The sequence below is a fragment of the Mastigocoleus testarum BC008 genome, assembly GCF_001456025.1.
Lineage (GTDB): Bacteria > Cyanobacteriota > Cyanobacteriia > Cyanobacteriales > Nostocaceae > Mastigocoleus > Mastigocoleus testarum.
In genome coordinates, this window is record NZ_LMTZ01000107.1 from 57,672 (window position 1) to 115,342 (window position 57,671).

Annotated in this window: 39 protein-coding genes and 1 pseudogene; 14 read left to right on the forward strand and 26 right to left on the reverse strand. The window is 37.1% G+C overall.

Going from position 1 to position 57,671, the window contains the following annotated elements:
• Positions 1-438 precede the first annotated feature (438 nt).
• Both BC008_RS25695 and BC008_RS25700 read right to left on the reverse strand, forming a co-directional pair.
• A complete protein-coding gene (locus tag BC008_RS25695; protein WP_027844389.1) occupies positions 439-882 on the reverse strand; it encodes a nucleoside deaminase in 444 nt (147 codons plus the stop codon).
• Positions 883-1,032: 150 nt separating this feature from the next.
• On the reverse strand, positions 1,033-2,250 hold the full coding sequence (locus BC008_RS25700) for an AGE family epimerase/isomerase (protein ID WP_082650633.1): 1,218 nt from the start codon (positions 2,248-2,250) through the stop codon (positions 1,033-1,035).
• A 255-nt stretch (positions 2,251-2,505) separates the two neighbouring features.
• Between BC008_RS25700 and BC008_RS25705 the strand changes: the two genes are divergently transcribed.
• Together BC008_RS25705 and BC008_RS25710 are read left to right on the forward strand one after the other, a co-directional pair.
• Entirely contained in the window at positions 2,506-4,149 is a 1,644-nt protein-coding gene (locus tag BC008_RS25705) for an iron uptake porin (RefSeq protein ID WP_082650634.1), read from the forward strand.
• A gap of 668 nt (positions 4,150-4,817) precedes the next feature.
• Positions 4,818-6,698 carry a sensor histidine kinase gene (locus BC008_RS25710; protein ID WP_036266298.1) on the forward strand — a complete coding sequence of 627 codons (1,881 nt, stop codon included), beginning with the start codon at positions 4,818-4,820 and terminating at the stop codon, positions 6,696-6,698.
• A gap of 189 nt (positions 6,699-6,887) precedes the next feature.
• Here BC008_RS25710 and panB read toward each other — a convergent pair whose 3' ends face one another.
• Complete coding sequence (panB, locus tag BC008_RS25715; protein ID WP_027844392.1) at positions 6,888-7,709, reverse strand: 3-methyl-2-oxobutanoate hydroxymethyltransferase; 822 nt, start codon at positions 7,707-7,709, stop codon at positions 6,888-6,890.
• 122 nt (positions 7,710-7,831) lie between these two features.
• On the opposite strand from panB, the gene BC008_RS52175 reads away from it, so the two are divergent.
• Positions 7,832-7,960 carry a hypothetical protein gene (locus tag BC008_RS52175; protein WP_268768246.1) on the forward strand — a complete coding sequence of 43 codons (129 nt, stop codon included), beginning with the start codon at positions 7,832-7,834 and terminating at the stop codon, positions 7,958-7,960.
• A 261-nt stretch (positions 7,961-8,221) separates the two neighbouring features.
• Here the strand turns inward: BC008_RS52175 and BC008_RS25720 are convergent, their stop codons facing one another.
• The gene (locus tag BC008_RS25720; protein ID WP_153009666.1) at positions 8,222-10,258 is read right to left on the reverse strand and encodes a pentapeptide repeat-containing protein; all 2,037 of its coding nucleotides are present in this window, start codon (positions 10,256-10,258) and stop codon (positions 8,222-8,224) included.
• Positions 10,259-10,709: 451 nt separating this feature from the next.
• Here BC008_RS25720 and BC008_RS25725 point away from each other — a divergent pair, with 451 nt between their 5' ends.
• Both BC008_RS25725 and BC008_RS25730 read left to right on the forward strand, forming a co-directional pair.
• Positions 10,710-12,275: a phytoene desaturase family protein gene (locus tag BC008_RS25725; protein ID WP_027844394.1), complete on the forward strand. Its 1,566-nt coding sequence runs from the start codon at positions 10,710-10,712 to the stop codon at positions 12,273-12,275.
• 212 nt (positions 12,276-12,487) lie between these two features.
• A complete protein-coding gene (locus BC008_RS25730; protein WP_268768249.1) occupies positions 12,488-12,997 on the forward strand; it encodes a phytanoyl-CoA dioxygenase family protein in 510 nt (169 codons plus the stop codon).
• 114 nt (positions 12,998-13,111) lie between these two features.
• Here the strand turns inward: BC008_RS25730 and BC008_RS25735 are convergent, their stop codons facing one another.
• The 10 genes and pseudogenes from BC008_RS25735 to BC008_RS25780 form a co-directional block, all read right to left on the reverse strand.
• Positions 13,112-14,227 carry a hypothetical protein gene (locus tag BC008_RS25735; protein ID WP_153009667.1) on the reverse strand — a complete coding sequence of 372 codons (1,116 nt, stop codon included), beginning with the start codon at positions 14,225-14,227 and terminating at the stop codon, positions 13,112-13,114.
• 403 nt (positions 14,228-14,630) lie between these two features.
• Positions 14,631-15,302, reverse strand: a complete 672-nt coding sequence (locus BC008_RS25740; RefSeq protein WP_027844396.1) for a VOC family protein — start codon at positions 15,300-15,302, stop codon at positions 14,631-14,633.
• 446 nt (positions 15,303-15,748) lie between these two features.
• Complete coding sequence (locus tag BC008_RS25745) at positions 15,749-16,162, reverse strand: thiol-disulfide oxidoreductase DCC family protein (protein ID WP_027846430.1); 414 nt, start codon at positions 16,160-16,162, stop codon at positions 15,749-15,751.
• Between the two features lie 311 nt (positions 16,163-16,473).
• Positions 16,474-16,791, reverse strand: coding sequence for a P-II family nitrogen regulator (locus tag BC008_RS25750; protein ID WP_027846429.1), 318 nt, complete (start codon positions 16,789-16,791; stop codon positions 16,474-16,476).
• 149 nt (positions 16,792-16,940) lie between these two features.
• Positions 16,941-18,089: a sodium-dependent bicarbonate transport family permease gene (locus BC008_RS25755; protein ID WP_027846428.1), complete on the reverse strand. Its 1,149-nt coding sequence runs from the start codon at positions 18,087-18,089 to the stop codon at positions 16,941-16,943.
• Between the two features lie 513 nt (positions 18,090-18,602).
• Positions 18,603-18,986, reverse strand: a pseudogene (locus BC008_RS25760) (ABC transporter substrate-binding protein); the annotation flags it as partial.
• Between the two features lie 393 nt (positions 18,987-19,379).
• Positions 19,380-19,760: a hypothetical protein gene (locus BC008_RS25765; RefSeq protein ID WP_027846426.1), complete on the reverse strand. Its 381-nt coding sequence runs from the start codon at positions 19,758-19,760 to the stop codon at positions 19,380-19,382.
• 164 nt (positions 19,761-19,924) lie between these two features.
• Positions 19,925-20,881 carry an SGNH/GDSL hydrolase family protein gene (locus BC008_RS25770; protein WP_027846425.1) on the reverse strand — a complete coding sequence of 319 codons (957 nt, stop codon included), beginning with the start codon at positions 20,879-20,881 and terminating at the stop codon, positions 19,925-19,927.
• 315 nt (positions 20,882-21,196) lie between these two features.
• The gene (locus BC008_RS25775) at positions 21,197-21,829 is read right to left on the reverse strand and encodes a sterol desaturase family protein (protein ID WP_321170091.1); all 633 of its coding nucleotides are present in this window, start codon (positions 21,827-21,829) and stop codon (positions 21,197-21,199) included.
• A 314-nt stretch (positions 21,830-22,143) separates the two neighbouring features.
• Complete coding sequence (locus BC008_RS25780) at positions 22,144-23,073, reverse strand: cobalamin-binding protein (RefSeq protein ID WP_027843100.1); 930 nt, start codon at positions 23,071-23,073, stop codon at positions 22,144-22,146.
• Positions 23,074-23,374: 301 nt separating this feature from the next.
• Here BC008_RS25780 and BC008_RS25785 point away from each other — a divergent pair, with 301 nt between their 5' ends.
• The 5 genes from BC008_RS25785 (at position 23,375) to BC008_RS25805 (ending at position 38,385) form a co-directional block, all read left to right on the forward strand.
• Positions 23,375-26,152 carry a PAS domain S-box protein gene (locus BC008_RS25785; RefSeq protein WP_082650637.1) on the forward strand — a complete coding sequence of 926 codons (2,778 nt, stop codon included), beginning with the start codon at positions 23,375-23,377 and terminating at the stop codon, positions 26,150-26,152.
• A 431-nt stretch (positions 26,153-26,583) separates the two neighbouring features.
• Positions 26,584-30,126, forward strand: a complete 3,543-nt coding sequence (locus BC008_RS25790) for a caspase family protein (protein WP_027843102.1) — start codon at positions 26,584-26,586, stop codon at positions 30,124-30,126.
• 156 nt (positions 30,127-30,282) lie between these two features.
• The gene (locus BC008_RS25795) at positions 30,283-32,403 is read left to right on the forward strand and encodes a VMAP-C domain-containing protein (protein ID WP_027843103.1); all 2,121 of its coding nucleotides are present in this window, start codon (positions 30,283-30,285) and stop codon (positions 32,401-32,403) included.
• A gap of 7 nt (positions 32,404-32,410) precedes the next feature.
• Entirely contained in the window at positions 32,411-33,613 is a 1,203-nt protein-coding gene (locus BC008_RS25800; protein WP_235595939.1) for an AAA family ATPase, read from the forward strand.
• Positions 33,614-33,723: 110 nt separating this feature from the next.
• Complete coding sequence (locus tag BC008_RS25805; protein ID WP_058184023.1) at positions 33,724-38,385, forward strand: SAV_2336 N-terminal domain-related protein; 4,662 nt, start codon at positions 33,724-33,726, stop codon at positions 38,383-38,385.
• Positions 38,386-38,769: 384 nt separating this feature from the next.
• Here the strand turns inward: BC008_RS25805 and BC008_RS25810 are convergent, their stop codons facing one another.
• On the reverse strand, positions 38,770-40,086 hold the full coding sequence (locus BC008_RS25810; RefSeq protein ID WP_027843105.1) for a glycoside hydrolase family 10 protein: 1,317 nt from the start codon (positions 40,084-40,086) through the stop codon (positions 38,770-38,772).
• Between the two features lie 502 nt (positions 40,087-40,588).
• On the opposite strand from BC008_RS25810, the gene BC008_RS25815 reads away from it, so the two are divergent.
• From BC008_RS25815 to BC008_RS25830, 4 genes are all read left to right on the forward strand, one after another.
• Entirely contained in the window at positions 40,589-41,083 is a 495-nt protein-coding gene (locus BC008_RS25815) for a hypothetical protein (protein WP_027843106.1), read from the forward strand.
• Between the two features lie 613 nt (positions 41,084-41,696).
• Complete coding sequence (locus BC008_RS50750) at positions 41,697-43,220, forward strand: hypothetical protein (RefSeq protein ID WP_058184024.1); 1,524 nt, start codon at positions 41,697-41,699, stop codon at positions 43,218-43,220.
• 221 nt (positions 43,221-43,441) lie between these two features.
• Positions 43,442-44,308 carry a formyltetrahydrofolate deformylase gene (gene purU, locus BC008_RS25825; RefSeq protein WP_027843107.1) on the forward strand — a complete coding sequence of 289 codons (867 nt, stop codon included), beginning with the start codon at positions 43,442-43,444 and terminating at the stop codon, positions 44,306-44,308.
• A gap of 5 nt (positions 44,309-44,313) precedes the next feature.
• Positions 44,314-45,132, forward strand: coding sequence for an alpha/beta fold hydrolase (locus BC008_RS25830; protein WP_027843108.1), 819 nt, complete (start codon positions 44,314-44,316; stop codon positions 45,130-45,132).
• A gap of 107 nt (positions 45,133-45,239) precedes the next feature.
• On the opposite strand, the gene BC008_RS25835 is transcribed toward BC008_RS25830, so the two are convergent.
• The 11 genes from BC008_RS25835 to BC008_RS25885 form a co-directional block, all read right to left on the reverse strand.
• A complete protein-coding gene (locus tag BC008_RS25835) occupies positions 45,240-45,839 on the reverse strand; it encodes an RloB family protein (protein WP_027843109.1) in 600 nt (199 codons plus the stop codon).
• On the reverse strand, positions 45,832-47,046 hold the full coding sequence (locus tag BC008_RS25840) for an AAA family ATPase (protein WP_027843110.1): 1,215 nt from the start codon (positions 47,044-47,046) through the stop codon (positions 45,832-45,834). Before BC008_RS25840 ends, BC008_RS25835 begins: the two co-directional genes overlap by 8 nt.
• A 412-nt stretch (positions 47,047-47,458) precedes the next feature.
• On the reverse strand, positions 47,459-47,875 hold the full coding sequence (locus tag BC008_RS25845) for a Pepco domain-containing protein (protein WP_027845143.1): 417 nt from the start codon (positions 47,873-47,875) through the stop codon (positions 47,459-47,461).
• Positions 47,876-49,144: 1,269 nt separating this feature from the next.
• Positions 49,145-49,978 (reverse strand): formylglycine-generating enzyme family protein, encoded by an 834-nt coding sequence (locus BC008_RS25850; RefSeq protein ID WP_027845144.1) that lies wholly within the window; start codon positions 49,976-49,978, stop codon positions 49,145-49,147.
• Between the two features lie 42 nt (positions 49,979-50,020).
• The gene (locus BC008_RS47645; RefSeq protein WP_321170092.1) at positions 50,021-51,160 is read right to left on the reverse strand and encodes a formylglycine-generating enzyme family protein; all 1,140 of its coding nucleotides are present in this window, start codon (positions 51,158-51,160) and stop codon (positions 50,021-50,023) included.
• 18 nt (positions 51,161-51,178) lie between these two features.
• On the reverse strand, positions 51,179-51,424 hold the full coding sequence (locus tag BC008_RS47650) for a hypothetical protein (protein ID WP_153009668.1): 246 nt from the start codon (positions 51,422-51,424) through the stop codon (positions 51,179-51,181).
• A 3-nt stretch (positions 51,425-51,427) separates the two neighbouring features.
• Positions 51,428-52,729 carry an SAV_2336 N-terminal domain-related protein gene (locus BC008_RS47655; RefSeq protein ID WP_036266990.1) on the reverse strand — a complete coding sequence of 434 codons (1,302 nt, stop codon included), beginning with the start codon at positions 52,727-52,729 and terminating at the stop codon, positions 51,428-51,430.
• Positions 52,722-53,825 (reverse strand): AAA family ATPase, encoded by a 1,104-nt coding sequence (locus BC008_RS25870; RefSeq protein WP_036266992.1) that lies wholly within the window; start codon positions 53,823-53,825, stop codon positions 52,722-52,724. The genes BC008_RS47655 and BC008_RS25870 overlap by 8 nt, the downstream gene beginning before the upstream one ends.
• Positions 53,826-54,152: 327 nt before the next feature.
• A complete protein-coding gene (locus BC008_RS25875) occupies positions 54,153-55,550 on the reverse strand; it encodes an effector-associated domain EAD1-containing protein (RefSeq protein WP_027845146.1) in 1,398 nt (465 codons plus the stop codon).
• 430 nt (positions 55,551-55,980) lie between these two features.
• Positions 55,981-56,397, reverse strand: a complete 417-nt coding sequence (locus BC008_RS25880; protein WP_058184026.1) for a hypothetical protein — start codon at positions 56,395-56,397, stop codon at positions 55,981-55,983.
• A 509-nt stretch (positions 56,398-56,906) separates the two neighbouring features.
• Positions 56,907-57,347: a pentapeptide repeat-containing protein gene (locus BC008_RS25885; RefSeq protein ID WP_036266994.1), complete on the reverse strand. Its 441-nt coding sequence runs from the start codon at positions 57,345-57,347 to the stop codon at positions 56,907-56,909.
• Positions 57,348-57,671: the final 324 nt, after the last annotated feature.

Consider the following 57,671-nt stretch of genomic DNA (forward strand, 5'->3'; position numbering starts at 1 on the left):
GCTATTTTAAAGTATTTATGAAGTTGACCTATAGACAAATGTGTTGACATATTTGATATGCAAACATAGAAAAAATCATATATCTCTGTATGTCGAGATAGTGTTCTTATGAAGATTGCATAAAAACTATTTTATAAATTTATTTCTACTACTTTGAATTTGCTATCATAATTCAGTCTATAAGATAGATATAGAGTAGTTAGGAAAGCTCGAAAGTAACAAGATCGGCTTACTATTATTTATTCATTCATCTGCGGGTGATTTTATACCACGGGCTATCAAAAAAAATAATTGATTTTCTTGGCTGTATTCAAACAAATATCGGTCTTGAAGAAATGTCTTGCTATCAACGTACAATCAGTTAGTTTAAGTACTTAGTTATAAATAACGTGACACTATATTTTTCAACAATACTACTCCAACAATAGTATCTACTGCTCAAAGAGGATATTTGCTGTGAAGATGTTTGCAATCTTGTTTTAGTATGCCAGACTTGATAGGAATAGAATTAGGTGATTGCTCGATAATGTCTTGGCACTGCACCTTGATCATATTAGGATTATAATCATCTTCAAAGTCTTCACCGCCCACCCCGTAGACAATTTCGGAAATCCCAGCCCAAAAACAAGTTGCTGCACACATCGCACAAGGTTCACAGGTAGAGTAAAGGATGTACCCTTCATTAAAAGATGAGGTTTTGAGACGGGAAGTTAATTTGCGAATTACGTTAACTTCAGCATGTGCTGTTGGGTCTGCATCTTGTTCTACGGTATTTCCAGCTTGTTCGACAATTTGATTATCTTTGACAATAACTGCTCCAAAAGGGGTTTTACTTTTTTCAGCTTGAGCGATCGCCACACGCATTATTTCTTCAGGGGTCATAAAAAATCTCTGTTGGTTATGGTAGAACGTTTCAGTTATATCAATGTATGTTGTTTGACACTTACTATCATAAGGAAGAGATTTCTAGAAGATTTAGGTGAATTTTGAATCTATACTTTTGGTTTTATAGATACTTTTGGTTTCATAGATCTAATTTAAATTTTGGCTTAATTTATGAAATTCCTGAAAACAAAGATACATCGCACGGGGGACATGAAAACAACCTTTCCATTTACCACCCTTGAGGTTCAATAATACTTCACCACGACGGTTTAAATAACCAAACCACTCGCCATTTTCTGCATCGCTAAAGTGTGACCAAGTATAATCATGCATTTTTTCATACCACTCCCAACATTCTTTCCGTCCTGTTAAGCGGTAACCCATCACCAATCCCACCAAAGATTCCAAATGCACCCACCATAGTTTTTGATTCCATTCCAACTGCTGGGGAGGGTTCCCATTGATGTCCATAAAATAGTACAAACCGCCGTATTCTTGGTCCCAAGCAAAATTCAGAATGTTGAGCATGACGTCAACAGAACGATTAATTAGTTTATTATTATTACTTCTCTGAGCTATATCGATCGCAAACCACATAGCTTCCATTCCGTGACCGGGATTAATCAAACGTCCTTCGAAGGAATTAATTTGCGAACCATCAGGAGCAACATTTTCTAACATCAATCCTCGTTCTGAATCGAGAAAATCATCCATAACTTCAGTTATGGTTGCATCTAAAATTTCCTCTAGGGTATCGCTTTGCAATAACCAAGCCATTTCCAAAGATAAGTTAGCCAAAATCATTGGTACAGCTAAAGCTTTCATTGGACGAGTACCGGGATAGCTTTTATTGTATTTACCTTTGGGGTTTTCTTTACGACGTAAAACGTTATTATAAGCTTGTAATGCGATATCCTTTGCCCAATCTTCTCCGGAGGCTAAAGCATACTGACTAAATGCCATAGCTGCGAAGCAATCAGAAAAGATATTATAAGGTTGCACCAAAGGATTACCTTCACGGGTAAGGGAAAAATACCAATTCCCGTCTAGGTCGCGTCCGTGTTGGGCGAGGAATTTTGCACCATTACTAGCAATTTTTAGCCAGTGATCGCGCTTATCAAGTTTGTTATACAGCATGGAAAACAACCACACTTGACGGTTTTGCAACCAAATAAACTTGTCAGTATCGTAAATCCTACCGCTTCTGTCCAAGCAGGTGAAGTAACCACCTTTTTCCCAGTCAACTGAATTTTGCTCCCAAAATGGAATTACATTCTTGAGAAGAGTATCTTTATAAAGTTCTGCAAGTTCTTCAAATCTAGATTTAATCACGCCGATAATTGTATAAAAAAAACTAAGTAGCATCGTTTATTTATGCTATTGCTGTTAAGCTAGCGTTTTGCTGCTTATTATTTAACTTTTCTTCAATTTTCTTAAACTCTGAATAAGCAATTATAAAAAAGTAACGAAACATACAATTTAAGTCATCTCATGATTTATATTCTTGATTAATAATTCAGTACCGTACGTGTCAATTGTTTGACATTATACGTTTAGAATTATTTCTCTGTAAGGAAAAAATTAGTTAGCAAAATTCTGTTTTGAGGAGTGAATTGAATCATGTGTAGAAATTGGATCGTCACATGGTTAGGTCATCAATTTCTATTAAGTGCAACTTTATTGGGATTGTTCGGTTTAACATCAACTAGAACAATTGCGGCTCAGGAAAATATCAATATCAAGTCATTTACAACAGCTAATACTAACCAGAAGATACCTGTAAAGGGAATTAATAAACTCAAGCAAGAGCAGACACAGATTATATCTCAGGTCACATCAGTATCTCAGTTGTCTGATGTCCAACCTACAGATTGGGCGTTTCAAGCTTTACAATCTCTTGTTGAACGTTATGGCTGTATTGCAGGATACCCAAATAGTACTTATCGCGGGAATCGTGCTTTAACACGCTATGAGTTTGCTGCAGGTTTAAATGCTTGCTTAGATCGTGTAAATGAATTGATTGCAACTGCAACAGCCGATATAGTTACCAAACAAGATTTAGCTTTATTACAACGCTTACAAGAAGATTTCTCTGCTGAACTAGCAACTTTACGGGGTAGGGTTGATAGTTTGGAAGCCCGTACAGCAGAACTAGAAGCCAATCAATTTTCTACCACCACAAAACTTAAAGGGGAAGCTACCTTTACTCTTGCAGATACCTTTGGAGATGACACAGAAACTCAAGCGGTTTTTAATAATAGAGTTCGCCTCCAGTTAGTATCCAGCTTTACGGGGAAGGATAAATTATTTACTCGTTTAGCTGCAGGAAATATCGGTAACTCATTTGCTGATGAGTTGGGTACTAACGAAGGACGTTTTGCTCACGATGGTGCTGCTAATAATGATGTGATTATTGACCGCTTGCATTATGTCTTCCCTGTTGGTGAAAAACTGAAAGTAACTGCAATGGCGAGTTTGGGAGCTCATCATTTCTATGCAGATGTATTTAACCCTGGCTTGAATACAGGTGGTGGTGGAACCGGTGCACTTTCCCGATTTGGGGAACGCAACCCAATTTACCGTCTTGGTATTGCGAATTCTACAACTGGAATTGGTTTCAGTTACAAGCTAAACAAACTAATCAAACTGGAGGGAGGTTATCTGGCTAAGAATGGTTCTGACCCTTCCAGTAAAGCAGGCTTATTTAATGGTAATTATTCTGCCATGGGACAAATTGTGGTGCAACCAGCAAAACGATTTAAGTTCGGTCTCACCTACGTAAATGGCTACGATCCTGGTGATGGAACCTTTGCTTTTGGAGGAACGGGAACAAACTTTGCTAACGGATTGCTTCCTGGAACAGAAGAAAGAAGAATTAATAGTAATTCCTACGGCGTTCAAGCTCAATTTGATATTAGCCCTAAATTTAGTATTAGAGGTTGGGGTAGCTTTACCGATGTTGATTTCAATGGAGGTGATGCAGAAATTTGGAATTATGCGATCGCACTTGCGTTCCCTGACTTGGGTAAAAAAGGTAGTTTAGGTGGAATTATTGCGGGTGCAGAACCCTATGCTGGTCGTCTCGACCCACGTCCTGCAGATTTTACTAATGACACTCCTTTACATGTTGAGGCATTTTACAGATACCCAGTAAACGACAATATTTCCATTACTCCTGGTGTTATCTGGTTAAATGCTCCCAATCAAGATCGAGACAATGACGATATTTTTATCGGCACTTTGAGAACTACATTTACATTTTAGCTATTTGACAAGAAACTAAAGATTTTTTGTCAATAAATTGTGTAGAGATGTTCCACAGGACGTCTCTGCAATTATTCTGGGTTATTCTGAGATAAATAAACTTAAATCTCATTATGTTATACAAGTTATTAACTAACTTGTACAATTAAAAAACTTAGTGTGATACTGGCTAGAAATGACGACGGCTAATTTTGAATAATTAATAGTAATTTCAAAAAGTACTGTTACACATCAATTCTTTAAATCTGTTCCCTATTCTCTATTCCCTATTCTCCGTTCCCTGTTCCCTTTCATAAACTTGGATCATAATTTTTTATACATAACTTGACGCTTTCAATACTAAATGTATGAAAAAAACTTGACTGCAGTGTTAATACTGGATTAAATTCCAAGTTTTGAGATTACAAACTCAAAAAAAACAGTAAAACTTTAAACAAACATAATCAGAAATATACTTGTTTTTTTTTTGCTTAGATATCATAAGGTAAGAGGAATATTTCCTTGGTATTATTTGATTGCTTCTGAGCAATTATATAACTCTGAAGATGTTACGGATGTTTATATAAGTGCGTTTTATACTAAAACCAAAAAATAAATTTCCCTATTCTCTGATAACAAGATAACAATCTGATTTATACTCAAACACCTAAGGATTAGTCGAGTCAAATATGTCTCCAGCTAAGTCATCTACGTCAAATGCAGATCCTCAAGACACGCTCATATCTCGGAAAACCATATTTAATAAATGGTTTAACAATCTGAAAGTAGGTCATAAAATCGGTTTGGGGTATACTGTCGCTTTGGGTATTGCTGTTATTGGTTCAGTTAGTGGAGTATTGATTGGAGATAGCTTCCACCAAAAGGCTGTACACCATGAAGAAGATGCGAATGAGGAATTTAGGCTGATCAATACTCTAAATCTGGAATTATTACAAACTCATCAACATTTTTTGATGTTTTCTGCTGTTTTAGATAGCAAAGAAAAGTTAAGAGAAAATAACGCTTTATTTGTTAAGCATAAAGAAAACTTTCAGAAACAATGGAAAAAATTTAAAGATAGTGAAGGTGGAACTGATGGGGAAGAAGAAGAAGAAGGTGAGTTAGAAGCAGTAGAAAACTTTCTGGAAAATCATGGAAGTATCCCAGAAAAATATGTTAAAGAAACAGAAAAACTGTTACAAGAAGTTAATATTCTTGATGTAGAACCAAAAAGTAGAAATGCAGTGAAGAAGAAGCTGCTGGATTTTAATGATGGTAATTTAATAATCGATGTAAATAACTTATCGGATGGTTTAGTAGTTTTAAGCGATCGTCTTGAAGAAGAATATAATTTAGCAAAATCTTACACTCTGGAAGCTTATCAGCTACGGCGTCGAATAATTTTTAGCGGTGTAATTATATCAATACTAATTGCTGCAATTCTAGCAATGTATGTAAGTCGTGCAATTACCTATCCCTTACAAAATACTACTAAACTTGCAAAAAGAGTTACTCAGGAAGAAAACTTTGACTTACAAATTCCTGTTTTGACTACAGATGAGGTTGGAGTTCTTAGTGAATCTTTAAATGAGTTAATTTCTAAAGTCAAACAATTATTAGAAGAGCACCAACTAATTAATAAAAATTTAGACGAGAAAAATATATATCTTGAAAAAACTCTACAAGAACTCCAATCAACCCAAGCTCAGTTAATTCAAAGTGAGAAAATGTCTAGTTTGGGTCAACTTGTAGCGGGAGTAGCACATGAAATAAATAATCCAGTCAGCTTTATCCACGGAAATTTAGTTCACGCGACTGAGTATATCCAAGAGTTATTAGAACTACTTGCTCTTTATCAAGATTGTTATCCAACACCTTCCGAAGAAATTCAATCACAAATAGAAGCTATTGAGCTTGGGTTTGTTGTTAAAGATTTAACCAAGCTGTTAAAGTCGATGCAAGTAGGAACTAGCAGAATTCGGGAAATTGTATTATCGTTACGGAATTTTTCTCGTCTTGATGAATCTGATTTCAAGCGAGTAGATATTCATGAAGGTATTGATAATACATTGATGATTCTAAGGAATCGTTTGAAAGCAACTGAAAAACGCCCAGAAATCGAAATTATCAGAAATTATGGTGATTTACCCTTCGTTGATTGCTACCCCGGTCAACTCAACCAAGTTTTCATGAATTTGCTAACTAACGCAATTGATGCTTTGGATGAATCTAACCAAGGACTCAGTTACGGGGATGTGGAAGCAGAACCCAACACTATAACCATTAATACTGAATGTCCAGATAAAGAATGGGTCAAAATTAGTATTAAAGATAATGGTTTGGGTATGAACCAAGAAGTAAAATCTAAGTTATTCGATCCATTCTTTACAACAAAACCCGTTGGAAAGGGTACGGGTTTAGGATTATCCATTAGCTATCAAATTTTAACCGATAAACATCAAGGTAAACTGTACTGCAATTCTGAATTAGGTGAAGGGAGCGAGTTTGTATTAGAAATACCAGTCAAGCAATTAGTCAAATCTGAGGTCTTTTCTCCCAGAGTTAAGTAGCAATGAGACAAACGATAGTAAACAATTTGTTTGGCTTCATTCTTTGTTTCTAGTTGTATTTTTGTTTACTTAATTTACGAGTAGTTTATAGGAAGAGATAAGAGTTTTTTACAAAACTAAAACACAGTTAAAAACTATGTAACGAAAATATAAAATAAAAATCATATCATCTTAATTAATTGTGAATAATTAATTAAGATGCAACCATTGATTTAACTCATCCAATTCTGCTTTTGGCATATGTCTTAGATTTTCTTCTCCAGGAAAAATATTTTCTTCTATATCTCGACTATATTTTTCAATTGCATCTATAGTCAACGTTTGAAAATCTTGATATTTTTTCGCCAGTCTAAATTTACGGGGCGTTATTCCTAGAATGTCATTAACAATTAATACTTGTCCATCGGTGTAACGTCCAGAACCAATACCAATGGTGGGAATATTTAGTTTTTGGGTAATAACTTGACCTAATTCTTCTGGAATCAGTTCTAAAACTAACATAAAAATACCCAAGGTTTCCAATCTTTTTGCTGCTGTAATAATTTCTTTCGCTTGGTTAAAAGTTTTACCTTGAACGGCTTTTTTTTCGTGAGTTTGGGGTTGTAAACCAAGATGTCCGCAAACTGGGATATTATGTTTTCTTAAGCATTTAACAACATCTTCTTCTAACCCTTCTAACTTGACACAATCTGCACCGTGGGAAATCAATCTTTTGGAGTTTTCTAAAGCTTGTTCCGGAGTTTGATAGGACATGTGAGGTAAATCCGCAAGAATAAAGCTTTCTTTTATTCCTCGACGGACAGCCTTAAGATGATGCACAATGTCATCCATTGTCACCTGAGTTTCGTCTTCATAACCTAAAACATTAGTTCCTACACTGTCACCGACAAAAATTACATCTATTCCTGCTTTATCTTGTAGAAGAGCAGTAGTGTAGTCGTAGCAAGTAAGGGCAATAATTTTTTGCTTATTTTTCTTTTTATCAAGCAGATACTTTACATCCTTTTTCATTGAGCTTAACCCTGAAATTTTACTGGTACTTATATATTAACTACAGAGGCGCACTTAGTACTCGAACGCGTTAATTTTGCTAGGCGATCGCAGGTAAGGGAAGAGGGGGAAGAGAGGGAAGTGTGGGGAGTGTGGAAGTGTGGGGAGTGTGGGAGGTGTGGGAGGTGTGGGGAGTGTGGGGAGAAAATAAATTTTTATCCTTATTATTAACTCCTCAGAATAAAACCCTCATAACTTGTGTTGTCGAGTAACGCTCTTCCATCACTCTCATCAAAGTTAAAAAGTAAAATCCTTGCTGGATAAGACTTTTAGCCAAAAGTGATGATTTTATTCATAGTGTTAGAAAATAAAGCTCCAAACTCAATCCCTGTTTGAGGTTAAAAAATGGTCTGAGATTTTTACTTCCCCATTTGGATGGAAGAGCGATGATAGTATGACCTATGTCTTGACCATCTTTTAGCTTTTCAATTAAGAAATTTCCTTAATTATAAGTACTTCTAAAAGCAACACCATTACAATTGAGCAAGAATTTTCTTAACTCTTTGTAAGTCAGAATTATACTGTTTTTGGGTGTATATTTTAGCTGCTTGTTGAAAAGCTAATCTGGCTTCTGTTGTTTTTTTCAAAGCTAAAAATGAATTACCTTTATTTTCATGTGCTCCAGCATGATGGGGATCGCGACTAATTACACGATCGCTGTCTTTGATCGCATCTTTATATTTTTTACGGGCAAAGCGAGCTAAACTACGTTGATAATAAGCTTCGACGTAGTTTTTATCAATTTTGATTGCTCGGTCGAAATCTTTAGTCGCGTCTCGATATCTTCCAACCGCAAAGCGTGCGCGTCCCCGATGATAAAATACCTGTTTCCACCGGTGGGAATATTTAATTGCTTGGTTAAAATTGTTGAGAGCTAACTGGTAATTTTTGATTTTGTACTGAGTTAAACCCCTCAGATTATATGCTGCTGCATGTCTGCTATCTAGTCTAATTGCTTTGTTTGTATCTTTTAGGACTGCTTGATGATTTTCTAACAAGTGGTAAACGTTTGCTCTACCGGTAAAGGCTTTTGCGTCGGGTTGTAGAGTAATGATTTTTTCGCGATCGCTTAAAGCTGCTTGATAATTTTTTCTTGCAATATATAAATTAGCTCTATATTCGTAGGCTTGGATATCGCTAGGATTAATTCTAATAGCTGTTGTATAGTCAGTTAATGCACCTTGGTAATTTCTCAGTTTTCTTTTAGCTAGACCGCGATTGGTATAGGCTGTAGCGAATCTGGGATTAATTGTAATGGCTCTGTCAAAATAGGCGATCGCACCTTTATAGTCTTTTATTTTGTGACGTTTATCTCCCCAACGTTGATAATCAGAATCTTCTGCGCGAATGGTATCAGGAGGTAAAGTAGCTAAATCTAAATTTGCACCTCTAAAGTCGGTATCATTTAAAGAAGCTCCCTCGAAGCGCACATCAGTTAATTTGGCAAACCTAAAGTTAGCATTGTCAAGATTAGCATTACGCAAGTTGGTCTTTTTAAGTTCGGCGTAGCTAAGATTGGTATCTTCCAACTGTGCATTGACTAAATTTGCATCGTTTAATTGTACGTTACTTAGATCTAAACCGCTTAAATCTTCACCTTCGAGGTTTACATCATTGAGAATTGCTCCTTTAAGTTCAATATCCCTTAGATCTACACCCCTGAAGTTAGCCCTACTTAGATTTGCTCCGGAGAAATTTACTCCATAAAGGTCAATATCCCTTAAATTTATGCCTCTTAAGTCAGCACCGCTAAGATCTACTCCCCTTAAGTTAACACCTCTAAGATTGACATACCTGAAATCTGCACCATCAAGATTTGCACCTCTGAGGTCAACCCCTGACAAGTTGACACCACTGAGATCTACGCCTTTTAGATTGACTCCATAAAGATTAACGCCTCTGAGATCAGAACCACGGAGGATTGTTCCTTGCAAATCTACCCCACTGAGGTCAATGTTTCTGAGATCCACATCACTTAAATCTACACCGTTGAGATTCACACCTCTGAGATTTACATCCTCAAAGTCGATACCATCAAGTTCTGCACCGGCTAGTTTTGCACCTCTGAGATCTACATCTTTGAGTTTGGCGTAATTTAGACGCGCTCCTCGAAGATTTGTATTTCTCAGGTTAGCTCCAGCAAGATTAGTATTTCTGAGATCGGCGTAGCTCAGATCTGCATATCTTAAATTGGCGTTTCTCAAGTTTGCGCGATTGAGTTTAGCGTTTCTTAAGTTTGCGCGATTTAAGTTTACTCTTCTGAGGTTGCAGCCAGAACAATTTTTAGTTTCTAATAGTTTTTTGAGGTTTGGATTTTCCTGTTGTTGAGCATATTTGGTATTTTGTTCCTCGCGGGCGTAAACTGAAGAGGAAAAGACTAAAGGAGTAAATAAAATTAATACAATAAAAACAATTGGCAATTTATGTAACTGAAATTTTAATAGCTTAGATGGCAATGGCTTAGATGCAACTGTGATAAATTTAGCTGTAATAAATTTAGGTGTCATCATATTTTCTGACTATAACTTTTATTTCTGGGTAAGAATATTACGTAGATAGAAAATAATATTTGTAATAGCTGACGATATGATTGTGAATTTTGTTCTTCGTATTTTCTTAATTTGTAGTTTTTAATTTCTCAGGTTTTCTTTTTGAGTAAATGAACGATCCAGAACCTCCTACATCAGCTTTAAGTAAGTGATAAATACCTATTTTGACTTTTGTCAATAGTGCTTAGGGAATAAAGCTACTAAAAAGTTAGTATCCAGCAACTTACCTTAAATATTTATAGCCAGAAAATGAGATTGCATATACAAAATATAGAAACTCCAAAATATAGAAACTCCAAAATATAGAAACTCCAAAATATAGCAACGCCACATCTAGATCTTGGGAAATAAATTCCATACAAGATTTTTGAGAAACAGATTAAATAAATTTTTGCGTTTTTCGGAAAATATAATGAGTAATTTTGATAGTGCTAATTTTGGGAATTTACAAACAGATATAATTATTGTTGGTAGCGGTATTGGTGGCTTGAGTTGCGCTGCAATCTTGGCACATTATGGTTTTGATGTCACGGTGTGTGAAAGTCATTCCATCCCCGGTGGTGCTGCACATTCTTTCGAACGCAATGGTTTTAAGTTCGATTCCGGACCCTCGTTATATTCCGGACTTTCTCAAAATCCTTCTAATAATCCTTTGCGACAGGTTCTAGATATCATTGGCGAAGATGCATCTTGGCAAACTTATAATACTTGGGGTTGTTGCTTACCCGAAGGTGACTTTGATACTACCGTTGGAGCAGACCAGTTTTGTGAAGTGTTAGCCAAATTGCGCGGAAATGAAGCTGTGAGACAGTGGCGCAAACTACAAAAAATTATGGCACCATTAGCAAGTGCAGCAACAGCAATTCCTCCCATGGCTATGCGTTTTGACTTCGGTGCTGCGTTCACCATGGGGAAATATGCACCATCTTTATTAAAACATGCTGCAAATGTCACCAAGCTAACTGGCTCTTTCGCCGATTTGATTGATGGCGCGATTGCAGATTCTTTTATTCTTAACTGGTTAGATTTACTCTCCTTCTTGCTGTCCGGACTTCCTGCAAGTGGAACGAGTGCTGCAGAGATGGCTTTTATGTTTGCGGAATGGTACAAGCCGGGTGTAGTTTTAGATTACCCCATCGGTGGAAGTGGAGCAATAGTTGATGCACTTGTACGAGGACTAAAACGTAATAACGGAAAGTTAATTTTGGGAGCCCATATCGAGCAAATTATAGTTGAGAATAATCGTGCGGTAGGAGTACATTTAGGGAATGGGAAACAAATTAGAGCTCGTAAAGCTGTAGTTTCCAATGTTTCTGTTTGGGACACTTTAAAATTATTACCACAGGGAGCATTACCACAAAAATTTGTCCGAGAACGACAAAAGACCCCCGAATGTAATAGCTTCATGCATTTACATTTGGGAATTAATGCTGAAAATATTCGGTCAGATTTAGCTTGTCATTACATTGTCGTTAATGATTGGGACAAAGGAGTAACTGCGCCCCAGAATGTTGTGTTAGTGTCGATTCCATCCTTGCTAGATCCAGGTTTAGCACCTGAAGGTAAGCACGCAATTCACGTTTATACTCCCGGTAATGAACCATATGAAGTCTGGGAAGGGATGGATCGAAAAAGTGAAGTATACAAACAACAAAAGCAAGCTCGTGCAGAGGTAATGTGGCAAGCTTTAGAAAGAATTATTCCTGATATTCGCGAGCGTTGTGAAGTCACACTGGTGGGAACTCCCCTGACTCACCAACGTTTTCTCCGTCGTCATAATGGTTCCTATGGTCCTGCAATTGCTGCTGGTAAAGGTTTTTTCCCCGGTCCGATGACACCAATCTCCGGTTTATTATGTTGTGGAGATTCCACATTTCCTGGAATTGGTTTACCTGCAGTTGCTGCTAGCGGTGCGATCGCTGCTAATACTTTAGCACCATTACAGAAGCATTGGGAAATATTGAAGTTTTGTACTTAATAGGGAATAAGATATCCGGTAAACGCTGGCTACAGCTATATTTATCGCAGAATACAGAAAAGAGTCTGTCCTTCATAGTTACAGCCCCCTAAATCCCAAATTTTGGCCGACATTTAGGGGAGTAGAATTATCGTGTAGAAGCATTTGGAGATAATACGTTTATCAAGTCCTATAGTGCTAACGCTAACTGTCCGGACAGCGAATCTCAGCCAATCCATGTTGATGGTGATGATACAGCTTTAATTGTCAATATAGGTTTGACCGATATTACTGAGCATAACGGTAGTATTGAACTTTGGCCTGGAACGCATTTAATTAGAGGTGTTGGAACCAGAATTCCACCATCTATATTTGAGGAGCGGCGAAAAATTGCCCCACCAATTCGTGCAAACACTAAAAAAGGCAGCTTATTGATTAGACACACACAAGTTTGGCACCGAGGGATGCCAAATTATTCTGGTAGAGTCAGGCATATGGTTGCTACCATGCACTATAAATATGGAAGCGACTTAGGGGAGCCATTAAAATTTAACAAAGGATGTGAGGCAGAATTTGAAAATTCTATTCTGCATCCAAATGTCGAATTTACAGATGAAATTATCGATCTGAGTCCCAAAGATTCTTTTTTTGGAATTTGTAAGGATACTTTTTTCCGAATTTCCCCTGAGGCTTTCAACTTTGCAGCTAAGCTTTATCGAGGAACTTTAAAAAGAAAAGGATAAGTGTTGAATCGGCAGCGCGTTGGAAATTAGTTTCACACCACGATGACAACTATTCTTAGTTCTGTTTCTTATAGTGTCGGAGTACAAAACCCACTCCTTCTAGGTGCGGGAGTCTCAATCTCCAATACCCATTGCATTTAAATCCGACCGACAGTAATTTTCTGGCTTCGATACTGAATGGATTTTTATCGAAGATCCTTTTCTGATAATAAATTCACTCAGACCTACGTTAATCGGTCTATTTGGATCGATTGTTTCCCAGTGACTATCTTTTCCCCAGTCGTAGGTGTATCCCAGTCTGGTCCATGGATAATTGTTAGTCATCCATTGGTGGAAGAACCAGTATTTATATTTATTAGAAACAGACACAAACAGATTTGAGCGAGAAAAATCTAGCTCTGCTTCGCGATCAGTAATTTCCGGATCTGGGGTAGGTCTAAATAAATATTTTGGCTCTACCCATATTTCCACTAGTTTGCGTCTTTGATTTTTTTCTGGTTTTTCTGGAGTTAACCCTAATAATTGGTTAATTCTGTAGGGTAGAGTTACTTTGTTATTGGTATTTTTAGTATTACTGTATTGGGTACAAAACTCTTTTAAATCTGGGACTGCTGTCACCCAGACATCCCTTTCAAGGGACATATATTTACCAAGATTTTCTTCATACCCATTCCAGCTAGTCCAAATCAACACTAGAACCCGACTATTGATATTTCCATCTTCCCATATAAGTTTTTTATTGTGTTCTACTATTGCTGTGAGGTTTCTCCATATTTCTTCTGGTTCAGTTTTCTTGGTTTCTGCGAGCCCATCACAATAAGCTTTAGCCTCAGGGTAAATTGATGCAGGATATTTTTGATAGCATTGAGAATTTGCAACTCCAGACTCTGCAGTATTATTCTGTTTTGAATGTGCAGGAGATGACGAAAATAGATGTATACAAATTATAGTGAGAGAAATTAAAACGAGGGAAGAGGGAAGAAGGAAGAAGGAAGAAGTTTGGAATTGCATTAGCGCAGCGTGCCTGCAAGGCATTGGGGATTTAAACCCCAACGCATTCATGCAAAGCGTGCGGGCGTATTTTACACCGTATGACAGTGGAGAATTCAACCCATATTTGTTAGAAGAAAGAAGTAGACTCCCTTCTTCCTCCTGGCTTCTTCCTTCTTCCTTACGAACGAAGTTCGTTAAAGGTAATAAAACAAATAATAAGCCCTTATTATTTTTCATTTTTATATATCTGTTTCTGGTAGATGTTTGCAGATGTATATTGACTGTTGGTATTTGATTATTGATTCGTGTGCCTATTAAATCATCGGGAGTTTAATCATCGAGATTTTAATGTAAATGTTTTCACGAACACTGTATAGCAACAGACACCTCGTTTAGGACATTATAATTTTGGCTTAAAGAGAACAGTGGTTAGACCCCGCGCCGCCTGGCGAAGCCACCCCGTTCTCCAAGGGCGCGCTCTAGGGTGGGAATGCTGACCAAGACAGGGAAAAGGGAACGGGGAACAGAAAAACGTCCTAAAAATAATGGCGACAGTTGTAATTCGGTTGTTCTTACATTTTGTTTGTGTAAAGTCTAAAACTGTCACTAGAACTTGACGTTTAGTGATATATTATACCTTTTAATGTGGTTGTACAAAAACTTTGCTGCTGAGTTGTTTAACTCCTGATGGTGTCTGAATACGAGCAACCATGTAGGGCGGAACATTTGCAGGAAGAGAAAAAAGCTCAACGCATTGCTCTGCACCTACGGACTGCAAAATAAATCTAAGCCAATCTACATTTGAGTGGTAAATTTCTAAGCTTTGTAAAAAACAACCTAAATCTGGATATCGATTGCTCGGGTGAGTATCGTTTCGCCATTCAATTAATGTAGGTAACATTCCTGCACCGGGAAGACTCCCATCATCTCGTACAGTAATTAGCCACTCAATATAACCACGATTCATAGATGCGATCGCACCAAAATTAAATCTGCTTTGTTGTTGCAGTGAGTTAATATTGGGGGTGTTCACAACCCAAGTGAGCAACCTTGGCTGAGATTCAAGCTGAGCTTTAACAAAAGGATCGTCGAGTCCAAACCAGCGCGGTTGCTTAGGTGCTGTAGCTTCAGGGTTGACAGCCATGACTTCAAGAAAAACTTCATTCCCCAACTGCATTAGGTGATTGTGGGTACCCATATGAAAATGCTCGCCACCTGGTGGTATCTCAACACCCAAATAATCTTTAACGTATTTAACGCCCTGTTCGAGGGTTGCAGCACCAATGACGATATGATCTAAACCTGTGTTCACTTGTCTGATTTTTTGTGTAATAAATATTCTAAAAAATAAATTAGCATATCAGATATTCAGCCCAAGATTAGATTATTACTTGCGCCCAACACACTCTACAAAAATATTTTCCTGATCGCAACCTGATCGATTTATTGTTCTTTGGAGAAGCTCAAATTGTCAACTAGGAATCCACTCTCTTTTTTAAGAATCAAATCTGTATTAATCTTATATGGGCGGTGCGTTACGACGCGATGATAAAGGCAATCAAAAAAGACATTCTCTTGCGCGCCCAACACATCCTACAAAAATTTTATTTTTAATTTATAAACACCTTAGAAAAGTGTTGAAATAATCAAAATTCCTAGTTTCTAGACGTCATTACCAGTTACCATATGACGCTTACGCGTCACGCCTTGCTAACACTGCGTTAGCAGTGCGGGCGTATACCCATTACCAATTACCCATTATTTCCCTAAATTATTACAACTTCCATCTACACAATAAGCCGAATTATAAGTACTGTTGCGTTTACCAAAGAGCGTATAGCGATTATCTCGAACCTGCTCGTAAATACGATCGCCAGTCCATTTCATTCCTGGTAAAGCACGATAAAAATCAACAAATATTTTACCAAGGGGTAATAAACGTCCTATTTCTTCTGCTGCGTCACTTCCTTGCCAACGCTGCTGGGGATTTTCAGCATCAATCAAAATCATTCCCATATTACAATCGGCAGATGTAATTTGCCACTGAGATAAGGTTTCTTCATCTTGCATGGGAATGTAGTGGAATAAACTTCCCCTGTCTAGATTTTCCAGAACTTGTACCAGGGTGACACAAAGATTGCAATTTCCGTCGTAAATTACGTAATAATTCATAGATTTTAAATTTCCCTGAATAAATAATTAGGGAAGTTTTTGATTCAATTACATACATCTAAATATATTGTAAAAAAATTATATAAATATAGCGCTACACGCAAGTTAAAATTAACTGCGATCACTTCGAGGTGCTTTAAGCGTTCGGCTTGCCGCGTTAAAACGCACATGCACTGAGAAGTACCTACGACATAGGTCTGGGGGACCAATTAATTCTTCGCTGGCGTCAACATCCCACGGGCACGAAACATGGCCACCAAAAAGCTGGGGTCATGCCCCGGCTTTTTTGGTTTGATCGGCTGGGTTTTGAATCAGAACTTGTGCGCGTGGAGTACCTCCATCACGTCACAGAGATAGGCGATGCCCGAATAATCGTCGAAAAACTCCGCTGCGACCTCATCCGAAATCTTCACAGCCATTTCCCGAGTGGGGGTGAGCACCTCGAACTTTATATTCGACTGGGTGTCGGAAACGCTGGGTTGTCCCGACGAGCGCACATTGCGACTGCCTCTACCGCCAGCGTCCACCACCGTGTAACCGGTAGCCCCGGCTTCATCAATGATCTTAGCGATTTTTTTCAGCAACAATTTTTCTGTGACGATGACAAGTTTGCTGGCTTGCTTGGTCATGTTGGTTACCTCTAGACATATATATTCATTGAACTACATAAAAACTCAGGAAAACAGCAGCACCCACCGTGCACTATGGTGCCGATATAGCCGGCGCGTTGGTCGCCAGGTGAGGGGAACACCGGTAGACCGCCGCGACCCGTCTGAAATTAGTTCCCCATCAGCGCCTGGGCGAGTCCGATGAAGAGCGGTATTCCTAAGGCAAGGGCAACAGGCGTGCCGACGGCTGTGGACGAGCCGATGTAGGCAGAGGGATTAGCCGATGGGATACCGGCTCGTAAAGTGGGCGGCCCTGAGATGTCTGAACTGGAGGCGGCGATGACGGCCAGAATCACGACACCGCCAAGGCTGAATCCCGTGGTGAAGTGGGCAATCATGCCAAAACCGAAGGCAATGAACCCATGTAGTAGTGGTGCTACAAAGGCATATAGGGCGTACCACTGGCCCACCTTGCGCAGTTCGCCAAGCCTTGCCGTGGCCTCCATACCCATTACCAGCATCAGTATCGAAAGCAAACCGCGGAAGAGGGGATTGAAGAAGCTCTCATAAACACTTTCCGGCTGGGTTAGCACGCCTAGAGCAAGGCCGAGCAGCAGTGCAGATAGGGCGGAACCCTGGAGGCTTTCCTTGATAATGGGCCATATCTTGACCCGCTTGTCTGCGGTATCGCGCTTGGGATAACCACGTGCGATAATACCCTGCTCGCCGAACTCGCCTGCGGTACCGGGCTCCTCGCTGGGATACCCACCTGCAGTAACGCGCTGCTTGCTGAGAGACTTCTGCTTGCTGAGATACTCGTCTGCGGTATCGCGCTGCTTGCTGATATAAATGCTGGCTAAGACGATCGCAGTCACGAGCGCTGGGATATCCATGAAGGGATAGAGTGCGGCAGCCCAGGCCTCGTATTCGATGCCTTCTGTTTCCAATATCGTCAGAGCGGCGGCGAGAGTAGAGCCACTCACGGCACCGAACAAGCCTGCGGTCGCAATGGCATCCACGGTTTTGACCTTCGGCAGCTTGGCCAACGTGTAGCGCCCGATGAACACGATAAGGATTCCTACGGTCATGGCGAACACTGCGGGCAACAACATCTGTGCCAGATTGGCATTGCGGATCGCAATGCCGCCACTCAGTCCAACTTTTATGAGCAGCATGAAGACAATGAACTTATAGATCGCATCTGGAATTTGCAGTCGGCTATTGACGGCGGCAACGACCATACCACCAATGAGAAAGCCGAGTGTCGGGGACTGCAACTTATCCAGGAAGAGTGTCAAGAAATCGGACAAAAAATCCATGTTATAATTCCTATTTAATCAAATCTTAGGGGTCAGGACGGCAGGCAAGCGTGGCCTCGAATCCTGGATGGCTGGCTCCAGGCATCCGCTGCGACGAGTCAACCCGCCACTAAGAATGCATCTGCATCCGGGTGCGTCATGTCCTGGAAGACAAGGTTTCGCTCCAAACAATATTTCCACAATTGGTAGTGTTACTTCTTTTACTAAGTATTGGATATCTAAAAGAAGTGGCACTTAGCCCTATAATGTGACTCTCCGAAAAAAATTTGAATTTTATTAATCTTGAAACTTTTGTACGCAAAGCAAAGTGGTTGCGGATTTATTTACTAATATAAAATCAAGCCATGCAAGAAATGTATTAAATTGTATTAATTTCTAAATTTTGCATTTTGAAATTCTTGCCATCTCATCTATAGCTTTCAAGAAATCAGTAAAGTTTTTTGGTATTAGTAAAAAACAGAAAGTGAAATTATAGGGTTAGTCAAGAAATTGACATTCAAATTTCCAGGTGCAAGATATGAGGTGAGGCATAGGCATTTGCCATTTCCCCCCATCAATACCCTTACCTTGAGAACCAATGGTGACATTATCTCTGGCTGATGCCCAGTTTGCCTGTTTGGAAATTTCCACATTGGTCATGCCATATTTGGCGAAAAACGCTCTTTCTTTCGCAATAACTAAAGGTGCAGCTTCAACAATCGGAATGTAACTCAGAACAACCTTAGTAGTTTCTGGCATCATTTCGGGATTAATATCTGCTACTTCTACTTTCTCTGTAGCGGCGGTTCCACTAGGCTCTGGGGGATTACCATAAGCTTTGAGCAATACCGCGCTAACTCTAGATGCAGCAGCAGTTGTCAAAAATCTGCGACGCGAAAATTGAGATAAATCAAACATAAAACCCCCGAACAACCTACATTTCTATGGATTGGCACTTAAATAAGTCCAATTAATATAGAAATTACAAAACAACTTATGGTTAGGTATTAGCGATATGAAGATAGATAAAAGCCTATGGTGAAAATGTATTTGTTCGTTTTTATCTATAGTATAAACTATACTCTAACTAAAAACCTTTTTTGATTACAATTACTTATGTAATATGAAAATTTTTCTTAGAATAAATTTTTACTTGTAAAAAGATAGACTTTGTCAATACATATAAAATATGTTTATATCAAACTACTTGATAATTCTTTTGGATCGTTCATGACCGAAAATTACGGGATACAAGTCCCGTCCTTATTTCTTACTTTTTTTAACAGGTATTTCTTTATACTCAGACATGGCTCAGATAAGCCTAAATATCATTGTAGAGACGGGGCATATCGCGTCTCTACAATGGTATAGGAAAACCATTTTATTTATAGGATAATAAGCTCCACCATGTTCTCCTAGAAAACCCGTTATAGGTCCTGGCTTGCATGCAGAGTTAGAAATATCTGCAAAAAACATTCCTCTAATATAAACTCTCAATTTTTGAACTGAATTTCTATTAATCTGATTCTTTAGATTAAATGTACCATGAAAGGAAGCATTAACAACTTGTTCTGCTTCCATTGTCTTTTCTATACCTTTTGACTGAAATTGAATTTGAAAACAATCAGACTTTTTCTTAACTGCAAATACTTTATGGTTAGTTAAAACTTCAACGATTATGGCTAAAATCATCACTTTTGCCTAAAAGCCTTGCATAACAAGGATTTCATATTTCATTCTGACGATAGTGATGGAAAAGCGATAGGTTAAGTCGGGGATAAATAGATATAATTCTCACACAAATATTCAAAGTAGGGGTTGGACGTTTCTTGCTTTAGGTTAGGTTTGCTGAATTTTTATTTTTTGTCTTCCGCCAATAGTTGCAATATTTTTTCTTCAATAATTCTACTAATGACTTTGTTTCCTTGTAGATTAAGATGAATATGGTCGTGATACAGAGATTTTGCATCCACAATTGAATTAAATATTGGCAGAAAATCTATATATTGGATATTTTGAGCTTTGGTGAATTCAGTTAGGTGATCGCGAGCTTTGATTTCGTAGTCACGGGGACCGGGTTCACCCAATTCCCGTAATAAAGGGGTCATGAGCAATAAAAAATTAATTTGGGAGTTATCAGTAATTTGTTTGACTTTGCTAATTGCTTCTAGATTAACCCCAACCCTATCGCCACCTTCTTGCTGAATCGCTTGTAGCTCTGGTATCGGCTTTTGCTGTACCAAATAACGGTTGATAATTTCTGTGATCGCCAATAGTGGTTTTTTATCTGGATAATTGCGATTCCGTCCTACAGGTAATGAGGTGGGGGCTGTAGCAAATAAGTCATCAGTATTAATTAATAAAATTACAGCTTGGGCGTTGAAATTTCCAAAAGTTTGTAAGTAAGCTAATTCGTTTCTCGGACCCCAAGAATTAGCAGAAGCGTTCAATACTTCAAAATGTTTATAATCAGTAATTTCTTTTTTTTTTAAAGAACCCACCATCAGACTAGAAATAGTATTTTCTCGATCTGTCCACCAACCGCCATTTGCAATAGAATCTCCTAGTAATAGCAAACGCAGAGTTAGTGGTGGTGGTTTTTTATCTATGGATCCACCGCGCATAGAATATTGGTTAATTTCAATACGATTTCCAAAACGTCGAGTCTTTTGATTTGGGGCTAGTAAATAACCAATTCGAGTATCACCGATGTATATTAAAGGATTACCAAAACCAAATATTAGTCTCAGCCCTACTTCCAATATTAGAAATAGTCCAGCGATCGCAAACAATATTAGTAGTCCTATCTTCACCTTGGTACACCTAGGAATTATTGCAGAGCAATAAATTATACTCGCATTTGCTTAAAGTGTCTTGGAAAAAACACTAGGAAACCAATCAAGTAATTCGTTAAGTTTTTGGGATTTCCCCTTCACACACTCCCCACACCTCCCACACTCCCCACACCTCCCACACTCCCCACACTCCCCACACTCCCCACACTCCCCACACTTCCCTCTCTCATTCTAAAAAGGGGTAATTAAACCGGACGTAGTATGAGAAGTCTAATGCTATGTCTCCACAATTTTCGAGAAAAGGATTAAGAAAATATAAATAGACAAACCAGACTAAATAGAACCCTCTGCTGTTTCTTCTCTACAAATATTTTGCTGTGAAGAGCGAGGTTCATTATTATAGCTAGGATCTTGAGTACCTAATAACTTATCCCAGAATGTGAAATATAGCCCATAATGCACCTTATACTTACGATGGTGTAATGAGTGATGGGTAGGTCCAATAAACCATTTTCCAAGCCAATTGGGAGGAAATGACGGATTAAACAAGCGAATTCCTAAATGGTTTAATACCGCCCATACGCTCATTGTTAGCAGTGCAGCAATTAAAGGAATAAAATTTAGTGGCAAGACAAAGACTATAACAACAAAAAAAATCCCTTGTATAAATGCTTCAGGTAGATCGAAAGCAAATGATGTCCACGGTGTTACTTCCTTGGAAGCATGGTGACCGTAATGCATCCACTTAAAAAGACGGGGATGGTGGAAAACACGATGTATAAAGTAAAAATAAGTGTCTTGAAGAATAAGAACTATTAGAAAACTTACCCCTAAGTACCATAATCCATATTTATCTATAGAACTATACAAGAGTGTCTTTCCTCCGTCGTACTGTAGCATGATAAATGCTGCACAAAAAGCAAATACAACTCCGGAGATAACTGATAATTTGATATCCTTTCTCATAGAATGCCGCGTTCGCGTTTTGGTATATAATTTCCGCGTTTCGGAGAACTTATCTATTAGGGAGTAAAAGAGTAGGTATATTCCTCCGGCAATAATAAAATATCGACTAAGAATAATTCCAAAGAAAGCAAGCCAATAATACAAAAGCTTGTTTTCGGTTAATAAAAGATTTTGTAGCAATTTAGTTAATTCCTATAATTAGGTTTTATTTATCGTCATGTGAATTTTGGTCTTTCCCATCCCATGAGATGGAGACCCTAAGGTGAAAACTTTCTGTATATCCTAATTTGCGATCGCAAATAATTTATTTCTCATCAAAACTCCTTCCAAGCTTGATTTTTGTAACCATATTGAAAAACTTCAGGATGTATGATTTCTGCCAATATCTCCAATGATTCTACCAATCTTGGTCCAGGACGGTTAAAATAAGAATTCCCGTCGGTAATGTATACTCTGCCACTTTTAACGGCATGTAATTCTTTCCATGTAGGCATTTTAGTTAGTAACTCAGCTTCTTTATGGGTACGATTCAAATCGAAACCACAAGGCATAAATACAATTACATCGGGGTTAGTTTCCAAAATATTCTCCCAATTTATTTTTCCAGAAGATTTACCAGTTTTAGCAAATAAGGGTTTTCCTCCAGCGATAGTAACTAACTCCGGGATCCAATTGGCTGCGATCATTAATGGGTCTGTCCATTCAATACAAGCAACTGTTGGTAGTAACTTACTAGGACTGATTCCTTGAGTTTTATTCGCAACGATTTTGACTCTAGCTTCCAAATTTTCTAGTAATTGTCGCGAGTCCACATCGAAAACACTTCCCACTCGCTCAATGTCAGTCCACACATCTTTGAGCACTTTGGGTTGTAACGAGATAACTTCAACGGAATTTTGAGCGAGTTGAGTAAGTACTTTCTCTACTTCAGAAAGACTGACAGCACAAACATCGCATTGATCCTGAGTCACAATATGTGTTGGTTTTAATTTTTTGATAACATCTGTCTTAACTTCATAAATGCTAAGTGCCGATCGTAGTAAATTATTCACATCACTGTGAATTTCACTACTACTAGCGTCAGTATTTAAACGAGCAGAAGTACAAATTGGGCGATCAATAATTTCTGGTGGATAATCACACTCATGGGAACGCCCTACAATTTTGCTTGTCAGACCTAATGCAGCTAGAATCTCGGTTGCACTGGGAATGAGGGAGATGATTCTGAAGTTGCTGTCTTCCATTGGTCGACCACCTTTTTTTATTTGTTCAATTTTAATTGTGGCAAAATTCTGGGGAATAGGTTATCCTTCCGTGGTTGAAGCTATAAAAAATAAAACAAGAAAATCAAGTAAAATATCGGATGCGAACAATTAAGTTAGTTACGCTGTTTCTTTATTTTTTACCTTTGTATTGTCCCTTTATATATTCATTTTCTGGAACTCTGGATGTACAAAATTTGTCTGCTGAAATTATAGGTAGATAATTTGTGAATGTTTTAGATGATGCCATCTTTCTCATCAGGTGGCTCTATTGGTGGTTTTCATGATAGGTGAATCGTTCGAAGTTCTTTTGTTATTTAACAAATCGCAAGAAGTTGAGCAGGATAAGGACCGCAGTGACGATGTTTGTCCTGAAATTTCACTGCTCGGGGAAACATTGGAGAAACAGCAGGAGATTCACCACAATAATCATAGTCATTTAGCTAAATTACTCCAATCAGAAGCCTTTAACAGTGAATTTGCCTCTCAATTCCAGTTTAATGTAAGTTCATATGAAAACCCACAGGCTGTTTTAGATTTTTTTCAATTAACTTTTTCGATATCAAAACAACCTGATCTTTTTTTATGGGAAAATTTTATACCCACACAAGAAAATTTAGAAATTATCTCCCAAATCTTTTCTCAATTTCCCCATCTAGCAGTGATAGTGGTAGGTGAAGCGAAGGAAGAACGAGCTATTTTACAAGTTTTGCAGCTGGGGGTACAAGATTACTTGGATTGGAGTGAGCTTACACCCAAAATCTTGCGACGAAGTGTATTAAAGGGGGTCAGTCGCCAGCAAAAAATTAACTTGGAACAAAAATTAATCGGTAATACCAAACCAGATTTACAAAGCCAAAAAAAAGTATCTACAAATACATCGAATACGGTCAACAAGCAAGCAGAAGCTGACCTACAAAGACGTGAAAATTCACTACGCAAACAAAGCCAAACATTAGTACAACTTGCTAAAAGTAAAACTTTGTTACAACAAGGAAATTTAAATGTTGCTCTTAGGGAAATTACAGAAGCTGCTGCAAAAACTTTAGAAGTAGAACGAATCAGTGTCTGGTTGTACGACCAAGATAATTTAAAACTGGAATGTGTAAATTTATATGAACTGACTAAAAATTATCATTCCTGCGGTAGAGTCTTAGAACGAAGAAATTACCCCACTTATTTTCAAGCCTTAGCTACAGAAAGAACTATTAATCTTGCTGATGCTGCAAACGACCCTAAAACAGTAGAGTTAAAATCGTCTTATTTGCAGTTGCATAATATCTATTCAATACTCCACGCACAAATTTGGTTATGGGGACGTTTGGTAGGAGTTGTATCCTACGAACATGTAGATAAGATACGATATTGGACTTTAGAAGAAGAAAATTTTGCTGCTTCAATTGCTGATTTTGTTTCTTTAGCTATTGAAGCTAGCGATCGCGCGACAACAGAAAAAGCGTTAAGACGTTCTGAAGGAAAATTACGAGCAATTTTTGAACGTTCTTCCATTGGTATTGGACTCATTGATATGAGTACCAGAATAGTTGATGCGAATCCTGCTTTATGTTTGATGTTGGGATATTCCCACGACCAAATGTATGGCAAACGTTTTACTGATTATATTTCGCCAGATGAATTAAAAAGCGATCTGGAACTTTATCAACAATTAATTGCAGGAATATGCGATCGCTTCGAAATGGAAAGACGTTTTGTACGTCGAGATGGACGGATAGTTTGGACTTTGTTGAGCGTGTCTTTACTTCCAAGCACAGATGCAGAATCAAAGTTATTCTTAGCAATTATTGAAGATATTACTGAACGCAAACACACCGAATTAAAATTAAGACATAGTAAGGAAGCTGCAGAAGCAGGTAGTAGAGCAAAAAGTGAATTTTTGGCTACTATGAGCCACGAGCTACGTACACCTTTAAATGCAATTATGGGTTTGTCACAATTATTACTGCAAAATATTGTTGGCGAGCTTAACGATAAACAAAAACAATATGTAACTTGTATATATACAAGTGGAGAACATTTGCTAGCATTGATTAACGATATTTTAGATTTATCCAAAGTTGAAGCGGGTCGAGAAGAATTATTACTTGCACCTTTAGTCATTCAAGACTTGTGTCAAGTGGTTATCGCCACAGTCAGCGAGCGTGCTCAAGAAAAAAGTTTGGAATTAATTGTAGATATAGATCCCCAAGCCAGAATCTGCATTGCTGACGAACGTAGGATGAAACAAATGTTACTTAATTTGCTCACCAATGCTGTTAAGTTTACACAAAAGGGGAAAATTTCACTTACAGTTAAGAAAATTAGTCATGGGATAAATTTCATTGTTTCTGATACAGGGATTGGAATAGATTCGAGTCAATTCAAATCTTTATTTGAGCCTTTTAAACAGTTAGATAGTCGTCTGAATCGTCATTACGATGGTACGGGTTTGGGATTAGCACTCACACGCAAGCTAATCCAGTTACACGGAGGGGAAATCAGCCTAAAGTCAAAGGTTGGTAAAGGTAGCAGTTTCACTTTGTTTTTACCAGATAGAAACGTTAAAGATGAGTGGGGAGCAATTTTGCAAAATGACTTGGAAGAAGATCGGATTGATAATATTTCTGCTAATTCATTATTCAGTGCGAGAACTAAGCGTATAGCATTAATGGAAGATGAAGTGCATACTGCAAATTTATTACAAGATTATCTGCAAACCTTTGGTTATCGAGTAGAACAATTCGATCCGGTAGAAGATTGTTTGGTGCAAATCAGAAATTATCTACCGGATTTAATTTTGTTAAACACAGAGTTGGAAGGAAATTATAGTGGTTGGGATATATTCCTTCAATTACGCCAGCATAAAAGTTTGCAAGATTTACCTGTCATAATTATGACACCGATGGGAGGCTCGAAGGAATATCCAGAAAGTCTGCAAAGCGATCAAGCGAAAATGAAGCTTTTAGAAGAAGCCCAAGAAGCAGGTACAATTGGCTATTTGAGTAAGCCAATTAGAACGGTGCAGTTAGAATCAATTTTGATGCGTTATTTGAGTTCATCGTAGTTAGTGTTAGTCGATGGAAATATGGGAAATAGATATGCGCTGCATTGAAAAAAATTCATTTGCACGCAATTTATGACGCAAAGAAAATTTCTTAACTGCATAACTAGATAGTGCTTAGAAAGTATTTATAAATGGAAAATAAAATCACTAAACTGCATAACTCCATTACATTTAAACTTATTTAATTAAGGTTTATATAAACTGAATAACAACTTTCAGCTTTACAGCTTTCTGAGACTATGAACTTTGTCTTGCTTATGTTTATTGCGATAGTTCAAGTTTATGGAATTACTTTTTTACTATCCTCTCTTTAAGGAAATACTATTTTTCAAACTTATACTGATGTGAAACTTGTATAATTTCTCCAGAAATTAGAAGTTGACTTCCTAATTCAGAATCGAAAATTTCATCACTAAGCAAGGAAAAGTGAAATGGCTAAAAAGATCTACGCCTTACTTGTTGGAATAAATGATTACAGTAAAGTACCAGATGCTGGTAATTTATATGGTTGTATCAATGATATTGAAACAGTAGAAAAATATTTACGTAACAGGATTGCTACTGAGAATGGAAAATGGAAACTAGTTGAAAATCCAGAAGTTCCTTGGAAACTAACCGATAGTTTAGCAACACGTCAGGCGATTATTGATGGTTTTGAAAAGCATTTATGCAATGCTGATAGTGACGATGTCGTATTATTTTATTATTCTGGTCATGGCTCTCAAGAACCTGCACCAGATGTTTTTAGTAGTGTAGAACAAGATGGCAATCTTGAAACTTTTGTTTGCTATGACAGCCGTACTTACGATAATGATAATAACAAAATTCAAGATTTAGCAGACAAGGAATTAAACTATTTAATTGAGAAAGTTGCAAAAAAAGATCCCCATATTCTAGTTATTTTAGATTCTTGTCACTCTGGTACTGCAACTAGAGATCCAGAGGTTGTGGAACGTCAAGCAAATCCTAATGCAAAAGTAAGAGATTTAAAAGATTTTATTTTCCCCGAAGAATGGGTTAATAAGCGGGTCCGCAGAGATTATCAGCGTCCCAGACATATAGCAATTTCTGCTTGTCGCGATTTTCAAAAAGCGAAAGAGCATGCAGGTACAAATGGTCAAAGTCGTGGTGCTTTTTCTTACTTTTTAACGGAAGCTTTACAACGTACTAATGGTGGTTTATCCTATGCAAATTTAGTCCAAGATATTAATGCCTTGATAACTGGTAAAGTTGAAGATCAGTCACCACAGATAGAAGGAGCAGCAGAGGATTTAAGAGAAGCTTTCTTGGGAGGTGCAGCTGGCGAACCTATAAATTATTTTACTTTGACTTATAACCAAGAAGAGCATCACAGTTGGGTGATTAATGGTGGAATTTTACATGGTATTCGTCCTGAATCAGAAGGAAAGACTTCCCTAGCCATTTTTTCTCAAGGAACTAAGTTAGAAGACTTACAAGAAATTGATAAAGCAATTTGTAATGCTGAAGTTACCCAAGTAATGACTGAAGCTAGCAAAGTGGTACTGTTTGATGAGAATAACGAGGAAATCAATTTACCTCAGGAACAAGCTTATTGGGGGGTAATTAGCGATATCCCCTTACCAAATTTGAAGGTATTTTTTACAGGGGATGAAGCTGGTAAAAGTATAGTTATTAAAGAATTTGAAAAAAGTGAAAATAAGTTTGTAGCAACAGCAGATTTAGAGGAGAATGCAGATTATTATTTAGAAGCTGATAAAGGTCAATACTGGATTACGCAACCAAGCGATCACAAACCACTAGTAGCACCTATTCCGGAAATACCAGATAAGCAAGGATATACTCAACAACGCGCAAAGCAAATAATAAAACGTTTGGAGCATATCGCGCGTTGGAAAAATATTTTGGAATTGAAAACTCCACCTACTAGTCAGATTAAACCTGGTGATGTGGAGATGAAAGTTATCCTTACTTCTAGGAGTGAAGAAGATTCTTCAAAAGATGGGATATCCCGTTTATCTGCTTTATCCGCAGAGTATACCTTTGAAAATAATAAATTCAAGGAACCAAGGATAAAAATTAAGGTTACAAATCATTGTGACAAAGACGTTTATTTCCAGGTATTGGAATTAGCAGAAGATTATGAAATACAGGTGACTAAATTTTTTAATGAAAGAGGTAGTATCTTCTTACCAAAAAAGCCAGATCGAGGTGAAAGTTGTAGAGAAGGAAAAGAATTAGAATTTTTCATTCCTGATAATTATTTAAGGAATGGAATCAGGAAGTTTGATGACATTTATAAATTAATTGTTAGTACTAGAGATTTTGATGCAAGTTTACTCGAACAGCGAGAATTAGATATTCCTCCTCCAACAAAACGTTCTGTTGGTTTATCAGGTACTCTTAACAGATTGATGGATAGAGTTTATACCCGCAAAACAAGAGAGGTAGTAGACGAGTACATTAATAACTGGATGACTCAAGAAGTCAAAGTTACTTTGATCAAACCACCTGGTGGAGTAGAAATCAAAGAATCTGAACCTACTAGGTTACTTACTGGGGTAAATTTACAAGGACATTCCAGTTTCAAAGGTAAATTTAGTATTAATCCTTTACCTCCAATTAGTCGCGACCCTAATAGTAATGTCATCCCACCGATTTTTTTGCAGGACCAAACTACTGTTCTACGAGATGGAAGGAGATTACCTGAGCCATATAACTTTAATATGACTCGTGGTGGTGGTGGAAATTTGAGTGTCTTAGAAATCGTCGATCTGAAAAATCGCGAAAGCGTTACACCAGAAAATCCCATCAAATTAATAGTAGAACGACGGTCATTATCTGGAGAACATATCTTACCCGTTGCTTATGATGGAGAATTTTTCTTACCTTTGGGTAAAGCTAAGACAGTAAATGGTAAAACAGAAATTAGTATCGAGCGTTTACCCGAACCAATAACCGATAGTCGCAGTTTGCAAGGTTCAATTAAAATACTTTTCCAAAAAATTATCTACGAAAGTGCGGGTAAAGGATTAGGTGCTAAGTTCTCCTATCCACTTTTAAGAATTGCAAACATCTCTGACACTGGACGGGTAACGTATAACGTTAACAGCAAAGAAATTCGCGAAAAAGTAGCCTCAGCCAATAAGATTTTACTTTATATTCACGGTATTACCGGTGATACAGAAACTTTACTCCCCAGCGTACAATTGACAGCAGAGTTTATAGGAGAAAGTCTCAAGGAAAAGGGTAAATATGATTTAATCCTGGCTTTTGAATACGAAAGTATAAAGACGAAAATTCAGCAAAGCGCTAAAGATCTCAAACAAAGATTAGAAGAAGTTGGTTTAACTGCAAATCACGGTAAGCAATTACATATTGTTGCTCATTCAATGGGTGGTTTAGTATCTCGTGCTTTTATCGAGCAAGAAGGTGGAAATGAATTTGTCCAACATTTGGTAATGTTGGGTACACCTAATGCTGGTTCCCCCTGGTCGCAAATTCAAGATTGGGTTTTTACTGCTCTTGGTATAGGTTTAAATCAACTTTCTAGTGTTGCTTGGCCTATAAATATTATTAGTGGATTGCTGGCATTTTTGGAAGCTAATGATGATGCTTTAGACCAAATGAAATATCAAAGCGATTTTATGCAAAGCATCGCCCAAAATAACGACCCCAATGTTCAGTATACAATCATTGCTGGCGATCGCTCAATTCGTCCCGAAGCATTGCAAGTCGAACCTGGAAAAAACTCCAGTAAAATACAGCGACTAATGCGGAAATTGTTTGGTTCTGCTGTAGATAATGTTGTAAATATGGCGTTTTTCAATCAACCAAATGATATTGCTGTGAGCTTGGAAAGTATGACAAGTATTAGTACACAGAGAAACCCTCAGCCTAGGATTATATCTCCGATTGCTTGCGACCATCTTACTTATTTCACTAGTGAAGCTGGTTTACTTGCGTTAGTACAAGCACTATGTGAGGATTTGTAACTTTTCTGTATTAGCGACATCTGCTCATGATGTCGCTATTTTTTGCGATCTTTGATTATTGGAAGATTAATCATATAATTTATGTATGATTTGTAACTAAATACAAAAATTATCTAAGTGTAGTTATTGAGCTTTTATTATCAAGTTTTAGAGTTTATGGAACTGACAGAGAAAGAACTTAATTTACTATGTGAGGCAATATATAAAGTTTATCCATGCTCAGAGCAATTAGAGGAAATTTTAAATCAAAATGAAGATTTAAACGAAAAATTAATTTTAAAGATTGATAGTTCTAACTTACTGGATGATGATTCTTTATGCACATTGAATAAATATAATCAAAACAATTCAGAAAATGAAAATGAAAAAGTTAAATTATTAATTTTAGAGGCATATAATACTAATTTTATAAATTACAAAAATGAATATAATGAGATTATGTATTCAATAAAGAGTAATAATTCCATCATATTCGATATAAATAAAGATAAAGTAGTAGTAAAAGAAACTCAAGAATTCCATGACGCAACATTAAGTAGAGAGTATCAGATATGTCATTTTTTGGGTCATGGTAATAATGGGGTTATATTGAGTAGCGAAGAAATAACACCGGAAAAATTAAAATCATATTTTCAATACAGAAGTAAATGTAAGTGTGTTATCTTTAATGCTTGTTCTTCAGAGGAAGCAGCAAAGCAAGTTAGCGAGCATATTGACTATGCTATTGGTATGACCCAAGTTATAAACGACGAAGTCGCAATTAAATTTGCGGGAGGTTTTTATCGTGGGTTACAGAATGGAATTGATAATAATCAAGAAATATTTTTGACAGGTTTTAGAGAGGGTATAGTTGCTATTAAAGGGGATAAAAATTCGCAAGAAAATATACCTGTTTTATATATTAATTATAAACAAGCAATTTTAAGTTTACTGAAGCAATTAGATTATAAAGGTAAAATAGAAGATTTTATAAAAATATTATGCGGTGCTTTTCCAAACAATAAAATATTTAGGATTTATTCATATCCTGTCAAAAAAGCTGATTTAAATAACTTTATAAATATTATCAACGGTATAAATCAAGATAATATTTGGAGATCGGTTCTCACTGCTTATAGAGAAACTTTACCAAAGGACGCAATTGTAGATAACAGTGACCTGAATAATCCGCTAGAGATAAATGATATTATAGATATTTTATGCGAACAATACCCATATTCATTACACGAAGAAAATATTTATAAAGATATTCCGAGTATTTTAGAGTTCGCTAAAAATCTAGCTAGTAAATTTTTAGAAAATAGTGAAGGATATCAAATAATACAGCGTTGGGTTGAAGAGGTATCATCAAAATTAAGTATCAAAGTAGATGTAAACCCTAAAATTGAATCTAAATCGACATTAGAGCAACAAACTTTTTTATCGATATTCGTCTCTCCCGAAGGATCTAAATTTCGTCTAGAAGCAGAATATGTTTTAGACGATAATCAAAATCTTCAACCCCAGCCTTTTGATTTTCAAGACCGAGAAAGTAATAATTATAAAGCCGATAAGGGTTTTATATGTTCGGAGAAAGAAATCCCCTCAGTTCTAGATAAAATTATTAATAATTTTATGAGTAGTTTTAGAGAAGAAATGGTGAAACCAACTATAGAAATATTTTTACCATATAAATATTTAGGAAAAAATTTAGATAACGAGTGGCGTATAAAAGATGATTTTAAAGATGAAATTGCTATCGTCCAAGAATACAAGATAATCTTTTATCCTCTAGAGCGTTTTACAGGTAATAATTCTTATTCCAGTTTTAAAGAAGTTTGGTTAATATTTGAAGATATTTTAAGAAGTGACGCTGATATAAATTCAATTATTACACATGTGGAAACAATCCAGAAAATCGATAAAAATTACAGAAAGCTAGCTAAACATTTAAAGTTAAAGAGAAAAATAGGTGTTAAATTAATGTCTCATTTTCCAGTCAAAGAAAAAGAACAAGAATATTTTTGGAGAACTATTTTGAGTGGAGGAATACCTCTTGTTTTTTGGACAAGATATCATCGCAAAGATAATATTAATTTAGATGATATCGACATTTACTTAACCAAAAAATATTTAGAAAATAATTTTGCAAATTTTATTTTTCAAATGTGTAAGATTCGTCAAGATGCTTATGATGATGAAGACAATCAGGAAGATAAATTAGGTTATCATCTCGGCTTTTTGTGCGACAATCTCAATCGAATAAAAAAAAGTAAGCTTTTAAAATCATTCTTGTAATTTTTAAATGAAAAGTCATCAAGTCATGGAAGATAAACAAGATAAAGAAAAGGAAGACTGGCAATTATTTTATGGTGATGGGAAGCGCCATTATCATTTATGTAATATACAAGACACAAACATATGTGAAGGAAAAAACGACCTGTTAAATCGAAATTTCCCCGCTCCTCCTCCTTGGAGAAAATTCCACAAAATTAACAAAGAGGAACAAAAAGAAATTAACCAACGCTGGGATGATATTCAAGAACTAGCTGAATCGGAAGAAAATACGCGAGGACGAAAAAGAGGTCAAAATTACCGCATTTATGTGGATCAAGCAAGTCTTGATGGAGAAGAAATCACCGATGCTGCTCGAGAAGTTCTTAATGCTGTAAATGCTGCATTATATTTGCGTAGACCTGTTTTGGTGACAGGAAATCCTGGTTCGGGAAAAACTTCCTTAGCTTATGCGATCGCTTATGAATTGAATTTAGGTCCCGTTCTCGCTTGGTCTATTACTGCACGTTCGACTTTACAAGATGGACTTTATCGTTATGATGCCATTGGTCGGTTACAAGATGCAGAAAAAAATGGTCGTTTACAGGATCTAGAAAAAAATCATCGAGAACAATCTATCGGCAACTATATTACTTTAGGTGCTCTGGGAACTGCTTTTTTACCTTCAAAATTTCCTAGAGTTTTATTAATTGATGAAATTGATAAAAGCGATATTAATTTACCTAACGACTTATTGCATATTTTTGAAGAAGGTGCATTTAAAATTCCGGAGTTAGTCCGTAGAGTCAAAGATACTGAAAAAGAAACTAACACTGAAAAAGTTTTTACCTCAGATGGAGAAATAAAAGCTACCATTCGGCGAGGGAAAGTACTGTGTGCAGAATTCCCAATTGTGGTGATGACCAGTAATGGAGAACGGGAATTTCCACCTGCTTTTTTACGACGGTGTTTGCGAGTAAGAATGCCAGATCCTCAAGGAGAAGCCCTCAAAAGTATTGTCAAAGCCCATTTTGGGGAAGAAGAATTTAAAAAGACTGAAGTCGAAATCTCTAAGCTAATTGAGTATTTTGAAGAAAAAGAAGGCGAGCGCTCGCCGGATCAATTGTTAAATGCTATACATTTACTTACAAATCATATTAGCCTTGAAGCTTTAGATAAAAATGGCTTAAAGGATTTGTTATTCAAGAGTTTGTCTATTAGTGAGGAATTATAGTGGTTTGTCTTTGTTTCTTTGCAGAGACGACCCAACCAATCGCAATTAAAAAATTAACAGCTTGAACTGAATGTAATATTGTCAAAGAGATTGGGGGAAGGGTCTAAACAATGAGCAATGAAGCATCATCAAAGTTTGAAAAACTTATCGCAACCCTACAGCAGCAACTAAAATTAACCAGTGTAGAAATTGCAGATATCTTATGGTTAGCCCAGCAAAGTAAAATAACCATTAAAAAAAATTCTAACGCCAATCCAACAACAGAAGAACTTGACAAATTAGCAGAAGCAAAAGATAGAACAAAACAAACCTCAGAAAAAACCGATACCTCAACTACTCCTGTCGTTACTCAACCAACACAATCACAAGCAGAAGTTATTGCTAAATCCAACCCCTCTGGTTCCAGTTCCAGTTCTACTTCTGGTGACACCCTTGAGATAAAAGTCCCCGATGCACCGGGCTTACGTCAACCGCTAAAATTAGCAAGAGCTTTACGTCCTTTAATCCAAAGAATTGATTCACAGACAGAGATAATTTTAGACGAAGAAGCTACTACTAAAAGAATTGCTGACGAGCGCATTTCCATTCCTGTTTTTCAACCAGTTCAAGAACCAGCATTTGATTTGATATTGGTGGTAGATGAAAGCAACACCATGATTTTTTGGCGCAAAACTATCCAACAGTTACATAAACTCCTCAAAGTACAAGGTGCTTTTCGAGATGTACAAGTTTGGAGAATGGGAACCAAGGAAGAGATATATCTCAGACGCGGGATGGGTACAAAAGCTAGCACATATCGTCATTGTCAACCCCGCTCCCTGATTGACCCTAGTGGTAAGCGTTTGTTTTTGATTGCAAGTGATTGCGTTGCCGATATTTGGCATAATGGTAAAGCTTTTGAGATGCTCAAAATTTGGGCACAAAAACATCCTGTGGCGATTATACAGATGTTACCTCAATGGCTATGGCAAAGAACTGGACTGAGTTTAGGAGCAAAAGTACAGTTTTCGAGCTTAAATCCTAGAATACCTAACCAAGATTTATTAATTAAAAAAATATTACTCTGGGATGATATCGACTTTAGAATGGGAACCAAAATTCCCATATTCACCCTAGAAGAAGATTCTGCAAAAACTTGGAGCAAAATGATTGGGGGGAGAGGTGAAGCTTATGTCACGGGATTTGTTTTTTCTCCTAACCTAGAAGACTTTACCTCTTTTACATTACCTGACGAAGATTCTTCAAGACCAGAAATAGAAGAACCAGAAACAACAGAGGAAATCACCTCTAATTTCCGTCGAACAGCTTCCCGGATTGCACGAAAATTAGCCAGTTTGTTATCTGCTGCACCTATCATTAACTTACCAATTGTGCGAATAATTCAAGCGCAAATGTTTCCACAATCTCAACAAGTCCACGTTGCAGAAGTTTTTTTGGGTGGAATAATTAAGCGGAAACAAGAAAGTAAAACAGAAAAAAACGAAATCACATCAGAAACAAATCCAGACGAAATAGAATTTGAGTTTATCAGCGAAGATGTCAGGAATAATTTTCTTGATGCTGCTCCCATTAGCGATTCTTTAGAAATTATTGAGGTCATTTCCAAGTATTTCGCCAAGAAACTTGATAAAACCCTTCTTGAATTTAATGCTTTACTCAGGAAACCACAACAGGTCGATGAGGAAAATAGAGAGGAAATAAAACCTTTTGCATTACTGAGCGCAAAAGTTTTAAAACGCTTAGGAGGAGATTATGTTCGGTTTGCAGAGGAAATGGAACAAGGGTGGGACGATCAGATATTTGAAGTAGCGTCAACCGATTCTACCTCAATGTCTAAGAAGGTTAGGAACATTTATGCTGTATTAGTAGGAATTGATAACTACCCAAATCCTACTTTTCGTCTCAAGAGTTGTGTCAACGATGTAGCAGCACTCGAAGAATATTTGCGATCACAGATAAAAGCAGAAGTTCAATTACATTTAAAAACTCTCAAAGATCGGGAAGCAACCCGTCAAGCAATCATTGATAGTTTTCGCCAGCATTTGTGTCAAGCTGAAAGTAATGATGTTGCTTTATTTTATTATGCCGGTCATGGTTCCCAAGAGCTAGCACCACCAGAATTCTGGGATTTTGAACCAGACAAATTGAATAACACCCTAGTTTGTTATGACAGTCATCTTGAAGGAGGTTGGGATTTAGCAGATAAGGAATTAGACAAGTTAATTTCAGAAATCGCACAAAAAAATCCTCACATTATCTTGATTTTAGATTGCTCTCATTCGGGTTCAAGAACTAGAAACCCATCACAGCAAACTGCAGTCCGTGAATCATTTTCAAACGATGAGCGTACTCGTCCTTTAGATAGCTTTATTTTTTCACCCGAAGAAATCCTCAACTTAACTACATCAGGTAAACAAAATTTTGATTTACCCACAGGACGACATATTTTATTTGCATCTTGTCAAAAATCGGAAACCGCCAAAGAATACAGAACAGATGATGGCATATCGCGAGGAGCTTTTTCTTACTTTTTGACAGAAACTCTTAAGCAAACCCAAGGAAATCTAACTTATCGAGACTTATTTCAACGAACTAATGCTTTGGTAAGGAGTAAAATCAGAAATCAATCTCCACAGTTAGAAGCAACTATTGCAGAAGATTTAGACCAATTATTTTTGAGCGGTGCAATTGGCTCTCGCTATTCTTATTGTACTGTGTCATATCACAAGGTATATGGTTGGGTGATCGATGGTGGTGCAATACACGGTATACCTCATCCAAATGGTGAGGAAACCATGCATTTGGCTCTTTTCCCCATTGAAGCCCAAAGGCAAGATTTACGAAAATTATCGAATAAAATCGGAGAAGCGAAGGTTACCGAAGTTTTACCGCAGTTAAGTAAAATCGAAATTAGCAGCGATATGAATTTCGATCTGCAACAAACCTTTAAAGCTGTTATCACTAGTTTGCCTTTACCACCAAAAGCTGTAAGTTTTGTGGGTGATTTAGAAGGAGTACAACTATTAAGAGAAGCATTGCCAATTATTACATATAATTTCAAACCTTCGCTATATGTTCGAGAAATTAGGGGTAACAATAGAGCAGAACTTAAGGTATTAGCTCATAACGAAGAATATATTATCACTCGAACTGGCAATAGTTTACCCATAGTTAAACCAATTCAAGGCTACACAAAAAATAATGCGATTAAAATAATTAAACGCTTGGAACATATTTCCCGATGGATAATAATTTCTCAACTCTCAAATATTCAGACAAATGAAATTAAAGCTGGTGACGTGAAGATGGAAGTCATCAACAAAGATGGTGAGGTTTTATCCCCATCAAGAGACATGCATTTTTCATATAAATATCAGGATGAAAAATTGCAACCACCTGAATTTAAACTTAAACTTACCAATACAACCAATAAGACACTTTACTGTACTTTGGTATGCATTTCAGATAGTTACTCGATTAGCGCCCCATTTTTTGAATCAGGTTGCATCAAGCTTGAAGCACAACAAGAAGCTTATGCTCTTGATGGCGAAGAATTGTTACTCGAAATACCAGACGATTATTGGGAACAAGGAATTACTGAGTACCAAGACATTGTTAAATTAATTGTATGTGAAGGAGAATTCGATGGGAGATTGCTAACTCAAGGTAAACTTGATGCTCCTCATAATGTATCAAGAAATACAATAAGCAGGGGGCAAAGTAGTCTTGAGCATTTAATGAATCGCATGCAAAATCGTGAAATCAGACCCAAAGGTAATGCATTTAGATTTGACGATTGGTACATTGAGGACATCAGATTTACTACAGTCCGACCTTTACCTACACCTGAAAAAGAGGAAAATACACTAGTATTATTATCTGACATAAGCTTTGAGACCGTAACCGTCAACAGTTGCGGTGAAATCATCAACCGAGAAACCAAAACTGCCCAATATTTCACTGAGAACATTCCTGACAACATCACCTTGGATATGGTTTACATCCCCGGTGGTAAATTCATGATGGGGACAGCAGATGAAGAAGTCGAAAGACTGATTGAAAAATTTCCTGATTATGAGGAATATTTCAGATGGGAACAACCCCAGCATGAAGTAACAGTTCCAGCTTTCTTTATGGGTAAGTATCCAGTCACCCAAGCACAATGGAAAGCCGTTGCTAATTTACCTCAAGTAGAAAAAGAATTAAAACTCGATCCATCTGAGTTCAAAGGTGATATGCTACCAGTAGAACAAGTTGACTGGTTCGATGCAGTCGAATTCTGCAAGCGATTGTCAAATCACACAGGGAAACAATATCGTCTTCCCAGTGAAGCAGAATGGGAATATGCTTGTCGTGCCGGAACAACAACGCCCTTCCATTTTGGCGAAACTATTACCCATGAGTTAGCCAATTATGACGTCCAAAATACCTTTGCCGAAGAACCCCAGGGAGAGTACACAGAGAAAACAACTCCAGTAGGAACATTTCCGCCAAACCCTTTTTGCCTATATGATATGCACGGAAATGTCTGGGAATGGTGTTATGATGAATGGCACAATAGTTATGAAAATGCCCCATTTGATGGGAGTTCGTTGCATAATGCAAATAATATAAATACTAAAAATAATGATCGAGTGCTGCGCGGTAGTTCTTGGCTCAATAATCCTCTTATCTGCCGTTCTACTCTTCGCGTCAGGAACAATCCCGTCAACAGGGATGGCAGCTACGGTTTTCGGGTTGTTTGCGTTGTTTCCTTCAGGGCTCTTCCATAGCCCTTTTCACTTTATTCCTTTGTCCCTTTGCCCTTCTTCCTTTTACCCTCTCTTATTATAGCGTAGCGCAGCGGAGCTATAAAAATTTTTTTCAAAATTTAGGGTTTTTCAAGTTTTTTCTCAGAATCCAAGTTATATATAGAAATTAGGTTTATTAATAATCGCAATATTTTAAAAATATCTAGAGTCTATTCTTCTTGGTTTCAGCCTGAGTTTAACTTTAAATTTGGTTGCCACATATCAATATCTCATCAATAATTTGTCTGATTACAAATCATCTCATACCACATGTTTTGTTAACGGTGCGTTACGGCGCGGTAATAAAGGTAACCTTAAAAAGACATTCTCTTGCGCGCCTAACGCACCCTACAGGCTTATTGGAATCTAAACCGGCTTCCAACCTTCCTTGATACTTGGAGCTTTCACTGGTGCGCTAAATATGTTGAGAAAACCTCTTTGACGTTTTTGCGGTCTTTCTTGGGTCATATTCCATAAGGTTTCATAGAAAAAGAAAGAAACTCCTGCAAAATTGCGATCGCGTACTGCTTGGACTTGTTCCTCAACTTGCTTTATAGGAACATACTTGCGTTTTAAACCCGTCAAAATACCAATACTGACAGGAATGTGACGACGTGCAGCTTTGACTTCTGGACGTTCTAACTCATCAACAAACACATTCATATCATTGCGATATAACTGTATAATAAGTTCTTCTACTAGTCCCATACGTTCCCATCTTGCCCAATCAGCCAAGAAAAATTCGTAGGAAAAACGCTGAGGATTGGGCGATACAGACATTACACAATCTTGTTTGGCTTCTTTTACAGCGAAGAATAGCTGTTTCATAAAATCAGTGATTTTATCTGCTCGCCATTTTACCCATTCTGGATCTTTGGTGTCTTTTGGTGGAGCTTTCCCGGAATGTTCTTTTTTGTATAACTCTACCGTATATTCGTCGTATCCTAATTCTCCAGGTAAACCAAAGTGGTCGTCAACTTGAACGCCATCAATATCGTAGTTTTTGACGACTTCCACAATCAAGTCTTTCATGTAGTTTTGGACGTCAGGACGAAAAGGACTCAACCAAACGCGATCGTGAATTCCTTCTTTCCAAATTTTGGTTCCATCGCTGCGAGAAGTTATCCACTCGGGATTTCGCTTTACTAGCTGTGAATCAGCTGGAGCCATAAAGCCAAATTCAACCCAAGGAATTACTCTCAAGCCTTTTGCATGTCCCAATTGTACTACTTCCTTGAGCATATCTCGTCGCCGCAGTCCTGGCGTGGGGTCTACACTTTTCCCAATGAATTTTTTCGCAACTTTACTGGGATAGAGAGTATAGCCCCAATTATAAACCGTTGGATATACAACATTAAAATTGAACTGTTTGAGACGATTTAAAGCAGCATTCAGACGTCTTCTCCCAAACAGAACTTGACTATCAATATTAGTCAACCAAACTCCCCTCAGTTCTTGTTGCGTTGAGTTGTTTGCAAGCAAAGTTTGCTTGAATGCGGAACTACTCAGAAAAAAAACAGGTAAGTTGGCGATATTTTGCGCATAGGTAGGAACTGAGGAAAACATCAGTGTAGCTACCATACCCAAAGCAATCAACCCTGTAAAAAATGACTTTTTTTTGCCAGGATAACTAATATATTCTGGCAGAAATTTAACACACCACTTTTTTAAAGTATTTATCATGAGATTGATGGAAAACTTCACAAGCACCATGAAATTATCAGACATCAATGACCGAAAAAATAGTCCATAAGTTGCTTTTTCATGTTGTTTTTTAATTAAATTTTTATTCTGAGTTGTTAAGAGGTGTGATTATATTGCACTACGTAGTTAGGTTAGAACATACACTTTTGAATTGCGCGTAGCGCTATATACTCGTCAATAATTAAACAAACCGATCACAACTATTCTAAATTTATTATTGAATTTACTAAAGGTTTACAAAGCAAAGCCCTTTAAAAACGGGGATTATAGCGAGCGTGGGGTGAAACACCTCACCCTCATAACGTGAGCCGTGATTATGATGAATCTAGGTTATCCCAAATCAGTGTCATCAAACTTGCTTAGTATCAATATGCCTTGACTTATTAAGTAAGTTTGCTGATATTCCTTTAACGGTCGCTCAAATTTAGTCCAAGTTCACGTTTTAATCAAATTCAAGTTCAAATAAAATCGGTGTTTGTTAATGATTGGCTCAATCGATTCTCCCAACAGTATGGTAAATATTACTGCTGTCGCCCAAAGACTGGTGAGGACTATAATGTTTTCTAAGGGACAGTTTTCACTTCTGCTAGCACGCTGTAATTCAACTACAAGGCAGAAACAAGTATTGAGTCTGATACGAGAATTTTCACCAGTGGAAATTGTGGAATTATCTTTACCAAATAATGCTGAAACACTTTATAACAGCATTGCTTCTGGTTTAGATTCAACATTACCTCAAGGATTAATGGTAACAGGTTTAGAGTCGGTTCGAGACATTAATCAATTAATGATTTCTGCGAACTTTATGCGCGATGAATTTCCCAAACATTATAATTTCCCCATTGTTTTATGGGTAAATGACGAAATATTAAGAAAGCTGATTCGCTTAGCACCGGATTTTAAAAATTGGTCTACTACGCTGAGGTTTGATTCCCTGCAAGAAAGTTTAATGGAACCTCAAGTCTTAAGTGCTTAATGAAGTCAATAGCTGAGAAGGTTTTGATAAAGAAATAAAACGTAGAGTGTGTTAGGCGCGCAAGAGGATATCTTTTTTTGGTCACATTTATCGCCGCGCTGTAACGCACCGTCATATAAGATTAATACGCGATCATTTTTTACGATTATTTTCTATAAAAACCCATAGATTCTTTTCTCCCCTTACCTCCGAGGGGATTTTATTTTTTATACTGTTTATTTATAAAATTGCTGAATAATGATTTCTATACAGTCGATTTAAAGTTTACTTCATAAATCTCAGGAACAAACTTTAAATATTACAACGTCTAATGTTGTGTCTACATGTATCGACATAAATTCTGTATCTAGGGATTACCTAATAAATAAAATCTAGTTTCCTGAGAATATATTTAATCCTGATTTTTAAGTTTGAAAGTTTTAAGTTTGAAAGTTTTGAGTTTGAAAGTTTTAAGTTTGAAAGTTTTGAGTCTGAAATTTTTAATTTGTCTGAGATTCTCTATTTTGAATGTTTTTAGTCTCAATATTGGGTAATTAACTATTTACCTGCAATTACTCCCCCTAAAGTATTTACTCCCAACGATTTAACTTTATTGATTTATCTTCGACATACCATGAATATTTTTTCTTTTACTAATATTAACACCAGTCAAAGAAGAGTTGTAGCTACTTTGATTTTAGCTGGATTTATCTCCATTGGTAATGGATTGCAAATGTCTGATAATTCCATTGCAACAGCAACAGACATTCCTTTACAAACTAATAATGGAGTTGTTAAGGGGAATCTAAAAACAAATGGTTTACCACGTAAAGTTACAAGGGCTGTATTAAGAGACTTATCCCGTCGAGAAAACATCGCAATTCGCAAATTAGAAATCATCGATTACCAACCAAAAACTTGGAGTGATGGTTGTTTGGGATTGGGTGGACCAGCAGAAATATGCACTCAGGCTTTGGTTCGTGGTTGGGAAGTGATAGCTAGCGATGGAGACCGTACTTGGACTTATCGTACTAACCAAAATGGACGTTTAATTCGCTTAGCAAAAGATAAGCGCACAAATAATAGATTATTAAAATCCCTGAAAAATCGCGTTCTCAGAACAGCATCCCAATACTTGAGACAACCGATTTCTCGTTTGAGAATTACTAAGGTAGAACGGGAAACTTGGAATGATAGCTGTTTGGAACTAGGAGGTATTGCAGAAAGTTGTTTGCGCACTTCGGTTCCAGGGTGGCGTTTTACTGTACGTACTTCAAAACAAACTTTGGTTTATCACACCAATGAAGATGGTTCAGAAATTCGCTTAAATGAACAAGCTAGCGACCGCACTGATGCAAAATTACCCAACAAGGTCAGATATGCAATCCTAAAAGATGCAGCAGCATGGTCTAAAATATCACCATCAAAATTAAGAATTGTTAAAGCCGAGCGTAAAATTTGGGATAATCCCTGTTTTCTTAACTTCGAGCGCTACTGTAACTTTGCATTTATTAGAACACCGGGTTGGATTGTTACAGTTAAAGGTGGGACGCAAACATGGGTTTATCACGCTAACGATAAGGGTTCGGTAGTAGTCTTAGATCGGACGCCAAGTTTATCAAATGCTGCAGCAAGGGTTATTAAAAGAGATGCAGCAAGACGATCTTCTCTCACAGGAAGAAGGTATAGTTCTAATTTCCGAATCATTGAAGTAGAAAAACTAAGAAATTGGAACGGTAGACGGTTTAGAAAACCTGGTTGGAAAGCGATCGTATCCAATGGAAAGCAAAGTTGGGCTTATCGAGTAAATGAAAATGGTTCTGAATTTAATTTTTTACCGGTAGCTAGTTTACCCCCATCAATTATTGATGCGGTAATTGCAGATGCGAAAACACGTGCTAGAAGTCGGGTAGCAATTTCTGAAAATAATATTGTTGCAGCAAAACAGGTAAGATGGCGTAATGGTTGTTTGGGTCTGCGCAGTCAACGGCGTTATTGTACGATGGTATTAGTTGATGGTTGGCGCATTACTGTCAAAGCTGGACCGGAATCATTTGTTTATCACACCAATAATAGATCCAGAGTAAAATTCAATGCTGCAGCTAGTCGCGTTCTGGGTGGTATTAGTAGTTCCGAAGTTTTACCTATAAACAAGTAAAAAGTAAGAAGTAAAAAGTAAGAAGCTACTAAATATAGGTTTTAGCGCAATACAGTTTAGTTAAGACTTTTTTGGAAACAAATCGCACGCTCTGAGACGTTGCAGAGGCTAACGCCGACGCCGCAGGCTCTGCAACGTCTCTACAGGATTCATCTGTTCGCTAATCTAATACGATTGCTATATATTGGAATGATTTATGAAAAATTCCTAACTCCAATATTATGGGAAATACTACAGCTTGCTTACTTATTTCTTGTCCTGACAAACAAGGGTTAGTCGCCAAAATTGCTAATTTTATTTACTCCAATGGTGGTAACATCATTCATGCAGATCAGCATACAGATTTTGGTACAAATTCTGATAACAGCTTATTTCTGACTCGAATCGAATGGCAATTAGATGGTTTTAATTTACCTCGGGATTTGATCGGACCGGCTTTTAATGCGATCGCACAACCTTTGGAAGCTAAATGGGAATTACATTTTTCCGACAGCATTCCCCGAATTGCTATTTGGGTCAGCAAACAAGACCATTGTTTGTTAGATTTACTCTGGCGACATCGCGCTAAGGAATTTGTCGCAGAGATTCCTGTAATTATTAGTAATCACCTGAATTTAAAAGAAATTGCAGAACAATTTAATATTGATTTTCATCACATCCCAATTACCAAAGAAACAAAACTGGAACAAGAACAAAAACAACTCGACATCTTATCCAAGTACAATATCGATTTAGTTGTGTTAGCAAAATATATGCAGATTTTGAGTAATGATTTTGTTGCTCAATTTCCTCAAATCATCAATATTCATCACTCCTTTTTACCTGCTTTTATCGGTGCGAACCCTTATCACAAAGCTTATGAACGAGGAGTGAAAATTATTGGTGCTACGTCCCATTATGTTACTGCAGATTTAGATGCTGGTCCGATTATTGAGCAGGATGTGGTTAGAATCAGTCACCGCGATACTGTGGGAGATTTAATTAGAAGAGGGAAAGATTTGGAAAGGATGGTTTTAGCCAGAGCAGTAAGGTTGCATTTGAAAAATCGCGTTTTAGTTTACGGTAATAGAACTGTGGTTTTTGAGTAATTCCAATGTCTGAAAAACAAATAGAGTTATCCGGACTAAACTTCCACGTTCTTGATGAAGGTTCTGGTCAACCAGTGTTGTTATTGCATGGGTTTCCTGACTCTGCTGATTTGTGGAGAAACCAAATTCCTGCATTGGTTGATGCAGGATTTCGGGCGATAGCGCCAGATTTACGGGGATTCGGTCGATCATCCAAACCCAAAGAAATTAGTAGTTATTCTTTTCAGGTCTTACTATCAGACATTATCGGAATTCTGGATGCATTACAAATAGAACGGGTTCATGTGGTGGGACATGATTGGGGTGCGGCTTTAGCATGGTTTTTAGCTGCCTTCAGACCAGATCGGGTGATGAATCTAGCTGTGATGTCTGTGGGACACCTGAACAGCTTCAGATCTGCAGGTCTGGAGCAACGAGAAAAAAGTTGGTATACCCTTCTATTTCAGTTTGAGGAAATTGCAGAACAGTTATTGATGAAAAATGACTGGCAATTTTTCCGCGATCTCGTTCGACATCATTCTGAGTTAGAGCGGTGGATTCCAGCGATGGAAAAACCCGATGCATTATCTGCAGCATTGAGTATTTACAGAGCAAATGCTCATCCACAGAAACTTTTAGAAGAATCTTCAGTTCCTGCGGTCAAAAGTCCAACATTAGGAATTTGGAGTAGTGGAGATTTTTATTTGACGGAAGCTCAAATGTTAGGTTCAAATGCTTTTGTAGATGCTGCTTGGAAATATGTCCGCGTGGAGGGAGCAAGTCATTGGATGCAACTCGATCGCCCGGAAGTCATCAATCAAATTCTTTTGAAGTTTTTACGCTAGACATGTCCAAAATAATCTATGGGTAACCCAAAATCCTGGTAAAGACGTACCACGGTATGTCTCTACAACTATTTTCATGTTAGTAAGAAAGATAAGGTTAAAAGTTATCATCGAATAAACTTGTTTAATTCCTTTACTAATAAATGTACTGTCGTTGATGGATTATCCTTTGCTGGATTGTGAGGATTATATTGTTTGAGAAGCTTTTGTGCATTTTTCATCGCAGTTGCTTGCTTCTCAAATATCTCTTCATAAATTGTTTCACTATTTTTCTGATATTTTTTTGCAAGCAATGCATTTAATTTCTCAAGGTATTTACTTCGAGATATTCCAGTATTGAGAAATTCAAAGTGCAAAATGTACCATAATTCAAAAGCTTCATTAGAATAAGCGACTCCAAATCCTTGAGCTTCAGCATTTTTTATCGCTCGATAAAAATCTTCTTCAGTCCAAGAGTCGCGATCGAATACGCACCAAACTTGGTCATAATCTTCTTGTTGACTGAATTCCTTCGTACTTTTAACAAGTTTACTTGGATTTGCTCCTAGTCCTTTGATATCTATTACGACTTTAGGAACACGAAAACTCCTAAAATAATTGGGTTCTGTTTTTTCTCCTTCACACACAATCAAAAACCTCTGTCTAACTTCTCTCGTGTTGACTTTTCTCGATGAGTAACTACGAGATTTTGCTTTTCTTTTAGACATGAGTATCGATGAGGGAATCTAAATTTCCGATATATGGAACTGCACCATATCTCCCTTTGATATAATCGCTTTCAAATGAAGCATCATTGCGCACTTTATATTCCGCTAGCGAATACAAGTCGGTTGCACCATATCTATTCTTTTCAACGAACCAGATTTGATCTCTACGAAAAATTTTATTACTAAGCAAATTAGTATCGTGGGTCATGAATATTAACTGAGCTTGATTTGGATTGCTCTCATTAGAATTAAATAATTCAATAATTGCACGACTAATTAAAGGATGAAGTCTTGCATCAAGCTCATCAACAATAAGAACTTTACCGTTTTTGAGTACATCAACTAAGAAACCTGCTAAAGCAAATACTTTCTGCGTACCTTCAGACTCTTGTCGCTCTAGATTAAATATCTCAGTAGATATGTAATTACCTTCACTGTCAAATTTCTTATGTACGGTCTTAACTTTGATTTCACCTATGGTCGGTTCTACTTGTATCTCACCAACACCTAAATCTAGCTTTTTAATGAGTTGAATAATTTCGTCTTTATTTCTTTCTTCAATTAAGCAATTAACTGTGTAGTCTAAATGTGCCTTATCATCTAAGCCAGAAATTATTTTTAATTGATTTGTTAGCCATTCTAAGATTTTCTCGGCAATTTTAACGTTAAATTGTGCGGAAACAGATAAGAAAAGAGCATTATCACGTGTTCTTTGCTGAATTCCATCAGCTTTATAAGTTTTAGATATGCTGAAGCGATTATTTTCCCGCTCAAAAAGCTTGGTTTCCCTCACCTTGGGTACATAAAACAGCCATTCTGAGACAACCCTATCTCGATCTGCTTCAAATCCATATCTGTATTGTTTACCATCTAGGACAAATACAATTTCAAAAAATGATGGTTCAGATTCAGTTTCTGTACTCAGTCGAAAATTCTCTACATTGATTTTTTCTGTACTTTGGGTTTCTTTTGAGGAATTGATCGCAAACCATTTCATGAAACTCAAAGCTTGAGCGAGATTACTCTTCCCACTTGCATTAGCTCCATATACTGCAGCGCTTTTGAGTAGTTTAAGATCCTTGTCTACAGCAAACAGGTTTGTGCGATCAAGCTTTTTATCTTTGGCAACCAAATTAGCTGCTACCATGCTAAAGGTAACTTTTTCTTTAAAAGATCTGTAGTTGCCGACACTGAACTCAATAAGCATGCTGGATATCTATCTTAAAAGACACATCTTAAAAGACATATTTGTGAAAAAATCACGAATATACAATTTTAAATATATCAAATTAAAGACAGGACTTAAGCAACGTTAGCATCGCGTGTCCGCAGGACATAGATTTGTCATTGCGACCGAAACGCAGTGTAGGGAAGCAATCCCAGCGTATCGGGAGATTACGTCGCTAATGCTAGCCCGCAGCGTAGCTGAACGTAATGACGTAATTACGTTAATTTTGCGTAAGTCCTAAAAGAATTCCAAATCAAAGAATATTTAATTAAAGATATCCTCAAGTGATATTCTTCCAGTGTCAGACTAAGATGTTTTACGAGCAGCTCAACTTAGAATAAGCTAAGGGAACCCGCAGCATCGGCTAATTTCTACCCATCTCTTCAGTCAATTATTTGCGTTTAAATGTAAAAGTCATTGCTCCTCTACCTCCAGCTTTTCCCCCACCAATTCCAAATAAGCTGATTTGTCCTTCTCCATTAATTTCTACGGACAACTCGACTTCGTCAAGCTGCATTTTGGAGTCAGGAGCTTCTGCTTCATCTAGCATTTCTCTCATTGCTTGCAGAAATCCTCTCATTTCTTGCTTGAGTTTACTGACTTCTACAGGTTTTCTGGTAATGACTAATGGTCCTTTTGGTGTGTTCAGAACCATTCTCTTTTCATTGCTTTCCCTACTGATCGATCCTCCTCTGTCATCACCTCCTCTAGAACCCCTGTAGTTAGGTGTCCTTTCTCTGGTTGATGTTTCTGATATTTCTTCGGTAACAATCCAAATTTTGTCTGGGGAAGAGTTCTCTGATGACATGGGAGTTTACCATTTAAACTGATTTTAACTGCTTTGGATTCAGTGTAACGGATATGGCGCTATGCGCAAGTCATATACGCAAGTCAAAACTATTCAACTTTGATTTCGATTTCCCTAGGGCTTATTTTCAAACGACTCATGACACTATTAGTTGACAGATCCCCCTAAATCCCCCTTGGAGAGGGGGGTTTTGAAGGAATCCCCGGATTTTTAAGGGGAAATCTAAGAAAATCTAAAAATTTTGACTGCAAATAGCAGCTTGGGTAAATACTTTGAAATGGGCTTTCCCCGAATTCAAACAGCAAAAATTCTTAACAAAATTATGTTCCGTTCAGGGGGGATATTGGCAATATATTTCGATCGATATTGTGGTAAATTAAAAGTACGCTATATTTAAGATGAACGCGATACCTGTAATCAAGTATTATGTGTATCGTAGATAACTTTAAAGAAAGGCATCTGTAGGTTAAACTGCAATTGATGCTATTTTTTGAAAGTAGTTCATTTTTTGCAATGGGTAATGTCTTTATTTCTGGGGACTTACAAGCATTGCATAATGCAGTAGCAAACAAAAATAGTTATGATTTTGATGATTCATAACTTATAAGGCTTCTTGTGTATTATATCTTGACATGTTTTTGCAATTTTTTTTTAAAGATTTTTTAAAACATGTAATACCACAAGAGAAAACCCCGCTGCTGTGAAAACAACGGGGTTATTGAACTATGAACATGATTAATGTATCACATTAAAGTTATTTTGTGATATACAATTTTTATATTGTGATTAAAGAAAATTAATTAAACGGAAAAGCGTAAGTTTTAACAAGACTTTAAGTCTATTTCCGATACTAATAACCACCTGCTATTCATTGATTGATGCTGGGTGGTTTTTGTTATTTTCTATTGTTCATATGTTTTGTACAGATTTGTTTTTTGATTATCCAATGCTTCTAAACAAATATTTGACTTGAAGGTTTTTAAGCTGTTATTGAAACTTTGAAAAATCTAATATTCCCGCTTCTGACAAAAGCTGACGTTCTTCCATTCTATTCAGTCGATTCAACTGTAATAATCGAATCGTTACCCGGGCTTTTGCTGTCAAAGCTATAAACTCAGCATCTTTTATTTTTTATTTGCTCCTCACTCGCATTTTTGAAGTAGAACGACCCTAGAGAATAACAAATTTGCAAAAAAAAAATTCGAGTCGCCTTACGGCGATAAAAAAGGAAGCGTAAAGGGAAAAAGAAAAAAAGTGTAAAAAGCTACCTTAAGCCCTCCCAAACGTGCAGACAACACGAAAACCGATAAGGTCGTAGACGCTATCGCGCCCAGCAGACCTATAGCTAAGGCTGCGAAACGCAGAACGACACAGATTAGGATTATTAATCCAGGAACCGCCCCGTATTACGGCACTACTTTTAATCTGATAAAGATTATTATCACTAATCCAAGCACTACCATCTACCGGTCCACCCTCATAACTATCATGCCAATCATCTAGACACCATTCCCAAATGTTCCCGTGCATGTCATATAATCCAAAGGCATTAGCTACATCAAAACTACCCACAGGCGTTGTTCCCCCACTTTTTTTTCCTTTGGGACCATCACCGTAAGTAGACGAGGCGTCATAATTTGCTAGTTCAGATGTAATTGTCTGTCCAAAGTGAAATGGTGTTGTTGTACCTGCTCGACAAGCGTATTCCCATTCTGCTTCACTTGGAAGCCGATATTCTCGACTGCTATTATTTGATAATCTGGCACAAAACTCTACCGCGTTGTACCAGCTAACTTGCTCTACTGGTCGGTTGTCACCTTTGAAATTAGAAGGATCCAGTTCTAAGTCACGTTCAACTTTATCTAATGCTGCTATAGTTTTCCATTGTGCTTGAGTTATGGCATATTTGCCCATAGAGAAAGATGGAACTTCTACTTCGTGTTGGGGACGTTCTGAGTCGCTGCTACCTTCTTCCGTTTCTGGTGCACCCATTATGAAAGTACCATCGGGTATCAGCATCATTTCTAGTTCAACGCCATTACCTAAGTTTTCAACAAAGTATTGTCCTGTCTTTTCTGTATACTTAATGATGGTTTTTGCCATTGCTGAGAGCTTTCAATTTGTATAAAAGTCAAAAATAAAGGGCTACTTCAAAGCCCTCCCGAACGCGCAGACCACACGAAAACCGAAATCGTAAGTAATGTAGTCGCGTAACTTCCCATCGTTATAGATTCTAGATGCACAACGACAGTCTTCAGGATAGCAAAACCAAGAACCGCCACGCAGCAAAGCACGACCTTTTGCTTGATAAAGATTACTCTTACTTATCCGAGCACTACCATCTGCGGGTGCACCCTCGTAGTTGTTATACCAATCATCTGTACACCATTCCCAAACATTTCCATGCATATCACATAATCCAAAGGCGTTAGCAACCTGAAATTTTCCCACAGGTGTTGTTTCCCCAAGATTTTTTCCTTTGGACCCATCACCATAAATGACCTCAGCATCATAATTTGCAAGTTCAGATGTAATTGTCTTCCCAAAGTGAAATGGTGTAGTTGTACCTGCTCGACAAGCATACTCCCATTCGGCTTCACTTGGAAGGCGGTATTCTCGACCCGTGTGATTTGATAACCTCGCACAAAATTCTACCGCATCGTACCAAGACACTCTTTCTACAGGTCGGTTATCACCTTTGAATCGAGACGGATCTGTTTCTAAGTCACGATTAACTTTGGGTAACGCCGCTACGGCTTTCCATTGCGCTTGGGTAACAGGATACTTACCCATGAAGAAAGATTGAACTTCTACTTGGTGTTGGGGACGTTCCGAGTTATAACTACCTTCTTCCGTTTCTGGTGCACCCATTGTAAAAGTACCAGCAGGAATTTCCATTAACTCTAACTCGATTCCTGGTTTTATAACTTCCACAATACCCGTTGCTTGCTTTCTTCGACGATTAATAACCCAAGGATTAGGATTACCAAGTCCTAAAAATCGACTTTTCCGTTCTAAAGTAGCAACAACAAATTCAAAAGTGCGGGTTTCTAGGACTTCGACGGTTGCAACTTTAAAGGTGCAGGTTTTAATTTCTGGTTCTCGTATTTGCTCATCTTCAGTTTCAGATAGCGTCTCCGGAGGTGGTGCATCTATTATTTTCGGAGCAACTCGATCTGCAAAAACTGCATATTCACCCCCAAGATTTTGTAATACTTCTACTGCTATCTGAGCAAAGGGTAATATTTGTTCCTGTTCTTCCTGCTTTAAGTTTTGGTATTGCAATAGGAGCGCAGAGAAAGTTTACCTTGATGAAGGTAAACCCAACTCCCTAACAATATATTCAGATAATTTATCTAAGACGTTTTCAGTCTCCCCTAAACGAGTTGCTTGGTTGAGTAATTTTCTCACCCCGGGAATAAAATCATATTGGGGTTCTGAATCTGAAGTATTGTTTTCTGAAATATTATTCCCTGAAGTGTTAGTTCGCCGGATCATTCCGCTTAAAAATACTTCTGCGACATTTACAGGTGTGGATTTATAAGGCAAAAATTACCGTCGAATCAGATTTACTACTGGTAAACTAACTGGTGCTGCAGCCATTAATCCAGCTAACTTTTGCGCTGTAGGTGAAGCTGTAGCTAAAAAGCGATCTACGACTTCTTCTGCTAGTTCTTCTACCGATATTTCTTGGGAATTATCTGTTATTGATTCTGGATTTGTTGATTGTTGGTTTATTACTTGAGCAAATTGTTCCTTGAGAAATTCTAGTTCGAAGACAAATCCTGGGGTGCGGGTGTTTCCAAAACCTGCGAGAACTTTTGACCACTGTGCTAATGAGAAAGCTTCTAGAGTTACTACAGGTAACTTTAAAATTTGCTCCGTTTCCAGTTCTTCCCACAGGGATGGTAACACCAACTTAGAATTAGGTACGCCGGGATTAAAAGCACTCAACTGTAGTTTATAGCCTAAACCCAACTGGCTACTTTGCCATAATCTCTCGGGGAAAAGTTGCATAATTGCTGTTGGTAGTTTATTCGACAATTTATGCAAGCATTCGTAAATATTATTTTGCTGCCAAATATTAGACGTACAATCACTAACAATGAGAATTAAACCACGTTTGTTACTATGAATTAGCTCTCGGTAGCTGTGTTTATAATGACTTTTTTGATTTCCTTTTCTGCGTCTACTTAATTCTAAATAACGACAATCTGTACTTGAAAAACTCCAAACTCTAACAGTACGAAATGCCCCATGATTTTGCAACAGTTGCTGTAATTCATCAACAGTTTCTGTCCAAATAAATGAAGAACGGGATTCTTCTACCACAAGTTCTAGATCCAACCAGCGCTCTGGTTCCGGTTTAGTGACAGGTAACCAAATATTTTGTTCTGCAATCCGATTAACAGTAGCTTCTGCATCAATAATAGTTCTAGTACTGGAAGAAACCTTCCGCATCAAAGGTCGCAAAGCCCTACCAATCGGTAGTTTATTTTGAATCGCTGGAGCTGCTGGTACTTGAAATGGTAAGCCTTTGGGGGTTTCTTCCGATTCAAAATCTTGATTTATTGCTTTTTGCTCGTAAACTTCAACAGTTGAGTTTGTCTCTGAAGAATCCAAATCACTTATTGGTGTTTCCTCAATCTCATTAATAATTACTTGGTCTTCTGATTCTAAGGAATTGCTCTGTTCTTCCACTGTTTCAATTTCCACAACTCCCATTTGCAGGGTTAACCAAATAGCATCAGCTATATCTTCATCACTCAGACCTAAACCCTTAATTAACCCACTGCGTTCTAAATGGGTAACCAAACGTTCAACTGTATGATTTGAAGAAGAAAGCTTACTCATCTTCTTCCACCTGACCTAAATCTTGAAGAAGTCGTTCAATCAGTTTATCATCAGTTGATACCCGTCCTTTGGCGACCATAAACAAAGCATTGAGGAGTTGATCGTTAGCTAAAGTTTGTGTTTCTCGGTTTTTGATAAAATTATCAACCAATCGATCCAAAGCTTCCTGATTCAACTTGTTGGAATCTTCAGGATCTTTCATTTCCTCCCCTAAATGAGCCGCAATGATTCTAACTAAATCCTTTTTCTCTGGCTCTTTCATGGTTAAACGCAAACATCGTCTTAAAAAAGGTGGGGGAAAATCTCGTTCGCCATTACTTGTTAAAATTACGAAGGGAAATTTCGTACAAGTTACAATTCCTTCATTAATTTCTGCACTAGTTGTTGTATCTGTAGTGTCTGTATCTGTAGTATTTGTATCTGCACTATAAGCAGTCCGAACTGTAGCGGTTGGAACTTCTTCCTTAATTCTTACCAGTTCGGGAATTTTAAAACGTCCTTCTTCAAAAATAGTTAAAAGGTCGTTAGGTAAATCGATATCGCTTTTATCAATTTCATCGATTAACAGAACGCGGGGTTTTTCTGATGGAAGTAAAGCTGTTCCTAAAGGTCCAAGGGTAATATATTTCTCAACGGTTTTGAGTTGCTGTTTTAGTTTTTCTTCTCGCTCCTGTGATGACATTGGTGAAGAATTTTCCTGTTGCAGTTCCTTCACTTCTTGTAGTCGTTGTAATCTTGCGATCGCATCGTAATTATAAAGTCCATCTTTGAGGGTTGTGCGAGTAGTAATCGGCCAATATAACACTTCTCCTAAGTCTAATTCCCTAGCAACCGCATAAGCAAGGGATGATTTTCCCGTCCCTGGTTTTCCCGTAACTAATAAAGGTCGTCGCAAATACAAAGCTGCATTGACCATTTTAATCTCTTCTTCCCTGACTTGGAAAGTTTCTCCCCTAATTTCGCGCCGAGTTTTTCCCGTATTCTTATCTTTACCAAAGGGTCGCCAATTTGGAGGATCTGGTAATTTCCAATCCTTTTTAATTTCACCATCTCCGTGAAAAATTTTCCAATTTTCTGTTTGATTATTATTTGTCATAATTATTTATCATAGTTAGTTATTTTAGAAATATAACAATCGTATTTGATTCATGAACGGGTGACGGGTGACTCCTGTAGAGACGTTGCATGCAACGTCTCTACAATATTTAGGTTCTTGCGTTCCTTTTATGGAAGTTGGAGATTGGTTATAACAAAATCCTTACGAGACAAGGGTTATAAAGAATTATGGTGTTTTTGAAATCTGAAATCCTTATCCTATAAGTTTTTCAACGATTTTTAACTTAATTTTCCATAAAAATAACCGAAGAGCCAATATTTATTTTTAAACACAAATTATTTAGGATTGCTATACACAAATACTTTTTTAGAGATGTTCTTGAGTTATACGTTGTTCTGGTGGAAGCAAATCTGGATCGTCCCAAAGCAAGCATAAACTGTGACCAATATGAGGGGTACTTGAAGCAAAGTATTTTAACCTTGCTTTTTTAACTACTTTTGAAATATCTCTAAGTGTTATTTGCTCCTCTTGTTTGGAACGTTTTCCCATTAGTTGGTCTAATTCGTTTTCATTGCTAACATCATCAATTCTTTCCCGAATCCATAATGCAAGGGGTATAGCCGATTTCCACAGCATAGTCCCCGGTTGTTTATCTTGAAAAACATTGGTAATTTTTACAGCAATGATGTCATCTTGTTTGCAGTGGTTTTCGATGATTTTATGATTATCACCACAGCATGGAGTAAAAACATCAGCAGCCAATTTATTTAATTTATTTTTAAGTTTGCTTCCTTTAGTTTTCCACCTGTAGATTCTTGGATTTGTTCCCTCCATTCTTTCCGAACAACGAATAATAACTTCATAGAATTCACCGATTGTCTCATCATCACCGTCAATAGTTTTCCAAGAATCAATGGGGTGATTCATCAGTTCGTAAGGTAAAAAGACATGAATTTGCTTAATATCTACTCCGCTATTATCGATCCAATACCTCACAAGTTCTGGAACCTTACTTAGTTGTCGATCTATCTTGATTTCGGCTTGCTCATTTTTCGTAAGTTGTTTGTAGTAAGATTTTTTTCCCGACCTGCTTTGAGCTATATCTTTATTTAACCAAGATTTAACAATATAACTTTCTCCCTGCTGAAGAATCGCGACAAAAAGACCAGGATAAACTTCCCTTCTTTCCTGTTTTTTCTCTTCCCTTAATCCTGTAATTCTTTGCTTATATCTATCTTCACCAATATTTTCTTTAGCCCATATTTCTAAATCTGTATTACAGCTTAGAGATTCGTCTAAGAGTAAATTAATAACAAATTTTTCTAGAGGGCTATATTTATCTTTTTCTTGTGGGGGAAATCGTAAGGAATCATAAATTAGCTCTGCTGCATTTTTTGGTGTTTTGTCTTTATCAGTTAAAATATCAGGTAAAGATAATTTATAGGCAACAATTACTTTATCTTTATGCTTATCAAAATAAGGTTTTAAAATATCAATGAGTTTTTTTATTTGAATAAACTCTTTTAATTTTGTATTTCCTGGATTATACTCACAAGCTCCTCTAATTAGGTCTTCTAATTTCCCTGTAGATTCAGCCCATTTGATAAGTTCAAAAATAACATTCTTAAGTTTATCCTTCCCAGCGATTTCTTCTAAGTTGAGGTCAAACTCTAAATCAACCATCATTTTTAAATCTGTATATTCTGGAAAAGCATCAATTAAAGCTTTATAGAACCCTTTACGTTCATTACTAGATAACTTCATTGCATATTTTTTTCATTACTTAGTATTTTGCTGCTCAAATAGCTACAGCAGCTTTATAATATTTAGAACATATAATCCAAAGAAAAAATATAATTAAAAGTCAATCTGTTGTTTAAAATACTAACGTATTGACAATTTTACCAATATAATCATATCAAAAGTGTCAACAAAATTTACCACCTGAATTCCGTTTCATGTACTTATTTAGGTTAATTATAAAATTATACAAGCCAAGAGGAATAACCACTGATTATCGCTAATCAGTGGTTATTAATAGTCATTTACTCAGGCTGACTGTTAATGCTAGTACTAATTGATGAGTTGTTATAAGTTAAATTTTCCTGCTCTGGTCAATAGTTTAAACCTGTAAAAGTAATTAGTAGAAAGTATGTTGCTATGAGTTAATTAATTAAACGATTTGTTTATTAATTTATACATCCCAATCGTCACCAACTCTTTCCATCAAACGATTTAAGATAGTATATCCTTGTGGATTGACAACTGTGAGACGGATAAATTCTGCGTCTTTTGGTTGATGTGCGATGACGTATCTGTACTTCCCATTTTTGAAGGTATAAGTGTAACGACGTCTATTTCCTGAAATTTCAGGGTTTTTCAAAGTTAAATAATCGCCTGTTTTTCTATTTTGAGCTTCGTAAGTGTAAACACCAAATTCATTTAGTTTCAGCCAAACAACCCATTGCTCGCTAGCGTCCATGAAAGCTCCTTTGGGACGAACAAAATCTACAGGTACAGCAGAAGCAGTTTGAGTATTAAAAGCAACTTGTGTAACGACCGGTGCAGATAAACCAATAACGGATGCTAGAGCAATAGCTTTAATATTCATTAGTTTGTTTTCCTTTTGAAAGGTGATTTTTTTCTGTTTGCAATGTGTTGCATGTTCTATGTAACCCTTCAAATAGAAAAATCTTGTTTACGTATTCCTAGTAATTGAAAGTACCAGAATGAAATTTGTCACACAGTTGAACGCCGTCAAAAGACGTATTCCGGAGGAAATAAGTAGACAAAGTTTAAATTGTCACGTTTACTATAATAAGTAAGTTCTGCTGAAAAGGAGGATTCGAGAGTAAAGATAAAAAATGAAATGTTGCGTTCTTTTTCTGAAGAACACGTGCTTTGTAGTAAACAGCTACTTTATCTGAAACTCATAGCACTACGTAATCAAGTTAGAACATCTACAAAATCTGTTTGTCGTAGACGTGCTAAAACCTATGTATAGTGAGCCTTTTACTTTTGTTGGTGCAGCATGTAGGCATGACATATTTTGACTTATGTCCTATGGACACGCTGAGATGCGCCTGCGGCGAACGCTAATGAATTGCGCCTAGCGCTATATTATTGATGAATGCTGCCATCAGGCATAATTGCTCCTGTTAACTTAGCCCCAATAAAATTAACATTGGTAATATTCGCTTTTCTGAAAGTCGCATTAGTAAGGTCAGCACCGCTAAAGTTAACTTCTGTTAGATCGGCGTTAATAAAATCTGCCCATTGTAAATTGCTTCCACTGAGATTGGCTCCTTTGAGGTTAGCTCCAGTGAAGTATGCTCCTTTAAGATTAGAATTACTGAGATTTGCTCCAGTTAGATTACTTTTTCTTAGTCTGGCTTTTTCCAGTCTTACTTTATTTAGATTAACTCCAACTAAATTACAACCCTGGCAAATCTTGGTATCTAGTAGTTGTCTAACTTCAGATGTTATTTCTGCTTTCAGTGGAGTGGCTAAGTAAAGTAGTGAGAATAAAGATAAATAAATAGATAATGGTTTAAATTTCATGTTCGAGATATAGGTAGGGGTGATTTTGGTACTTAGTAACCTAATGCAGCTTCACATCCGTGTTACTAGGGTCACTGGGTTTTATTTTCTGATTTAACTTAGTTCCAAATTTAAGCTAAAAAGGTGAGGAATTTGTGAGTTTGTTTCTGGTGGTTTTTAGTTCTTGGAAAACTTTACCAGGCTTGATTTTGACTTATTGACGCGATCGACACCACAGACTATTTTTTGTTCTTGGAGGACATCTTTTTCTGAACACGAAAAGAGAATCAGATGTATTTTTCCGAAAACAGTAGATGAGCCAATGTATCATTTAATTAGTGAGTC

Coding starts and splice junctions, on each gene's coding strand:
- BC008_RS25695 (WP_027844389.1), bottom strand. CDS start 882: ATGACCCCTGAAGAAATAATGCGTGTGGCGATCGCTCAAGCTGAAAAA.
- BC008_RS25700 (WP_082650633.1), bottom strand. CDS start 2,250: ATGCTACTTAGTTTTTTTTATACAATTATCGGCGTGATTAAATCTAGA.
- BC008_RS25705 (WP_082650634.1), top strand. CDS start 2,506: ATGTGTAGAAATTGGATCGTCACATGGTTAGGTCATCAATTTCTATTA.
- BC008_RS25710 (WP_036266298.1), top strand. CDS start 4,818: ATGTCTCCAGCTAAGTCATCTACGTCAAATGCAGATCCTCAAGACACG.
- panB (WP_027844392.1), bottom strand. CDS start 7,709: ATGAAAAAGGATGTAAAGTATCTGCTTGATAAAAAGAAAAATAAGCAA.
- BC008_RS25720 (WP_153009666.1), bottom strand. CDS start 10,258: ATGATGACACCTAAATTTATTACAGCTAAATTTATCACAGTTGCATCT.
- BC008_RS25725 (WP_027844394.1), top strand. CDS start 10,710: ATGAGTAATTTTGATAGTGCTAATTTTGGGAATTTACAAACAGATATA.
- BC008_RS25735 (WP_153009667.1), bottom strand. CDS start 14,227: ATGAAAAATAATAAGGGCTTATTATTTGTTTTATTACCTTTAACGAAC.
- BC008_RS25745 (WP_027846430.1), bottom strand. CDS start 16,162: ATGAATTATTACGTAATTTACGACGGAAATTGCAATCTTTGTGTCACC.
- BC008_RS25750 (WP_027846429.1), bottom strand. CDS start 16,791: ATGACCAAGCAAGCCAGCAAACTTGTCATCGTCACAGAAAAATTGTTG.
- BC008_RS25755 (WP_027846428.1), bottom strand. CDS start 18,089: ATGGATTTTTTGTCCGATTTCTTGACACTCTTCCTGGATAAGTTGCAG.
- BC008_RS25765 (WP_027846426.1), bottom strand. CDS start 19,760: ATGATTTTAGCCATAATCGTTGAAGTTTTAACTAACCATAAAGTATTT.
- BC008_RS25775 (WP_321170091.1), bottom strand. CDS start 21,829: ATGAGAAAGGATATCAAATTATCAGTTATCTCCGGAGTTGTATTTGCT.
- BC008_RS25780 (WP_027843100.1), bottom strand. CDS start 23,073: ATGGAAGACAGCAACTTCAGAATCATCTCCCTCATTCCCAGTGCAACC.
- BC008_RS25785 (WP_082650637.1), top strand. CDS start 23,375: ATGATAGGTGAATCGTTCGAAGTTCTTTTGTTATTTAACAAATCGCAA.
- BC008_RS25790 (WP_027843102.1), top strand. CDS start 26,584: ATGGCTAAAAAGATCTACGCCTTACTTGTTGGAATAAATGATTACAGT.
- BC008_RS25795 (WP_027843103.1), top strand. CDS start 30,283: ATGGAACTGACAGAGAAAGAACTTAATTTACTATGTGAGGCAATATAT.
- BC008_RS25800 (WP_235595939.1), top strand. CDS start 32,411: ATGAAAAGTCATCAAGTCATGGAAGATAAACAAGATAAAGAAAAGGAA.
- BC008_RS25805 (WP_058184023.1), top strand. CDS start 33,724: ATGAGCAATGAAGCATCATCAAAGTTTGAAAAACTTATCGCAACCCTA.
- BC008_RS25810 (WP_027843105.1), bottom strand. CDS start 40,086: ATGATAAATACTTTAAAAAAGTGGTGTGTTAAATTTCTGCCAGAATAT.
- BC008_RS25815 (WP_027843106.1), top strand. CDS start 40,589: ATGATTGGCTCAATCGATTCTCCCAACAGTATGGTAAATATTACTGCT.
- BC008_RS50750 (WP_058184024.1), top strand. CDS start 41,697: ATGAATATTTTTTCTTTTACTAATATTAACACCAGTCAAAGAAGAGTT.
- purU (WP_027843107.1), top strand. CDS start 43,442: ATGGGAAATACTACAGCTTGCTTACTTATTTCTTGTCCTGACAAACAA.
- BC008_RS25830 (WP_027843108.1), top strand. CDS start 44,314: ATGTCTGAAAAACAAATAGAGTTATCCGGACTAAACTTCCACGTTCTT.
- BC008_RS25835 (WP_027843109.1), bottom strand. CDS start 45,839: ATGTCTAAAAGAAAAGCAAAATCTCGTAGTTACTCATCGAGAAAAGTC.
- BC008_RS25840 (WP_027843110.1), bottom strand. CDS start 47,046: ATGCTTATTGAGTTCAGTGTCGGCAACTACAGATCTTTTAAAGAAAAA.
- BC008_RS25845 (WP_027845143.1), bottom strand. CDS start 47,875: ATGTCATCAGAGAACTCTTCCCCAGACAAAATTTGGATTGTTACCGAA.
- BC008_RS25850 (WP_027845144.1), bottom strand. CDS start 49,978: ATGGCAAAAACCATCATTAAGTATACAGAAAAGACAGGACAATACTTT.
- BC008_RS47655 (WP_036266990.1), bottom strand. CDS start 52,729: ATGAGTAAGCTTTCTTCTTCAAATCATACAGTTGAACGTTTGGTTACC.
- BC008_RS25870 (WP_036266992.1), bottom strand. CDS start 53,825: ATGACAAATAATAATCAAACAGAAAATTGGAAAATTTTTCACGGAGAT.
- BC008_RS25875 (WP_027845146.1), bottom strand. CDS start 55,550: ATGAAGTTATCTAGTAATGAACGTAAAGGGTTCTATAAAGCTTTAATT.
- BC008_RS25880 (WP_058184026.1), bottom strand. CDS start 56,397: ATGAATATTAAAGCTATTGCTCTAGCATCCGTTATTGGTTTATCTGCA.
- BC008_RS25885 (WP_036266994.1), bottom strand. CDS start 57,347: ATGAAATTTAAACCATTATCTATTTATTTATCTTTATTCTCACTACTT.